The sequence below is a fragment of the Streptomyces sp. NPDC031365 genome (genome assembly GCF_055569765.1).
The window spans coordinates 1-57,340 of the sequence record NZ_JBVIIM010000038.1 but is presented as its reverse complement, the minus strand read 5'-3'; the positions used below and the strand labels follow the sequence as shown (position 1 = coordinate 57,340).

Annotated in this window: 54 protein-coding genes and 1 pseudogene; 42 read left to right on the top strand and 13 right to left on the bottom strand. The window is 70.0% G+C overall.

Annotated features, from left to right (window positions below; all coding sequences use genetic code 11):
* Positions 1 to 38: 38 nt before the first annotated feature.
* From ACZ5C2_RS35005 to ACZ5C2_RS34925, 17 genes are all read left to right on the top strand, one after another.
* Positions 39 to 296: a hypothetical protein gene (locus ACZ5C2_RS35005; RefSeq protein WP_468800359.1), complete on the top strand. Its 258-nt coding sequence runs from the start codon at positions 39 to 41 to the stop codon at positions 294 to 296.
* A 105-nt stretch (positions 297 to 401) separates the two neighbouring features.
* Complete coding sequence (locus tag ACZ5C2_RS35000) at positions 402 to 1,205, top strand: LPD29 domain-containing protein (RefSeq protein WP_468800357.1); 804 nt, start codon at positions 402 to 404, stop codon at positions 1,203 to 1,205.
* Between the two features lie 57 nt (positions 1,206 to 1,262).
* Complete coding sequence (locus tag ACZ5C2_RS34995) at positions 1,263 to 1,877, top strand: hypothetical protein (protein ID WP_468800355.1); 615 nt, start codon at positions 1,263 to 1,265, stop codon at positions 1,875 to 1,877.
* An 88-nt stretch (positions 1,878 to 1,965) separates the two neighbouring features.
* Positions 1,966 to 2,853 carry a class I SAM-dependent methyltransferase gene (locus ACZ5C2_RS34990; RefSeq protein WP_468800353.1) on the top strand — a complete coding sequence of 296 codons (888 nt, stop codon included), beginning with the start codon at positions 1,966 to 1,968 and terminating at the stop codon, positions 2,851 to 2,853.
* Between the two features lie 93 nt (positions 2,854 to 2,946).
* On the top strand, positions 2,947 to 4,092 hold the full coding sequence (locus tag ACZ5C2_RS34985; protein ID WP_468800351.1) for a DUF6573 family protein: 1,146 nt from the start codon (positions 2,947 to 2,949) through the stop codon (positions 4,090 to 4,092).
* Positions 4,093 to 4,153: 61 nt separating this feature from the next.
* Positions 4,154 to 4,441, top strand: a complete 288-nt coding sequence (locus tag ACZ5C2_RS34980) for a hypothetical protein (protein ID WP_468800349.1) — start codon at positions 4,154 to 4,156, stop codon at positions 4,439 to 4,441.
* 93 nt (positions 4,442 to 4,534) lie between these two features.
* Complete coding sequence (locus ACZ5C2_RS34975) at positions 4,535 to 6,091, top strand: ParB/RepB/Spo0J family partition protein (protein ID WP_468800347.1); 1,557 nt, start codon at positions 4,535 to 4,537, stop codon at positions 6,089 to 6,091.
* Positions 6,092 to 6,172: 81 nt separating this feature from the next.
* Entirely contained in the window at positions 6,173 to 6,796 is a 624-nt protein-coding gene (locus ACZ5C2_RS34970) for a hypothetical protein (RefSeq protein ID WP_468800345.1), read from the top strand.
* A gap of 46 nt (positions 6,797 to 6,842) precedes the next feature.
* The gene (locus ACZ5C2_RS34965) at positions 6,843 to 8,333 is read left to right on the top strand and encodes a hypothetical protein (protein ID WP_468800343.1); all 1,491 of its coding nucleotides are present in this window, start codon (positions 6,843 to 6,845) and stop codon (positions 8,331 to 8,333) included.
* A 123-nt stretch (positions 8,334 to 8,456) separates the two neighbouring features.
* A complete protein-coding gene (locus ACZ5C2_RS34960) occupies positions 8,457 to 9,191 on the top strand; it encodes a hypothetical protein (protein WP_468800341.1) in 735 nt (244 codons plus the stop codon).
* A 66-nt stretch (positions 9,192 to 9,257) separates the two neighbouring features.
* On the top strand, positions 9,258 to 10,247 hold the full coding sequence (locus tag ACZ5C2_RS34955) for a deazapurine DNA modification protein DpdA family protein (RefSeq protein WP_468800339.1): 990 nt from the start codon (positions 9,258 to 9,260) through the stop codon (positions 10,245 to 10,247).
* A gap of 362 nt (positions 10,248 to 10,609) precedes the next feature.
* Positions 10,610 to 11,233 (top strand): Mom family adenine methylcarbamoylation protein, encoded by a 624-nt coding sequence (locus ACZ5C2_RS34950; protein ID WP_468800337.1) that lies wholly within the window; start codon positions 10,610 to 10,612, stop codon positions 11,231 to 11,233.
* Complete coding sequence (locus ACZ5C2_RS34945) at positions 11,230 to 12,423, top strand: hypothetical protein (protein WP_468800335.1); 1,194 nt, start codon at positions 11,230 to 11,232, stop codon at positions 12,421 to 12,423. Before ACZ5C2_RS34950 ends, ACZ5C2_RS34945 begins: the two co-directional genes overlap by 4 nt.
* A gap of 227 nt (positions 12,424 to 12,650) precedes the next feature.
* Positions 12,651 to 13,577, top strand: coding sequence for a hypothetical protein (locus ACZ5C2_RS34940; RefSeq protein ID WP_468800333.1), 927 nt, complete (start codon positions 12,651 to 12,653; stop codon positions 13,575 to 13,577).
* A 30-nt stretch (positions 13,578 to 13,607) separates the two neighbouring features.
* Positions 13,608 to 13,868 (top strand): hypothetical protein, encoded by a 261-nt coding sequence (locus ACZ5C2_RS34935; protein ID WP_468800331.1) that lies wholly within the window; start codon positions 13,608 to 13,610, stop codon positions 13,866 to 13,868.
* A gap of 266 nt (positions 13,869 to 14,134) precedes the next feature.
* Entirely contained in the window at positions 14,135 to 15,463 is a 1,329-nt protein-coding gene (locus ACZ5C2_RS34930; RefSeq protein ID WP_468800329.1) for a DNA cytosine methyltransferase, read from the top strand.
* 124 nt (positions 15,464 to 15,587) lie between these two features.
* On the top strand, positions 15,588 to 16,346 hold the full coding sequence (locus tag ACZ5C2_RS34925; protein WP_468800327.1) for a hypothetical protein: 759 nt from the start codon (positions 15,588 to 15,590) through the stop codon (positions 16,344 to 16,346).
* 188 nt (positions 16,347 to 16,534) lie between these two features.
* On the opposite strand, the gene ACZ5C2_RS34920 is transcribed toward ACZ5C2_RS34925, so the two are convergent.
* From ACZ5C2_RS34920 to ACZ5C2_RS34910, 3 genes are all read right to left on the bottom strand, one after another.
* Positions 16,535 to 17,179 (bottom strand): hypothetical protein, encoded by a 645-nt coding sequence (locus ACZ5C2_RS34920; RefSeq protein ID WP_468800325.1) that lies wholly within the window; start codon positions 17,177 to 17,179, stop codon positions 16,535 to 16,537.
* Between the two features lie 180 nt (positions 17,180 to 17,359).
* Positions 17,360 to 18,811, bottom strand: a complete 1,452-nt coding sequence (locus ACZ5C2_RS34915; RefSeq protein WP_468800323.1) for a hypothetical protein — start codon at positions 18,809 to 18,811, stop codon at positions 17,360 to 17,362.
* Positions 18,808 to 20,226, bottom strand: coding sequence for a hypothetical protein (locus ACZ5C2_RS34910; RefSeq protein ID WP_468800321.1), 1,419 nt, complete (start codon positions 20,224 to 20,226; stop codon positions 18,808 to 18,810). The genes ACZ5C2_RS34915 and ACZ5C2_RS34910 overlap by 4 nt, the downstream gene beginning before the upstream one ends.
* Positions 20,227 to 20,934: 708 nt before the next feature.
* Between ACZ5C2_RS34910 and ACZ5C2_RS34905 the strand changes: the two genes are divergently transcribed.
* From ACZ5C2_RS34905 to ACZ5C2_RS34785, 25 genes are all read left to right on the top strand, one after another.
* A complete protein-coding gene (locus ACZ5C2_RS34905; protein WP_468800320.1) occupies positions 20,935 to 21,870 on the top strand; it encodes a conjugal transfer protein in 936 nt (311 codons plus the stop codon).
* The gene (locus ACZ5C2_RS34900; protein ID WP_468800318.1) at positions 21,867 to 22,208 is read left to right on the top strand and encodes a hypothetical protein; all 342 of its coding nucleotides are present in this window, start codon (positions 21,867 to 21,869) and stop codon (positions 22,206 to 22,208) included. Before ACZ5C2_RS34905 ends, ACZ5C2_RS34900 begins: the two co-directional genes overlap by 4 nt.
* Positions 22,205 to 22,786 (top strand): hypothetical protein, encoded by a 582-nt coding sequence (locus ACZ5C2_RS34895; protein WP_468800316.1) that lies wholly within the window; start codon positions 22,205 to 22,207, stop codon positions 22,784 to 22,786. The genes ACZ5C2_RS34900 and ACZ5C2_RS34895 overlap by 4 nt, the downstream gene beginning before the upstream one ends.
* Complete coding sequence (locus ACZ5C2_RS34890) at positions 22,783 to 25,473, top strand: ATP-binding protein (RefSeq protein WP_468800314.1); 2,691 nt, start codon at positions 22,783 to 22,785, stop codon at positions 25,471 to 25,473. The genes ACZ5C2_RS34895 and ACZ5C2_RS34890 overlap by 4 nt, the downstream gene beginning before the upstream one ends.
* Positions 25,473 to 25,829, top strand: a complete 357-nt coding sequence (locus tag ACZ5C2_RS34885; RefSeq protein ID WP_468800312.1) for a hypothetical protein — start codon at positions 25,473 to 25,475, stop codon at positions 25,827 to 25,829. Before ACZ5C2_RS34890 ends, ACZ5C2_RS34885 begins: the two co-directional genes overlap by 1 nt.
* 1 nt (position 25,830) lies before the next feature.
* On the top strand, positions 25,831 to 28,587 hold the full coding sequence (locus tag ACZ5C2_RS34880; protein WP_468800310.1) for a hypothetical protein: 2,757 nt from the start codon (positions 25,831 to 25,833) through the stop codon (positions 28,585 to 28,587).
* A gap of 47 nt (positions 28,588 to 28,634) precedes the next feature.
* The gene (locus ACZ5C2_RS34875) at positions 28,635 to 29,732 is read left to right on the top strand and encodes a C40 family peptidase (protein ID WP_468800308.1); all 1,098 of its coding nucleotides are present in this window, start codon (positions 28,635 to 28,637) and stop codon (positions 29,730 to 29,732) included.
* Positions 29,729 to 30,367 carry a hypothetical protein gene (locus ACZ5C2_RS34870; RefSeq protein WP_468800306.1) on the top strand — a complete coding sequence of 213 codons (639 nt, stop codon included), beginning with the start codon at positions 29,729 to 29,731 and terminating at the stop codon, positions 30,365 to 30,367. Before ACZ5C2_RS34875 ends, ACZ5C2_RS34870 begins: the two co-directional genes overlap by 4 nt.
* On the top strand, positions 30,343 to 32,961 hold the full coding sequence (locus ACZ5C2_RS34865; protein ID WP_468800304.1) for an ATP/GTP-binding protein: 2,619 nt from the start codon (positions 30,343 to 30,345) through the stop codon (positions 32,959 to 32,961). The genes ACZ5C2_RS34870 and ACZ5C2_RS34865 overlap by 25 nt, the downstream gene beginning before the upstream one ends.
* Positions 32,958 to 33,866: a replication-relaxation family protein gene (locus tag ACZ5C2_RS34860; protein ID WP_468800302.1), complete on the top strand. Its 909-nt coding sequence runs from the start codon at positions 32,958 to 32,960 to the stop codon at positions 33,864 to 33,866. Before ACZ5C2_RS34865 ends, ACZ5C2_RS34860 begins: the two co-directional genes overlap by 4 nt.
* A gap of 254 nt (positions 33,867 to 34,120) precedes the next feature.
* Entirely contained in the window at positions 34,121 to 34,249 is a 129-nt protein-coding gene (locus tag ACZ5C2_RS34855) for a hypothetical protein (protein WP_468800300.1), read from the top strand.
* A gap of 59 nt (positions 34,250 to 34,308) precedes the next feature.
* Positions 34,309 to 34,881 (top strand): hypothetical protein, encoded by a 573-nt coding sequence (locus tag ACZ5C2_RS34850; protein WP_468800298.1) that lies wholly within the window; start codon positions 34,309 to 34,311, stop codon positions 34,879 to 34,881.
* Positions 34,882 to 34,892: 11 nt separating this feature from the next.
* On the top strand, positions 34,893 to 35,501 hold the full coding sequence (locus ACZ5C2_RS34845; protein WP_468800296.1) for an OmpA family protein: 609 nt from the start codon (positions 34,893 to 34,895) through the stop codon (positions 35,499 to 35,501).
* Positions 35,502 to 35,771: 270 nt separating this feature from the next.
* The gene (locus ACZ5C2_RS34840) at positions 35,772 to 36,374 is read left to right on the top strand and encodes a hypothetical protein (RefSeq protein ID WP_468800294.1); all 603 of its coding nucleotides are present in this window, start codon (positions 35,772 to 35,774) and stop codon (positions 36,372 to 36,374) included.
* Positions 36,320 to 37,219 carry an ATP/GTP-binding protein gene (locus ACZ5C2_RS34835; protein ID WP_468800292.1) on the top strand — a complete coding sequence of 300 codons (900 nt, stop codon included), beginning with the start codon at positions 36,320 to 36,322 and terminating at the stop codon, positions 37,217 to 37,219. The genes ACZ5C2_RS34840 and ACZ5C2_RS34835 overlap by 55 nt, the downstream gene beginning before the upstream one ends.
* Before the next feature lie 21 nt (positions 37,220 to 37,240).
* Positions 37,241 to 37,948, top strand: a complete 708-nt coding sequence (locus tag ACZ5C2_RS34830) for an SAF domain-containing protein (RefSeq protein WP_468800258.1) — start codon at positions 37,241 to 37,243, stop codon at positions 37,946 to 37,948.
* Positions 37,948 to 38,775: a hypothetical protein gene (locus ACZ5C2_RS34825; RefSeq protein ID WP_468800256.1), complete on the top strand. Its 828-nt coding sequence runs from the start codon at positions 37,948 to 37,950 to the stop codon at positions 38,773 to 38,775. The genes ACZ5C2_RS34830 and ACZ5C2_RS34825 overlap by 1 nt, the downstream gene beginning before the upstream one ends.
* Entirely contained in the window at positions 38,765 to 40,264 is a 1,500-nt protein-coding gene (locus tag ACZ5C2_RS34820) for a CpaF family protein (protein ID WP_468800254.1), read from the top strand. Before ACZ5C2_RS34825 ends, ACZ5C2_RS34820 begins: the two co-directional genes overlap by 11 nt.
* Entirely contained in the window at positions 40,261 to 41,211 is a 951-nt protein-coding gene (locus ACZ5C2_RS34815; RefSeq protein WP_468800252.1) for a type II secretion system F family protein, read from the top strand. Before ACZ5C2_RS34820 ends, ACZ5C2_RS34815 begins: the two co-directional genes overlap by 4 nt.
* Complete coding sequence (locus ACZ5C2_RS34810; protein WP_468800250.1) at positions 41,208 to 42,092, top strand: type II secretion system F family protein; 885 nt, start codon at positions 41,208 to 41,210, stop codon at positions 42,090 to 42,092. The genes ACZ5C2_RS34815 and ACZ5C2_RS34810 overlap by 4 nt, the downstream gene beginning before the upstream one ends.
* Before the next feature lie 34 nt (positions 42,093 to 42,126).
* Positions 42,127 to 42,342: a hypothetical protein gene (locus ACZ5C2_RS34805; protein WP_468800248.1), complete on the top strand. Its 216-nt coding sequence runs from the start codon at positions 42,127 to 42,129 to the stop codon at positions 42,340 to 42,342.
* Positions 42,342 to 42,767 (top strand): TadE family protein, encoded by a 426-nt coding sequence (locus ACZ5C2_RS34800; protein ID WP_468800246.1) that lies wholly within the window; start codon positions 42,342 to 42,344, stop codon positions 42,765 to 42,767. Before ACZ5C2_RS34805 ends, ACZ5C2_RS34800 begins: the two co-directional genes overlap by 1 nt.
* Positions 42,746 to 43,225: a TadE/TadG family type IV pilus assembly protein gene (locus ACZ5C2_RS34795; RefSeq protein WP_468800244.1), complete on the top strand. Its 480-nt coding sequence runs from the start codon at positions 42,746 to 42,748 to the stop codon at positions 43,223 to 43,225. Before ACZ5C2_RS34800 ends, ACZ5C2_RS34795 begins: the two co-directional genes overlap by 22 nt.
* On the top strand, positions 43,225 to 43,677 hold the full coding sequence (locus ACZ5C2_RS34790) for a TadE/TadG family type IV pilus assembly protein (RefSeq protein ID WP_468800242.1): 453 nt from the start codon (positions 43,225 to 43,227) through the stop codon (positions 43,675 to 43,677). Before ACZ5C2_RS34795 ends, ACZ5C2_RS34790 begins: the two co-directional genes overlap by 1 nt.
* Positions 43,677 to 47,126: a LysM peptidoglycan-binding domain-containing protein gene (locus ACZ5C2_RS34785; RefSeq protein WP_468800240.1), complete on the top strand. Its 3,450-nt coding sequence runs from the start codon at positions 43,677 to 43,679 to the stop codon at positions 47,124 to 47,126. The genes ACZ5C2_RS34790 and ACZ5C2_RS34785 overlap by 1 nt, the downstream gene beginning before the upstream one ends.
* 27 nt (positions 47,127 to 47,153) lie before the next feature.
* Here the strand turns inward: ACZ5C2_RS34785 and ACZ5C2_RS34780 are convergent, their stop codons facing one another.
* From ACZ5C2_RS34780 to ACZ5C2_RS34735, 10 genes and pseudogenes are all read right to left on the bottom strand, one after another.
* Positions 47,154 to 47,594 carry a DUF3846 domain-containing protein gene (locus ACZ5C2_RS34780; protein WP_468800238.1) on the bottom strand — a complete coding sequence of 147 codons (441 nt, stop codon included), beginning with the start codon at positions 47,592 to 47,594 and terminating at the stop codon, positions 47,154 to 47,156.
* A gap of 1,364 nt (positions 47,595 to 48,958) precedes the next feature.
* Positions 48,959 to 49,642: pseudogene (locus ACZ5C2_RS34775) on the bottom strand (DUF2637 domain-containing protein); the annotation flags it as partial.
* Positions 49,643 to 49,885: 243 nt separating this feature from the next.
* The gene (locus ACZ5C2_RS34770) at positions 49,886 to 50,734 is read right to left on the bottom strand and encodes a ParA family protein (protein WP_468800236.1); all 849 of its coding nucleotides are present in this window, start codon (positions 50,732 to 50,734) and stop codon (positions 49,886 to 49,888) included.
* A gap of 15 nt (positions 50,735 to 50,749) precedes the next feature.
* A complete protein-coding gene (locus tag ACZ5C2_RS34765) occupies positions 50,750 to 51,913 on the bottom strand; it encodes a ParB/RepB/Spo0J family partition protein (protein WP_468800235.1) in 1,164 nt (387 codons plus the stop codon).
* Positions 51,914 to 51,986: 73 nt separating this feature from the next.
* Positions 51,987 to 53,354 carry a DUF1643 domain-containing protein gene (locus tag ACZ5C2_RS34760; protein ID WP_468800234.1) on the bottom strand — a complete coding sequence of 456 codons (1,368 nt, stop codon included), beginning with the start codon at positions 53,352 to 53,354 and terminating at the stop codon, positions 51,987 to 51,989.
* Between the two features lie 355 nt (positions 53,355 to 53,709).
* Positions 53,710 to 53,904 carry a hypothetical protein gene (locus ACZ5C2_RS34755; protein ID WP_468800232.1) on the bottom strand — a complete coding sequence of 65 codons (195 nt, stop codon included), beginning with the start codon at positions 53,902 to 53,904 and terminating at the stop codon, positions 53,710 to 53,712.
* Positions 53,905 to 54,182: 278 nt separating this feature from the next.
* Positions 54,183 to 54,635, bottom strand: a complete 453-nt coding sequence (locus ACZ5C2_RS34750; RefSeq protein ID WP_468800230.1) for a hypothetical protein — start codon at positions 54,633 to 54,635, stop codon at positions 54,183 to 54,185.
* A 160-nt stretch (positions 54,636 to 54,795) separates the two neighbouring features.
* Positions 54,796 to 55,683 carry a DUF5131 family protein gene (locus ACZ5C2_RS34745; RefSeq protein ID WP_468800228.1) on the bottom strand — a complete coding sequence of 296 codons (888 nt, stop codon included), beginning with the start codon at positions 55,681 to 55,683 and terminating at the stop codon, positions 54,796 to 54,798.
* Positions 55,676 to 56,293 (bottom strand): hypothetical protein, encoded by a 618-nt coding sequence (locus ACZ5C2_RS34740; protein ID WP_468800226.1) that lies wholly within the window; start codon positions 56,291 to 56,293, stop codon positions 55,676 to 55,678. Before ACZ5C2_RS34740 ends, ACZ5C2_RS34745 begins: the two co-directional genes overlap by 8 nt.
* A complete protein-coding gene (locus ACZ5C2_RS34735; RefSeq protein WP_468800224.1) occupies positions 56,293 to 57,204 on the bottom strand; it encodes a DUF4326 domain-containing protein in 912 nt (303 codons plus the stop codon). Before ACZ5C2_RS34735 ends, ACZ5C2_RS34740 begins: the two co-directional genes overlap by 1 nt.
* Positions 57,205 to 57,340 lie beyond the last annotated feature (136 nt).

Below are 57,340 nucleotides of genomic sequence, written 5' to 3'. Positions count from 1 at the left end.
CCGGCCGCCACCCAGGATTCCTCAGAGGAAGCACAGCTATGCGACTGAGCAAGCGCCGAGCGACCACCCTGAACCGACGCGCGCGGTTTCTGCACCAGCACCGGAAGCAGCGGGGCACGTTGCCGTGTCTGGAGACCGGCGGGACCCAGGTCTACGCCTACTGGAGCTGCGGTGAAGGCCTGGTGGTGTCCGTCCATCTGGACACCGGCGAGGTACCCGGCGACCTGATCAGCCCGGATGGAACGATCCCGATCCGGATCACGGTCAACGGTGAATGCATCTTCAGTGCTGACTGATTCGGCGGAAGCGTTGAACCTCCCCCCGCAAGCGCGTATTATTGATTTCAGAGATGAGCGGCAACTCATCCACCACCAACCCAACTCGCAGCAGAGGTACAGGGCATGGACTACATCGACACCAAGGACGTGGCCGCCGAACTCCGGAACCGCCTGAAGAGCGCGTTCCCCGGCGTGAAGTTCAGCGTGCGCAAGGGCACCGGTACCGCCGCCGCGTGGATCTCCGTCTACTGGACCGACGGCCCTTGCACGGCCGACGTCGAAGAGCACACCCGCCCCATGCAGGGCGCGCAGTTCAACGGCATGGAGGACCGTTACGAGTCCACCGACAACACGGTCACCGTCACCGTCAAGGGTCGGAAGGTCACCGGTAAGCCGCTGGTCGACATCAACACCCACCGGGACGTCTCCGATGACGCACTGAAGGCCGCCGCCGCCCTGTGGTCCGAGGCCCACGACGGCACCGAGCCGCCCACGAGCGGCATGCTCGACGCCTGCGTCATCGACGGCCACGTCATCAAGGAGAACTGGGCCCCGCAGCAGATGTGGCAGATCGCCAGTGACATCGTCCTCCCCCAGCGCTGGGCCGCCGCCAAGGAGCAGGCCGCCGCCCAGGCCGCCCGTCCGGCGAGCGCCCACGGGCAGGGCGAGGAGGCCGCGGAGGGGCTCACCCTCACGCACACGGACGAGGACGGAACGACGGTCACCGGTACGCGTCTGGGCGACGGCGCCGCCGACGTGCTGAAGCGTCACGACTTCAAGTGGCACCGCAAGAACCAGTACTGGTACGCCCCCGGCACCCGCCACAAGGAGGCCGACACCGGGTTTATCGCCGCCGTCGCCACTGACCTGCGCGCCGCCGACCTGACCGTCACCACGGCGCAGCCCGAGGCGACCCCCAGCGCCTGAACCGTCCACCCGACCGGCCGGGCGCCCCAGGCGCCCGGCCCACGGAGCGGAGCCCTCATGTCCATGCACTCCCCCTCTCAGTCCACCGGCGACCGCTCGCACCCGCGCGACACCGCCGCCAGCCCAGGCACGGTCGAGGCCTGGGAGACGGACGGTGGAGCCTGCGCCGGCCCGCAGGCAGCCCCGACCGCCCCCTGCCGCGCCCGGCGGATGTTCATCGCCCGTTGCGCAGTAGGCGCGTCCGGGTACCGCACGGCTGACGGCCTGGCCCTGACGGTGCACCGCGCCGAGGAGGACGGCGGCCCAGCTCTGTGCCGCGCCGCCCCGGCGTGGTGGGAGCCCGTAGACCTCGGACAGGCCCTGCGGCGGGTGTCCTGTCACGACTGCACCGAACTGTGGATCGAGCGCGCAGGAATCGGGCCCCGCTGGCAGGTCGCCGACTGCATGCGATGGAGGGTCTACCGGACCGAACGCAACCGCTACGGCACGCCCGTCAGCGTGTTCGACGGCTACGTCACACGCTGGGACCGCGTCATCGCCCACCGCCGGTGGTGCTTCTACCACTCGTCCACCACGGCCGGTGTCCGCATCTCCGCCTACCCCCGCGACGGCGACGAGCGCAAGGAGTGGTGGTTCCCCGCCGCACCGCAGCCCACGCCCACCGACACGTAGCACGAGGGCGCGCACCGCCCCTCTCCCCGCCGGTCCGGACGGCACCTGCGGACCGGCGCCCCACACCACCCCCGAAAGGCAGCACGTCATGGCCGGAAAGCTCAGCAAGGAGCAGACCAAGCGACACAACCGAGCGTGCGAACTGGTCGACAGCGACGGCGAGTTGACCGAGACGGAGCGCGAATTCGTCCTCGATCACTTCCACGAGTCCGCGAACACGGGCCGCACCCTGGACGGCGCGTTCTTCACCCCGGCCGAGCTCGCCGGCGAACTCCACCTCGTGATCCCGGGCAATCGCATCATCGACCTGTGCGCGGGCATCGGCCGCCTGGCCTGGCACGCCCGCGACCTGGTCACCCGACACTTTGAGCGCCTGCCCCCGCGCGAGATCGTGTGCGTGGAGAAGAACCCGGAGTACGTGAGGGTCGGGCGGCGCGTCCTGCCGGAGGCCACGTGGATCTGTGCTGACGTGCTGGACGTACCGGGAATGAACCTCGGTCCCTTCGACTGCGCGATCAGCAACCCGCCGTTCGGACGGATCAAGCGCAGCGGCAACGCCCCCGGCTACCGGGGTCCGTTGTTTGAGTTCCACGTCATCGCGGTTGCCGAGACCCTGGCACGGCGGGGCGCGTTCATCATCCCGAGGGAATCGGCCCCGTTCCGCATCGAGGGCGGTTTCGTGGATCAGGACTCACCCGCGTACGAGCGCTTCCACCGCGAGAGCGGGATCACGCTCCGCCCCAGCCCCGGGATCCCCACCGACCTTTTCCGCGACCAGTGGCGCGACGCCTCACCGGCCGTCGAAATCGTCCTGCACAACCGCGACGAAGACGAGCTGGAGGCCCAGGCCGAACAGGCCGCCCGCGCCCGGCAGTCGGCGAGCGTCCGGGCCCATCGGTCGAGGATCGCTGCTGCCCCCACCCCCAAGGCCGCACGGGACACCGGGGCCAGGGAAGACGCGGACACCTTGTTCTGAAACCGCTTGATCACTGACCGTAAGGGTGTATTATTAATTTTGAAAGTGAGCGGCAACTCGCTTCCGTCACCAACTCCCACAGGAGGACGCACGATGACCACGATCCGCCGCAACTGGACCAACCGCGTTGCACAGATTCGCGCAGCGGCCCGGTCCTGCCGTGCCTACGACTCCGCGACCGGCAACATGGTGCCCGTCGACCCGGCGCGCGCATTCGAGGCGTGGGAGACCAAGCCGCGCACCCGGCTCACCGAGGACACCCCCGGGCAGAAGTGGACCGTCCACGTCCACTCGAACGAGTTCTACACCCTCACCGCCGAGGCGCCCGCCACGTCCGAGGTGGGCCCCGTACCGACCGACGAGGCCCCCGCGCCCGCCGACCATGCCGGGGAGCCCAGCCCGGCCGGGGCGCAGGACCACCGCGCGGCCCGCGCCGTCACGCGCCGCAGGCGGACAGCCGAGGAGCGCGACAGCCTGCCCGGCCACCTGCCCGCCCTGGCAGTCGATCTCGTGGGCAAGACCGTGCGCGTCAAGCTCGCTCAGGGCTACAGCCACGAGCAGATCCGGGACGGGTTCGAGCAGGAGCACGCCGAGGCCCAGGCCGCCGGGGACACGGAGAGGGCAAACGGCCTGGCAACGATGCTCGCGGTGCACGCCGTGATGGCCGACGAGGCCGCCGCCAACGCGCCCACCGGCCCCAGCTCCCCGCCGCAGCGGCCCGCGTCCCGGCGCGCGGCACGCGAGGATGAGGTGCTGTCGCGCATCGACTCGGTTCTGCACGACGCCGCCGTGACCGACGACCCCGACGTCAGCGACGACGCCATGCGGTCCGTCCCCCTGGCCGACCCGGGCGAGATCATCCACGCCTACACCCGCGCCCAGGCCCTGGCGGACGGCGTCCTGGTAGCCGCCGACGCCGACTTGGCCCGGGAGGCCGGCTTCCGCGTTCCGGTCGCCCTCACCAGCGCCGTATGGGAAGGCTGCGTGGCCTGGAACGAGGGCGACAACGAGCGGCAGACGCCGCAGGACGAGCGCGGCCGCCTGTGGGACGTGCTGACCATGACCCGCCACGCGATCCGGCGCAGCGGCGGGGGCGGCGGTCAGGTCACCGTCGACCTGCGGCGCGTTCCGCGCGACGGACGCACCCAGCAGGCCCGCCCGGTCCAGCTCGTCTGCGCGATCGGTCCCGGAGACCAGGGCGAGCCCGTGATCACCATCATGGAGCCCCACGAGGACTGATCATCCGGCCAGCCCGGGGGCGCAACGCCCCCGGGCCCCCGACCCGAGAGGACCGCCGCCCATGACCACCCCCGCAAGCGTGGCCGCCCGCGTCGCCGAGATCCTCGGCGGCGACTGGAAGGCCGACTCCGGGCCCTGGGAGACCTACGGCCGCCTGGACGCCCCCGACGCCGACACGTACACGCTCCACGTCGACGACCACGGCGAACTGTGCCTGTGGGCGAACCTCGACCCCACCGGCGAGATCGCCTCGTTCCGCAAGGTGCACACGCCCGAGGGAATCGAGGCGATCGCCGAGGCCATTGCGGAAGCGATTCGCCAGCACCACACCGCCGCCGACCAGGACTAAAGGCCTTGCCCCCAACCCAAAAGAGCGTATAATTGATTCTTGAGGGCAAGCGGCAACTTGCTCGACACCAACCGATCGCACGAGGAGCAATCCGTGAGCGACACCGCAACAGCAACGGCACCGATGCAGCGGGTCACCCTGCGTCTGGGCCAGATCCGCGTCAACGAGAACAACGTCCGCCAGGACCTCAACCTGGACGAGAAGTTCCTCAAGTCCGTCGCGGCCAACGGCGTGAAGGTCCCCGTCGTGGTCCTCCCGCTCGGCGAGGACACCTACGAGCTGAAGATGGGGCACCGGCGCTACTTCGCCGCCCGGGCCACCAAGGAAACCGAAGGGGAGCAGGACGCGATCGAGGTCCCCGCGTACGTGCTCGACCCCTCCCTGCGCGAGGCGGGCGAGGACTTCATCGACCAGCTCATCGAGAACGACGACGACTACCGCCGGGGCCTGACCGAGCTGGAGCAGGCCGACGCCCTGTTCGGCGCAGTCGGCGCGGGCATGAAGCAGACCAGGGTCGCCCAGCTCACCGGCCGGTCCCGTACCGAGGTCTCCCGCGCGGTCAAGACCGCCAAGGCCGTCGGCGAGCGGACCCGTTCGGCGCTCGCCGAAGTTGGAACGTACGACCTCGACCTCGAAGTGCTCGGTGTGCTGGGCGAGTTCGACGGCGACCCCGCCGCCGTAGACCGACTGCTGGAGGCCTACCGCGCGGGTCGCTTCGAGTTCCAGGTGCAGTGGGAGCGCGACGACCGCGAAGAACAGCAGGCCCGCGCGAAGGTCCGCCCGCAGCTCCAGGAGGCCGGGGTGCGCCTGGCCGAGGACGCCGACACGCTTCCGCCGACCGCCGAGCTGCTCAGGGAGCTCCCCGGCCCGGACGGCGAGCCGCTGAGTGCCGAGGCGCACGCCGAGTGCCCCGGCCACGTGGCGACCTGGGCCGAGAACCCCGGCGAGCCCGGCGAGGTGGACTACTTCTGCACCGACCCCGACCGCTTCGGCCACCTGCCGCCCCAGGAGGACGACCAAGAGGCGGACGGCGACGGGAACGAGCAGCCGACCCAGGCAGCACAGCCCAAGCCGTCGGAGCCGTCGCGCGAGTACGTCAAGGCGGGCAACAAGGCCTACCGCGCCGCCGAGGCGACCCGTCAGGCGTGGCTGAAGGACCTGATCAGCCGCAAGAGCGCGCCGAAGCCGCTCGCCGCGTTCGTCACCACGCAGCTCCTGACCTGCCCCAAGCCGGTGGCTCAGTGGGTGGGTGACGTCGGCCGCCGAAAACTGGTCCAGGAGCTGACCGGCTACGACAACCCCGCCGAGCGTGCCGCGACGGCGACCCCGGCCAAGCTGACGCTGCTGAACTTCGCGGTGCTGGCCGCGACGTTTGAGAAGCGGATGAGCGAGACGCGGACGTGGCGCACCGACAGCACCGCTCGTTCCGCCGTCTTCGAACTGCAGGAGATCCGGGGCGACGCGCGCACGTGGCTGTCGTTCCTCGCCGAAATCGGCTACCCGCTCTCCAGCGTCGAACAGGCCATCGTCGACGACGAGCCCTACCAAGAAGGCGAGCCGGACACGGCCGACGCCGACGGCCAAGCCGACGAGGACACCCCGGACGACCCGGAAGCCGTGAGCGTCGAGGACTCCGAGGACGCGTCCTGACCTGCTGCCCGGGCCGGACCTGACCGGTCCGGCCCGGGCCCCCTCCCCTCTCTGCGCGCCGCCCGCCCGGAAGGCCTCGCCATGCTCCACTCCGAACTCCGCCTCAGCGCCTCTCTGTTCGTCGCCCAGGCCGCCGTCAGCAACCACACGGGCCTGATCGCCCGAGCCGGGCTCGCCATGCCGGCCGCGCCGTTCGGCTCCCCCGCCTGGCAGCTGCCGTCCCTGGTCGCCTACCTTCACCGCCTCCACCAGGACGAGGAGGACCCCTCCCCCGAGCTGTGGCGCGCGCACACCGAACGCCAAACCGGCCCCGTTCCCCGGCCCCACCGCCGCTACCAGGCTGACGGCTTGCACGACCCGGACGCGGTGTGCGTGCTCGACATCCAGCTCGGCCCGCGCGACGAAGAGACCGGCTGGCCCGCCGCCGACCTCGCCGTTATCCAGCAGGAGGGGGGCGCCTGCCCCTTCGGGCGCGTCACCCGCCGCCACGGGGTCGAAGCCATCTCCGCGTACGCCGCCGAGGAACTGACCGCCGAGCATGCGGCCCTGATGGACCGTGCCCGCCAGCACCAGGACGCCTACTTCGTGCGCCTCGCCGACCTGGCCCAGCGCGCCGCCGACTGGGCCGACAAGATCCGCGCCGCCGCGCACGCCGATGCCGTCCACGTCCAGGCCGACCGCGCCCGGGCCCGCATCACCCGCTGACCACCCCGACCGCCCCCGCCGTCTGCCGCTTGTGGAGGCCTGCGCCATGTACGCGTTCGAACCCGCCTCGCCGACCTATGCCATCTCCGACACCATCGTCGAACACCACCTGCGCGGCCGTGACCGGACCCGCGCCGACCTGCCCGGCGGCTACCGGCTGACCCTGCGCACCCGCGAGCTGCACGGCACTCTTGAGGCCGCCCTGGCCGCGCCGTCGCCCGCCGGCCCCGCCCGGATCTGCACCGCGCGCGTCAGCGCGCACACCCCGACGCCCGTCACGTCCCGCATCCTCGACGCGGTCACCCGCTACGCCCCGGCCCTGCCCAACGCCCGTGATGCCCGCCCGCCCCTACAGGCCGTTGCCCGCCTGCTCACCACCGGCGCCCCCTTCCAGCGGCCCGACCAGCCAGGGCTGTTCGTCCAGTTCGGCGATGCGGAAGCCTGGCTGGAGGGCAGGCGGCTCAGCGTCACCCTGGGCAGTCCGGACAGCGGACTCAGCCTCGTCCTGGGCGGACCCTGGGACGCGCCATCCACCGCCCGCCTCACCGCCGCCGTCCTGCGCGAACTGACCGATGCCGAGCGGCTCGCAGGCAAGGTCGCCTCGCTGCTGGAGCGCGGGCCGTGGCAGGTGCTGTCCGACCAGTGGCACCCCGACGCCGCCCTTGTCCTGCCCGCAATCCGCCGGCCCGACCCGGAAGACCCGCTCGGCCGCCGCATCTCCCGGGCCCTGCGCGAGGTCCAACACGCGCTGCACTCGGCACGGCCGGACTGGGACTTCCAGGGGATGGTTTCTGCCGAGGGATCGGCTGTCGCCCTGCGCGTCACACCGCGCGCCCTCGCCGTTCCCCGCATGGTCCGCAAGGTGGTGGGCGACGGCGCCTTCGACCCGGACGAGTTGGGGAACACCCGCACGACGTTCCTCCCCGCCGACCTGCCCGCGCCTCCCGACTTCGCCCCGGTCCTGCCTCCCGACGAAGTCCCGTCCCTGGACCTCCATGTCGCGGCGAAGGACGAGCGCTACCTGTACGGCGTGAAGCTGGAACTCGGCGACTGGTCGTACGTCCTGGACGGCAAGCGCGTGTTCTACGGGCCCGGCTGGTACCCCTTCCATGAGCACGTGACGCGCTGGGAGAAGGACCCCACCGCCCCGCTCAACGACCGTGAAGTGCCTACCGGACGCACCGTGCCTGCCCGGGTGCAGCTCTCCCCCGACGTCGAGAACTTCTCCTGGCGCAACGAGTACGTACAGCTCACCCCCGTCGACCACCGCGTCGAAGCCCGGCTGCACCTGTACGCCGGCCAGGAACAGGCCTACACCCTGGTGCGCACCGTCACGCTGGAGATCGATCTGCGGGCGAAGCGGGTGATGCTTCCCGCCCAGATCCCTGCGGCCCTGCGCCACCAGGCCGAGGTCAAAGGCGGCCGCATCCTCGATCTGCTGCTGGCCGCGCGCCGCGAACGCCGCCAGGGAGCAGCTGAGCCGCGGGCCGTCCTCGGTCCCTGGGACCGAAGAGACCGAGACACCGCGGACGCCTGACACCGTCGCCGACCGCGCGAGTCACACAGCTCGCATCGCGCTTCGCCCCACCACCGGCCCGGGGCACCGAATCCGGACCGGCCCCACCAACCCACCCGAGTGCAACCACCAAGGAGGTTCCCCGTGAACTCCACCGCCCCGACCACGCATCCGTCCACCGCCTACGACCACAGCGCCGGTCCCCCTGAACTCCAGGTCTCCGGCGAGGTGGGCGGCCGGACCGCTGTCTTCACGCTCCGCCCCAAGTTCGCAGACTCCGTCGACCCCGGTCCGCTGCTGGGCGTCGCGGTGCACGTCGCCACCCACTTCCGCATCCCCCTGACCTTCACCGCCACGTTCAAGCAGGCTCCCGGCGAACGGTGGGAGCTGGTCCGCGTCCTATGCGACCAGGACGACTACCTCTCATCGGTCCGGACGATGCGCCCGCAGGTCGCGCCGGCCGCCGCCAAGGTGCTGCTGGAGCAGCGCGCGCAGATGGAACCGCTCCTCGCCATCGCCCGTGAGCGCCAGGCCGCGTACGCCCTGGCCGAGGTGTACCGGGCACGAACCGCAGCGGCCGACGCTCACCGCCGAGCGGACGCCGCCGAGGACGAGTTCACCCTGTTCAACATCACTGAGGAGCGGGCCGCCGAGGTGCTCGGCCAGATCTCCGGGCGCCCCGGCCCTCTGCCCCACTCCGGTCCTCCGGTCGTACGCAGCACCTCCTACGGCCGGGTCCTGGTCCTGTGTCCCGTCGGACACCTGGTGCAGTCCGTCAAGGCCGAGGACTGGAGCGGCTCGCAGCTCGCGGCCCGGTGCGCCGATCCCACCTTCACCGTGACCTGCCACGGCCAGACCGGCGAGCCTCTCCCCCACTGACCGCCTTCCGGGCTCGGGGCGGCAACCCCGAAACCGGCTCCGTTCACCAACTCGAAGGACCCTCCCGTGAACGCTGTACTGACCGCCCCAGCCCCCCGGATGCTGACGCCACCGGTGGACGCCGAGACGTGCACGTGCACGCCCGCCGTCCGCTACGCCTGCGGCCACTGCTACCACGACCAGTGCGTGGACTGCGGGTTCTGCACCATGGGCAGTTGCGTGTGCCGCTGCGAGTACGGTCTCGGATTCCACCCGAGCGACTCTCCGGCCGAGGGGCCGATGTTCTGGATCGGCGGGCACCACGCGAAATGGCTCTCCACGTGGGGCGTGCCGATGTGCGTCTCACGCTCGACACTGGCTGGCCGTGCGACGCTGCCGCGCGCCGCGGATGCCTGGGTGTGCGATTCGGGTGCGTTCTCCGAACTCGGCGACCACGGCGGCTGGACGGTCAGTCCGTACGCCTACGTCCGGGAGCTGCGCCGGTATCGCGACGAGATCGGCCTCCTGGTCTGGGCCGGCCCGCAGGACTGGATGTGCGAGCCCGACATGGTCTCCCGGACGGGCCTGTCGGTGCGTGAGCACATCGACCGCACCGTGGGCAACTTCGTCGACCTGATGGCCGAGGAGCCCGGTGTCGACATCATCCCGACTGTCCAGGGCTGGCGCCCAGCTGACTACGAGGCCTGCTTGGACCTGTACGACAAGCGCGGCGTACGGCTGGCGGACTATCCGCTGGTCGGGGTCGGCTCCGTCTGCCGCCGCAAGTCGGTCAAGGACGTCGAGACGGTACTCGCCACCGTGGCGGCCGCCGGTCTGCGCCTGCACGGCTTCGGGCTGAAGACCCAGGCGCTCGAAACGTGCGCCGAGTATCTCACCTCCGCCGACTCCCTGGCCTGGTCACGCGACGCCCGCTGGTCCGACCCTCTACCCCAGTGCGAGGGCAAGCACAAGAGCTGCTCCAACTGCGTGCACTGGGCGATGCGCTGGCGTGAACGCGTCCTGGACGTGCTGCACGCCCCTCGTCAGCTGATGCTCCCCACCTCGACCACCACCTGACCCGTCGTCGGCAGCACCCTTTGCCGTCGACCTGCCCGCCGGTCCCGGGGCGGCAACCCCGGACCGGCCTCTCTCACCAACCCATCGCCCCTGAGGGGAACGCCCTGTGATGTCTGTGTATGAACAACAGCCGCTCGATCTCGGCGCCGTCTCCCAGCGGTGGAAGAACCGCCGGCACAGCTGGAGGCCGAGGAGTGAAGGCGGATTCGACCCCGCCCGCTACCACGTCCGCGAGATGCCGAACGAACTGGTCCACACGGCGAGGGCCTTCGTCCGCGCCCACCATTACAGCGGTTCATGGCCCGTCCGTCCGCTTCGCCTATGGCCTCATCGACACCGCCGCTCCCCCGGCAGGCCAGCTGGTGGGAGTGCTCACCCTGGGCATCCCGACCCAAGTCGCCGTGCTCACCTCGGTGTTCAACCGGCTGGTGCCGTGCGAGGAGTCGCTGGAGCTCAACCGGCTGGTGCTGCTCGACGCGGTACCGGCCAACGCGGAGACGTGGGCGCAGGCGCGCGTCTTCCGGCTGGCGGCCGCCCGAGGCGTCCTGGGGGTCGTCGCGCACAGCGACCCCGAGCCCAGGACACGCCTCACCGCCCATGGCCCCGAACTGATCTTTCCCGGTCACTACGGGACGATCTACCAGGCCAAGGGGATGGACTACCTGGGCAAGACGCGTCCGCGCCGCCTGACCATGCTTCCCGACGGCTCGGTCCTTCACGACCGTGCGATGTCCAAGGTCCGCAACGGTGAGCGCGGCCGCTGCGGGGTCGAGCGGCGCCTGGTCGCCCTTGGAGCCCGCCCACGACAGGAGGGCGAGCCCGGCCAGGCGTGGCTGGAGGAGGCCCTGCAGGCCGTAGGGGCGCGGGTCGTATCCCACGGCGGCAACCACCGGTACGCGGCGTACATCGGGCCGCGCACCGGCCGCCGGCTCACCGCCACCGCCTACCCGTACCCGAAGGCCGACCAAGGGGGTGCGACCGCATGAACGCCGCACACCGGCCGGGCACTGAGGATGTCGAGCTGGTCATCAACTGGGGCCTGGGGGTCGACTCGACCGCGTACCTGGTGAAGATGCTGGAGGACCCGGCCGCCCACGGCGTCGACCTGGCCCGCACCATGGTGATGCACGAACTCACCGGGGACGAGTGGCCGGCCACCCGCGCCCACGCCGAGCAGTACGTGCTCCCGCTCCTTCGCGAGCACGGTGTCCGGCTCGTTCAGGTCGCCCGGGCCAGCCGCTCGTTGGAGATCACGGTCATGGACGACTCCCGCCAGCCCAAGCAGATCATCGAACGCGGTCCCTGGGCGCTGTGGGACGAGTACGAGACCAACGGCACCGTTCCCCAGCAGGGCGGCATCCGGCTCTGCAGTCTGCACGCCAAAGGCGAGGTCGGCGACGCGCTGATCGCCCAGGAGATCGGCGACCGGCCATTCAGGCAGGTGATGGGGTTCAACGCCGACGAGACCGGCCGCAGCCGCCGGGACAAAGCCGCCAGCAAGAACCCGCTGCGCCAGGGCGTGTACCCCTTGATCGCCTGGGGATGGGGCCGCGCGCGGTGCGAAAAATTTCTGTACGAGCGGTTCGGGGTGCGGTGGGAAAAGAGTTACTGCAGCTTCTGCTGCTTCCCAGTCTCGATGGGTGCCATGGCCGACCACCTGGACCGGATGCGGGCCCACCCGGACATCGCCGGACGGGTGCTGCGCCTGGAGTACACCTCAGTCAGCCTCAACCCCAAGGCACAGTTGTTCGGCCGCCACAGCCTGCTGGAACAGTTCGACCCAGGCCGGGCCGCCGACCGGCCCGTCCTCGCCGCTTTCGAGGAGGAGCTCGCCTGCCCGTGGGCGCTATATCACGTACGGCGCATCCTGCCGGTCTCGAAGGCGGATCCCACCCGACGCGGGAGGCCGATGCGCTCGGTGGAGCGGGTGCATATGGGCCGCGCGTCTGCTCTGGGTCGCAGGCTGCGCACCATCTCGGAGCGGCACGGCTATCCCGTCGAGGTCGACGAGCGCTACGGGCGGGTGCGGACGTGGATGCGGCGCCGGGAGGCTGAGCTGCCGACGGTGGAGGAGCTGATGGTCACCGCGCCCTACCACGTACAGAACAAGCAGGTGGGGCACTTCGAGCGGGAATGGAGGGCGTACTCGTGGCGGGGTCTGCGCCGGCGAGATTGACAGCCACCCACCAAGCGCGCAATATTGATTACGCGAAACCAGCGGCAAAAAGCGGTGGCCAGCGGAAGGCACCCTCTCACGAGGGTGTCGACCCAGGGCGGCAACCCCGGCCGAACGTCCCGCCGACCACCTTCACCAACTCGACTCGCCCGCCGGCGCGTGAGCGCCGGAGGAACACAGAAGAGCAGGCCCCAAGTATAGGGCCGCGGCCCGAAGCGGAGAACGCAATGCCCAACCCCCTGAACCCGCAGCGTCGCGTCATCGGCGACCGTGCCGTGGTCAACCGCGACTGGATCCGCGAGTTCACCGGCGCCAGCGTCGGCACCGCGGCCCGCTGGTACAAGATCCGGCTCGAGCAGCCCAAGGAGCACCGCCACCCGGAGAAGGAGCGCATCGACGGCGCCGACTTCTACGACGAGCAGCAGTTCCGCGCCTTCTACACGTGGTTCCAGAACGAGAAGCAGAGCAAGGTCCTCAAGGCCGACCCTGAGCTGTACGAGCTCGCCCCGGAGACCGTCGTCTCCATCAACCAGGCCGCCCAGCTGCTGGGCTTCAAGGGACCCTCGACGATCCGCAAGTACGTGAAGGACAACCCCGGCTACTTCCCGGAGTCCGTCGGCGAGGTCGAGGGGCCGACCGGCCGGATGATCCCCGGCTTCCGCGTCGGCGACCTGCAGGACTTCGACCGCAAGCGCACCGGGGACAAGCTCGGCAAGGCCGGCCGCCGCACCGGGCCGCAGGAGGAGGCGCCCGTCGGCCGGCCTTCGGCCCTCGAGGAGGTTCTCGCGGCCGAGCTGAGTGCACGTGCTGGCGGTGAGCCGCTCACGGCCACGCAGCTCGCCGAGCAGTTCGCCGCCGAGGCGATCGATCGCGACGGCTACCGCCCGGGCCTGGCCGCGGAGCTCAGCGTGCAGTACGGCGGTCCGCAGAGGTCCTGGGAGTACGTGGTCCGCAACGCACTCGAGCACCGCTCCGGGGCCGCGCCACGCCGCTCGGAAGCCGACCAGCGGGCGGCCATCGCCCTGGCCGCCCTACGCGAGCGTGGCGACGTACGAGGGCTCGCCGCCTCGCTCGCCCGCGAGCATGGCGGCAGCCCCGACGTCTGGTCCCGCGCGGTGAACGCGGCCCGCGGGCTCGCCGACCCCACCACCTGATCACCCCGACCAGCCTGAGGACGCCCCCCGATGCCCAGCTACCAGCTCCGTGACACCGCCACCCGACAGCTCCTCACCCAGGGCCTGGCCGACTACTCCGCGGCCGAAGCCGCCCTCGACCGCATCGACGACCAACTGGAAGAAGACCTGCAGCGCAACGGCGAGGGCGCCGGGCGCATCCGGCTGCGCCTGGACGTCGAGAAGGTCACCGACGGCATCCCCGAGTCCGTCGGCCACCACGTCCTGCTCCTTGGCGTCGACGACGTACCCGGCCCGCTGCCCGCAGTCTGATCGTCGCGCGAGACCCGTACAGCCGACTACAGCTGTGAACAGGGGTTGTCAAGACCCATCATAGAGTGTATAATTGATTTTAAGCTTCAGGCGGCAACCTGGAGCGTCACCACTCGGCTCAGGAGCAGAAGTGATCACAACTCCTCTCACTCCCGAACAGCGCACCATCTACTGGACGGTGGCGGCCTAATCCATTCCCTCCGTCGGCCGGGCGCGGCAACGCCCGGCCGACGGCCTCACCAACTCAACTCACGAAGGAGGCAGCAGTGCTGCGGTACGCACCGGTTCTCCCGCCGGACGAGCTGACCCGTCTCAAGGCTGCTCTGGGACTCATCCCGTTCGTCGATCTCTTCAGCGGTTGCGGCGGCAGCAGCCGCGGTCTGGAGGAGGCGGGATTTCGACTGCTCCTGGGCATGAACCACGACCCGGTCGCCGTCTCGACTCACCGTGCCAACCACCCGCACGCCGAGCACAAGTGCGAGGACATCCACACCTACGACAAGCGCAACTTGCCGTCCGCCCGGGTGTACTGGGCGTCCATCCTGTGTACCGAGGCCAGCAAGGCCGGCGGCAGGAAGCGTTACCGCGGCCAGGAGCGGCTCAGCCTCACCGGCAAGGACGAGGGCGCCAAGGCAGCGACCTTTGTACAGACGAGGGCATCCGCGCTGGACGTCCTGGCGGTCACCGAGCTGCACCGACCCGACGCCGTCCTGGTCGAGAACGTAGCCGAATTCGCCACCGACTGGGAGCTGTTCGACTGGTGGCTGCGCGGCATGGAGCTGCTCGGTTACAACGTGCAGATCGTCAACGCGTCCTCGGCACACCTGGGCGGCGGGGACAACCTGCTGCCGCCGCAACTGCGCGACCGCATCTACATCGTGTTCACGCGCAAGGGCCTGCCGCTGCCCGATCTGCGGGTGCGGCCCGAGGCGGTCTGCCCGGAGTGCGGGCCGGTGCTGGCCAACCAGGTGTGGAAGAACCCCAAAGCGCGCCGCATCGGCAAGTGGGGCGAGCAGTACGACTTCCGCTGCCCCAACCGGGTGTGCGGACACCTGAAGGTGACCCCGGTGACTCGCCCGGTCGGGGCCGTCATCGACTGGGGTCTGCCTGGGCAGCGCGTAGGCGACGGCCGGCCGGACCGCAAGAAGTTCACCCCGTACGCGGCATCGACCCGTGCTCGCATCGCGATGGGGCTGGAGCGGTTCGGCACCGATCCGTACATCGTGATGCTGCGCAAGCACGGCACCGCCCTGCCGATCACCGGCCCGGTGCCCGCACTGGCCGCGCAGGGCCGCCACCACGCGCTGATCATCCCGATCGGCCGCAAGGGAGCGCCGCGCACCACTGCCGAGCCACTGACCACGCTGGCGACCAAGCCGCACCACTCGCTGGTCATCCCGGCGCTGACGGTGGACGACTGCACTCTGCGAATGCTGTCGGTGGCCGAGCTCAAGCAGGTCCAGCGCTTCCCCTCGGACTACATCATCCTCGGCAACCAGACCGAGGCGATCCTGCAGATCGGCAACGCAGTCAGCGTCAACGCCGCCCGCTGGCTGGGTGAACGGCTGCTGCCGAGCCTGGCCCTGGCCGCCTGACCCACCCCCAACTACGGCGGCCCGGACTCTCCTGGTCCCGGGCCGCCGCTCAACCCGTCGCTCAGGTGCGGCAACGCCTGACTGACGGCTCCACCAACTCACCTCACGAGAGGGAGCTCCGCCCATGTCCCAGAAGACCGCCCGCGGCCGCCGAGCCCTCACCGTCCGGCGGCATGTCGTCCAGTTCAGCGGCGGCATCGGATCCTTCGCAGTCGCCGTCCGTGTCGCACGGAAGTACGGCACCCGCAACCTCACCCTTCTGATCGCCGACACAGGCATCGAGGACGACGACCTGTGGAGGTTCGCCGACGACACCAGCCGGCTTCTCGGTGTGCCGCTGACGAAGGTCGCCGACGGGCGCACCCCCTGGGAGGTTTTCCGCGACGTCAGGTTCCTCGGCAACGACCGGCTTGCACCCTGCACGCGCCTGCTCAAGCAGGTGCCGTGCCGGCAGTGGATGGACGAGCACGCCGACCCTGCCGACACGCTGGTGTATGTGGGGATCGAGAGCACGCCGCGCGACCGTGCCCGGATCCCGGCGATCGCCCGCAACTGGAAGCCCTGGGTCACACGCTTCCCGCTGTGCGGAAAGTGGGAGCCGGTCCGGACCAAGGAACAACTCCTGGACGAGGCGCGGGCTCTGGGCGTCACACCGCCCCGCATGTACGAGCTCGGCTTCGCCCACAACAACTGCGGGGGCACGTGCGTGCGCGCCGGCCAGCGCCAGTGGAAGCACCTCCTGCAGGTCCTGCCCGAGCGGTACGCGTACGCCGAGGAGCAGGAGGAGGAACTGCGGAAGCTGCTCGGCGATGTCAGCATGCTCCGCCAACGCCGCGGCGGCGAGAGCCGGCCGCTCCCACTGAGCCTGCTGCGCCAACGGTAGCGAGAACTCAGTGAGACGCCCCAGGCAAGCCCGGGGCGTCAGCGTTTCACCCGTCAGGCGGGCCGTCCTCGCACCGGTGAACGAGGCGATGCAACAGGCGCCGCAGATCTTGCTACGCGGCAGTCACGAAAACGTGCAGCGCCCCAGGCGATTGCCGGGGGCGCTGCGCTGCGTCCGTCGCAGTTGCTTTAGGCCTTGAGCGGTGGGCCGTGGAACGGCCCGCCCGCCTGGTCGGCCTCATCCACGCGCTGCCGGATCGCGTCCAGCTGGGAGTGCGTCTTTGCACCGTGGACCGCTTCGAGGACGCCGGCAGTGTGCCCGCCTCGAGTGAGGGCGTGGCGAAGGTAGCGCACGGCGGTGCGGCCGCGTCCGTTGTCGAGTGCTACCTGAGCCTCATCAAGCCAGGCGCGAGCTTCCTGCGCATCGAGATCCTCAGACTCGCAGGGCGTGGCGCGCAGCAGGCGGATGTCCCCCATGATCTGGTCGGCCACCGGCCGGAGTCTCGCCTCCGCTTGCGCAGCCCGGGCCGTCTGCACTGCTGCCGCGACGATGAACAGGCCCGCCACAGTGGCGCCGATCCACAGGTACCAATGTGAGGAGCTGCTTCCCATCTCCAGTTCCACCCGCGCCTTCTGGGCCATGACCGGCAGCGTCAGAGCCCCGAGCAGCAGGATCGGCCAGGCAACGGCGAGGGAGCGCACGTGGCGCTTCACGACCTCGTTGTCGGGTCGTGTGCCGAAGCACCGCGGCAACAGGGTCTCGACGGCGGTGAACAGTGGCACGGCGACGAGCACGACCGTGAGGGATGCCTCGGGGCCGGTGGTGGGCAACATGGTTGCTGTCTCCTTGGGGGTGCTGGTGGCACGGAGCGGCAGCGGTCAGCGTACGAACCGCCTGTGACAACGGGCTCTCTGTGCGAGTTGGTGGAGCAGGCGCCGCAGATCTGCCCAGACGGCTCGCGATTCGTATCCGAACATCGTCTCTCCCATCGAGGGCGGCCGGGCTCAGCGCCCTCAGGTGAGCCGACCCAGCGGGGGCAGGAGGCTGTCCCCCGGCCAGAAGGGCCGCTCGGTCGCGATGCCGGTGAGGAACATGCCGACTTCGTCCAGTACCGCGGCGCGCTCGGCGGACCCGTAGGTGACGAAGTCGCCGGCCGCGGCGTTGTAAGTGCGGACATGGCTGTGGGGTCCTGCGCACAGGAGGGCTCGTGCGATCTCGGGCAGGCCGAGGCTGAGAGCGTCGCACTGCCCTGCGTGGACGAGCTGCACCAGGTCGGTGGTGACGCTCTGCCAGTCGCCCACCTTTGGCCAGTCGGCGCCACCGTTCAGTTCGTGCGTGAGGGTGGCCAGCGGGATGATCTCGCCCGGCTGCCGTCCCTGGGTGAGAAGGTCGTGGATCCGGACGCCGTCGGGCTGGCGGACCTGCGGGTGCAGCAGAGAGTCGGCGGCCACGACCGTTGTGTTGATCTCCTGGGCGCCGGGGCCGGGGTAGTACGGCTCGTGCGCGAAGAGCAGGTAGACATCCGGAGTGCGGACGGCCGGGCTGGACTCGGGCTGGGGCTGGGGCATGGGGACAGTTCCCTTCAGCGGTGGTGTGCTGGGTGTGGAGCGAGGTGTCGTCGGACGGACGCCCGGCGGGTACGGGCCCAGTGGCCGCCCGGGCTCCCACATCTGGTCCGCATCGGCGGCACCGTCCTCGGTGACGGAGCGCTCGATGATCTGTGCGACCTGGTCGGCGAGTTGGAGCATCAGCCGTTCACGACCGATGAGGCTTGCGGAGGCCGAGCGGGTGTCGTGGGTCTGGAGCATGTCGGCGGCGTCCCACAGCACGTTGTGACCGACCTCGGCCGAGCGGCGCAGTTCGTAGCGGTCGCTGCCCGCGGCGGCCTGGACGAGGGAGGTGTGCAGGGCGGCGAGGCGCTGCAGGTAGCGGACGGCGCCGTCGCCTTCGACGCTGCGGACGTGCTCGCGGGCCCGCACGTCCAGTCGGCCGGGCAGGTGCTCGGCGAGGAGCGGAGCGAGCAGCATCGCCGGCAGCGCCACATCGACGGGGACGCCGTGGCGCATGGCGAACAGTCCGACGACCAGACTGACGAGCGCGACGGCAGCTGCGGAGAACCGCAGGGATCCGGGAACGGTGTGCAGAGCGATGCGCTGGGCGGGGCGCCTGGTCAGCCAGCGCAGCGCCAGGCGCTGGGGAAGGGTCGCGCCCGGGGTAAGCACCCCGATCTGCTGGGGGAGCTCGGGCAGCGTGCCGTCGGCGGGGACGGTCCAGGCGAGCCAGCCCCACGAGGTGCGTTCGTGTACGAGGACCGGCTGGCACACGGCCGAGCAGGTGTCGTCATGGACGTGGCCGGTGCGCACGGCGTGGGAGCGTTCTTTCTCCCACCGGCCCGGGTCACGGATGAAGGGGTGTCGATGGTGCGCGGCCGCGGTCGGCTGCGGGGTGTGGAGCGTGTCCGTCACGGGGTGCTTCCTTCCAGGTGGTCGATGAACGTGGAGGCGCACGTGGTGCAGCGGCCGTCGCCGTCGGGGTGGGCGCGGCGGGGAGTCGGTCCCGGGCAGGTGCGGCACGGCGGCCACCCGAGGCAGGCCGGGCAGAGGTCTTCGCCGGGGGCGGTTCCGGGCACGCCGCAGCCGGCGCATTCGACGAGGGCCCGGTAGGTCAGGGCCTCGCTCACCGTGCGGGCGGCGACGGAGGTGGTTGAGCGCGGCGGCGGGTCCTCCCACGCGGGCGCGTCGTGGTGGGTGGCCACGGTGGCGGGCGGTGGGTAGGCCTGGGCGGCGCGGAGCCGGGCGGCGATGATCGCGCCGACGGTGGTCCGGACCGGGCTCGGCAGAGGGCGGTCGCTGATGACGTGCTGAAGCTGTTCGCGCGTCCAGCCGGCGTCCAGCATCGCGGTGACGGTGCGCCCCTGCTCGGCGAGGACCTGATCGGTGAGCAGCAGCTCGGGGCGCTGTGCGCCGATCGCCAGCAGCAGGCGGACTCCCGGTTCGAGGTCCGCGGGCGCCGGTGCCGTCCGTGGCGTGGGCGGCGCTTCGCCGCGCGGTCGCTCGGCGCGGGCGCCGGGAGGGAGGGGTCTGGTGTTCTGCTGAGTGGTCTTCTTTCTGTTGGTGTTCTTAGTGGGCCGATCAGCCAACGTAGGGTCATCCACTGGTGGAAAACCCGACTCTGGTTGTGACCTGCCGTTTTGCAGGGCGGGCAGATCGGTGATGAAGTACGCGGCCGCGCCGAGGGTGCCATCGCGCTCGCGCTCGCGTTCCCGGACGAGGAAGCCGTGCTTCTCCAGTTCCTTCAGCCCGCTCTTAACGGCTGACTCGCCATCGCGGCCGCGGCGGGCGATGTCGGCGACGGTCATCCGCCAGCCCTCCCGGTGCGTGGAGAGCAGCCCGAACAGTCCCTTGGCCTTGTAGGACAACTCGGCGGTGCGGAACAGTCCGTTGGCGATCTGGGTGAACTGATCGGAAGCCATCACGCCCCGGCGGACCCCCGCCCCGAACCCGCCGGCGTGCCCGACTTCTGCGGGCGCGATCACCAGGTCGGCCTCGATCAGCGCGATGTCCAGGGTGGCCGGGCGGTCGGTGATGCAGTAGACGATCTCGCCGAGAGTGCCGTCGGGGCGGCGCAGGCGCTCACGGATCAGGTAGCCGTGCGCCTCCAGTTCCTTCAGCCCGGTGCGTACTGCTTCCCGTCCGTCCGGACCCAGACGGACGAGGTCGGCGATCGTCACCTGCCAGCCGTTGGTGTGGGTACTGACGTACCCGAAGATTCCCTTCGCTTTGAACGACAACTGGGAGTCACGGAAGAGCGCGTTGGCAACCTGGGTGAACTGATCGGCCGCCATCACGCCCCGGCGGATCCCCGCCCCGAAGCGGCTCACCGCCGTGCCCCTGGCGCCGGCCGAGCACGGTGGCCACGGCGGCGCACCCGGCTCGCCGAGGTGGGGCGGCCGGTGGTCCTGGGCGTTGGGGCGTGCATGTGTTCCATGCCGTCAGCTCACTAGCCGCCCCCGACCAGGCTGACGGCCACCAGCCCCGACCATCGGTCACGATCCGGCAACGCAGCCGTCTAGCTGCCGTGGTCGGGCTCATGGTCGGGGCGACCACGCGCCTTCAGCAGTGGTCTGTGCGGGGTGCCCCGTCCGATTGCGCAGTGCCGGACGGGCGGTTGCGCAATGGAGCTGCGCAACCAGTCGAGGGTCGTGCGCAGTCGGGTGGCGCGGAGCGGTTGCGCAGTCCGCCCGAGGCTTCCTGATCTTCTCGTGCGCAGGTTTGAGTGCCGCACTGCGCAGGCTCAGCCACGGCCCTTGGCGGCGATCGTCTGCGCACTGGTGTGCGGGTCCGGTGGCAGTGCGGCAGGAAGGCAACCGCAGCGGTCGTCGGTCGCGGGCTTGTGGCGGACAGGATGCGCCGGTTCCCAACTCGCGGCTGCCCCGTGGTCGGGCCTGTGGTCGGGCCGACCATGGCCCCGACCATGGACTTCGTGTCCCCATCGTGACCGTGGTCGGGGGTTCGTGGTCGGTGGTCGGGTCGGGGCCCGCAGGTTTTCTCAAGGTCAGAAACATTCGTTCTGACCTGGGAGTTTGACCATGTCTCCTGGCAAGCAGGCCTCGGAACGCGAGGCCGCTGCTCCGATGGCGGCAGGCGCCCGGCTGGAGGCGATGCGGCGCCGAGTGCGTCTGTCGCGCCTGGCGGTCTGGACCGTCATCGCGGCCGGCCCGATCGCTCTGGGCGTTGCCATCACCTCCACCCCGACCACGGTCGAGGCGGCCACCCCGTCCAAGCCCACCGCCGCCGTGCGCACCACGGCGCAGGCCGCCGATCCGGCCGGCTATGCGCAGCTGTTCGTCCACGCGTGGCTGCGCAGCAGCGCGGACGACGCTTCGAGTGCGCAGGCGCGGCTTGCGCAGTCGATGGCGCCGGACGTCGAACTGCCCGACCCCGCTGCGGATGCGCAGTCGACGCCGGCGTCGGTGACGGCGGTGCGCAGTGCGCAGCGCACGGACGGCGCGTGGTCGGTGACGGTGGCTGCGCAGTACGCCGACGGAGCGGTGCGGTACTACGCCGTGCCGGTGGCCGCCGACCGCGCGGGCGCCTCGTTCGCCGTGACCGGTGCGCCCGGTGTGGTGGCCGGCCCGGGCCGGACCGAGGTACCGAAGTCGTCGTACGGCGTGAGTGTCCCGGAGGGTGATCTGTCGGCGGCCGTCGGAGAGTTCCTCGCCGCCTACCTGACCGGTGCCGGAGAGGTGGACCGCTACCTCGCCCCCGGTGTGAGCCTGTCGCCGGTCTCCCCCGCCCCGTACACGGCGGTCACGGTGCAGCAGGTGTCCGCCGTCGAGGAGGCCGCGGCCGCCGAGCAGGTGCCGGCCGACGGCACGAAGGTCCGAGTCCATGCACAGGTGGAAGCCCGGGACACCGGCGGGCGGTGGCCGCTGGGTTACGAGCTTGCGCTCACGGCGCGCTCGGGCCGTTGGGAAGTCTCGGCTCTTGAGTCCGGGACGGCCCTGGACGGGGGTGCCCGGTGAACACGGTGAACAGCGTGATCCTCGCCGGTCAGTTGGACGACCTCGGCGACAGCTGGATCAACATGTTCAAGGACTGGGCGACCAAGGGTCTGCAGGCCGGTCTGCTCGTGCTCGTCGTCGTCATCATGATCCAGAAGTTCAGCCTCAAGGCGGGGATCGGCGCCTTGTTGCTGATGATCATCGCGCTGGGGTTGTACAACTCCCGCGAGGACCTCTCGGACATGTTCGAGGACGAGGTCAAGAACCCTGCCAAGGGCGCGCCCGCTGTCCCCGGCATCGTGGACGGTTCTGACGCCGTCGTACGAGAGCACTCCACTGGCGTCGGAGGCTGGCTGTGAGCGCCGCAGCGGCCACGGGCCGGGTGGGGCGCTTCTACACCGCCGCCCGTCGCCATCCCTGGGTGCTGGGAAAGGTCGCGGACTGGAAGATCCCGCTCGGCCCGTACACACCTGCGCAGATCGCGGTCGCCGTCGGCGGTGGATTCCTGCTGATCAAGACGATCAGCTGGTGGTCGTGGATGGGGCCGATCCCGATCGCGGCCTGGCTGCTGTCGATCTGGGCGGTCCGCCGTCCGAAGATCCGAGGTCGTGCCCCGCTGCAGGCGGCACTGGGCTGGGTGCTTCTCCTCTGGCAGCCCCAGGGAGGGCGGATTGGCGGGCGCGCCGCCCGCGACCGCGCGCCCCACCTGCTGATCGGCGGCTTCACGATCGAGGACGCGCCCGTCCCCTCTCTGGCCGCCGTACCGTCCCCTGCGGTGCGGCCGCGTTCCGGCCGGGCGCCGCACCCGAGCCCGGCCGCCAGTCACTCGGCCACGCGGCACCGCTCGGAGCCGACTGCTACGGCGGTGCCGGTGGGGCCGGTGTCGGGAGTGCAGCAGCTGCTCGCGCTTGCCGAGCAGGGCGGGGGTGTGCGGTGAGAGTTCCGATCCGTCACATCGCCGGGCACCTTCTCTGGTCGACGCACGGCAGCGTGTGGGCCGTCTACCGCCTGCACCCGGGCCCGGACGCGCAGGGACAGCACGAGGAGACCGTTCAGGGCACCTACGTGCCCGCCGCGGTCCGTGACGAACAGCTCGCCAAGATCACACATTTGGTGCGGTCGCTGTCCGGGGCGCCGCGGCTGTTCGGGCTGTGTGCGCAGGTCGACCCCGGCGAGATCGCCCTCAAGATGATCGAGGGCATCGAGCCGGCCGACACGGCACCGGGCACGGGTCGGCACCCGTGGGTGGAGAACGTCGAGGCGACCCTGGATCTGCTGGACGACCAGGAGATGCACCACCGCACCCTGTGGCTGGCGGTGCCGCTGCAGAGCGAGACAACCGGCCTGCAGGTATCGGCCTCCCTCGGCGCGGCGTGGGCGGAGATGTCTCCGATGCTCGGCATGCGTCCGGCGCCGGTGGCGCAGCGGGAGGTGACCGCCTACCGCGAGCAGGCCTCCCGGGTGGAGGCCGCGCTCGCCGGCGGCATCGCCTTCCGCCCGGCCCGCCCGGCGGAAATCGTGTGGATGATCCAGCACGCCCTTCACCGGGGCCTGGCCGAGCCGCTGCTGGCGGAAGCCGAGGCCAGCGACCTGTACGGCGGGCAGCTGCGTGACGGTGTGCTGCGCTCCCCCAGTTATGCCGACCTCGGTCAAGTACGTCTGCAGGAAGGCGGCATCGACCCCGACCTGGACGACGTCGATGAGCTCAAGAGCACCGGCCGGATCACACGGTCCGGGCGGAAGGCCTGGTGGCGGCTGAACACCGGCTCGCCGCTCGGGCGGCGCTGGCTGCAGGTCGAAGCCGACGCCGGGGTGGGCTACCAGGCGCAGCTCGCTTTGGCCGAGTGCCCGCCCGCGGTCAGCCAGGACGCCGCCGACCTGTTTGCCCAGCTGGAAACTCTCGACTTCCCCGTCGACTACACCGTCGACCTCGTCCTGGTTCCAGCGGAGAAGGCCCGCGACCAGGTGCGGCGCAAGAAGAACGAACTCATCGACCAGGCCGACCAGTACGACGCCCGCCCCACCGGCATGCCCGCCTCGCTGACCGAGGCCGCCCGCGACCTCGGCGAGCTGGATGCCCGGCTCTCCCGCACGAGCGTGGAGGTCGAGGTGCAGTCCGTCACCGTGCTGACGGTGTGGGGGCCGACTGCCGCCGTGTGCGACGCCCGGGCGCGCGCACTGGCGGCGCTGCTGGGTGGCGCCGACTACCGCGCCGTACGCCCGGCTGGCCTGCAAGAGGCCCTGTTCACGCTCGGACTGCCCGGCACCGTACGCCCGGGTGTGGTGCGGGAGTTCACCCAGCACCAGATCTCCGAAGACTGGGCGCTGGGTGGGGCCTTCACCGCCTCCGAGGTCGGCGACCCGAACGGCATGTTCCTCGGCATCGACCTGGACAGCGGCACCACCCGCCCCGTCATGATCAATGTGGCCGATGCGCCCAAGGTGGACGCGTCCGCGTCCATGGGCATCGTCGGGGACCTCGGCGCGGGCAAGAGCGTCCTGCAGAAGCTGATCGCGGAAGCGGTGTGGGCGCGCGGCGGGTGCGCCATCTGCATCGACCGCACCCCCGTACGCGAGTGGGCGACCTTCGCCCGCACCGCCGCCAAGGGCCGTGTCCAGATCATCGACGCCGCCCAGGCCGAGGTGTCCATCGACCCGCTGAGGATGTTCGACGGGCCTGAGGGCCGCCACTACGCCCTGTCTTACCTCACTCTGCAGCTCGGGATCGGCCCGATGAGCACCAACGGCGAGGTCCTGCACCACGCTGTCGAGCAGGCCGCCGCCAGCAACCAGCCGTCCATGCATCGCGTGCTGGAAGTCCTCGAGGAGATGGCCACGAGCGAGGTGGGCAAGCGGCAGGACGCGGCCGCCACCCTCGCCGGTCTCGTCCGCGTGGTCGCCACCAACTCCCTGGCACGGATGGTGTTCGACCCCACGCTGCCGCCGGTGCACCTGGACGCGTCCAGCACCTCCGACATGATCGTGATCACGACGGCGGGTCTGAAGCTGCCGCCGAAGGCCGCGTTCGACAACCCGGAGGTCCTGCATCAGCAGCCGCTGGAGGCCTTGATCGGCCGCGCGGTGCTTTACCTGATCGCCGCGATCGCCAGGCAGACCGCGTTCGAGGACCCCGAACGGTTCACCGCCGTGGTCGCCGACGAACTGTACTGGCTCACCTCGTCGGCCGAGGGCACCGCGCTGGTCCACGAAATCCTCCACGACGGCCGCAAGCACGGGGCCGGCCTGCTCGCCGCTTCCCACGACGCCGAGGAACTCGGCCCCGACCGCGGCCTGATGGCCTACCGCGCGCTCGCCCGCACCGCCGACCGCGAGCGTGCCCGCCGCGGTCTGGAGTTCGTGGGTCTCGACCCGCACGACGGAGAGCTGCTGCGGCTGGTGACCACCGGCTTGTCCCCCGTCGGTCGCAAGGGCCGGGCGGGCGAGTTCCTGCTGACCTGCCCGCGGCAGAACACCGGCCGGGTCAAGGTCTCCATCCCCAGTATCCCGCGCATCACCACGTCCATCACGACCACACCGGGACGTCGCGCGAGCGCTGCTTCGCCGTCCGCGGGTGAGCCGCTCGCCGGTGAGGCCGCAGGGTCCCGTCCGAAGGAACTCGTCTGATGACCTCTTCAACCTGGGACCGCTCCAGGCGTCTTGCCGCGGCCGCGAGTGTCCTCACCGTGATCGCTGTCGCGGTCGGCGTGCTCGTTCTGGCCGTCGGGGTGAGTGTGCCAGAGGCGTGGTGGCCGCACACGGGGCAGGCCTTCGCTGCAGACGCCCATCGCACGGAGCAGGACCCGTGCGCAAGGATCGTGGGTCCGGCCAAGGACTACTGCGAGCGCGGCGCCACGACGACCGCCTCCGCCGGGCAGCCGGGCGTTACCGGGACTGCGTGGCGGCTGGTGCCGGCCGGTGCTGGTGTGGCCGCGCTCGTGATGTGGCGACTCCGGAGTGCTGCTGGGCAAAGGCGGCGCTGAAATGTACCGTCCAGACCGATCGACCCTCCGCTCGGCCGGCTTCGTCGTGCTGCTCACCGGGGTGTTTCTCATGGTGAACAGCCAGGTCGTGTACGCGGCCAGCAACAGCGACACGGAAGATCTTCTCGCCCCGCTGAACATCACTTCGTCCGAGGGCGTGCCCGTCGAGGGGTACGACCTGAACGCTTCGGGCGGTTCCATCATCGCCTTCAAGACGCAGGCCCTGGCCTTCGGCCTGTCGGGGCTGTTCACCCTGATCCGGCTGCTGGTCGGACTGGCCGGCTGGGCGATCGAGGTGGCCTTCCGGTTCCCGCTGCTGACGATCCTCACGCATCCTGCGCAGAAGGTCGCCGCCACCTACGACACTGTGGTCGTCGACACGCTGGGGTTGAAAGGGCTGCTGCTCGCGTGGGCCTTCGTCTTCGCCGGATTCATGATCGTGCGCGGGCGGATCGGCCGCGGCCTGGGTGAAATCTTCCTCACCCTGCTCATCGGTGCCATCGCCGCCTCTGCCCTCATCCGCCCGGACACCCTGCTGGGCACAAGTGGTCCTCTGGGTCAGTCCCAGCAGGTGGCCGCCGAGGTCGCCCGGCACAGCGTCAACTCTTACGACTGGGGCGGCAAGCTTTCCAGCTACGACCCCTGCTCCCACAGGACAGGCGACGCCGAGTTCGAGTGCGCGCAACGCGACGGCGAATCACCCGTCTCCTCATCGGAAGTGGCACGCCCCATTCAGGACTCGGTCACCAACGCCCTGATCGTCAAGCCCTTCATGCTGCTGCAGTACGGGCGGATCCTCGACCCCGCTAACAGCTCCGACCGCGAGGCTTACACCGTCCATCTCAAGTGGGTCAGCGGAGCCTACACCGCGGGAGAGGCCAGGGTCTCGGCACGCGGAAAGGACATCTGCAGCAAGATCAAAGGGCCCGCCCGGGCCTACTGCGAGCGCGGCTACCAGGAAGGCGTGGTCAGCGAAGACAGTTCCGACTTTCCGGAGGCGACCCCGGCACTTCCCCCGGGTCCTGCCAGAGAGCTGGAGGACGCCGCTGTCAGTGACGACGACCGCGAGTTCGCCGCGTTCCTCGCTGACATGAAGGAGGCCGGCGACGTCGGCAAGGCGTGCGCCGCCTACGCCGAGAAGCCCACCTGGTGGCGGCTCGGCGGAGCCCTGCTGCTGCTGATCGCCGCACTGTTCGTCTGCGGCATGCTGCTGTCCAGTGTCATTGTCCTTCTCGGGACCCAGGGCATCTGTGCCGCTGCGGCAGCCGTCGGCGGCGTCACCTTCATCGCCGCCACACTGCCCGGGCCTCCGCGGCAGTCTGTATGGAAGTGGTTGTCTGTGTGGGGCATCGCGTGCCTCGCCGTAGTCGGGATCTGCGCGTTCATCCCCTTCTTCGGGATCGCCGTCGACGCCACCATCACCGACGGGCCCGACCTTGTCGTGGAGCGGATCCTGCTCCTCGACGTCCTCGCCATCGCCGGCGCGGCCGGACACCGTCGGCTCCTGACCGGCATCGCCTCCTTCGGCCGTCGCATGGCGATGCGGATGCGCTACGCCAAGGTCGGCGGCACCCACATGCCCGGTGACACCTCCGAACTTGGCGCGGCACTCGCTATGAATTCCCCCGCTGCGACGGGAGGTTTCGGAGGCGGGCTGCGTGCCTTCTCGGGTGGCGGAGGCCGGTATGGAATGCTCGGCACCCGACAGCGGTTGATGGGCGCACTCACGTCGCTGGCCGACGGTGCGGGCATGCCGGTCGACACCGGCCGCGTCCTCGCCGATGCCACGGCCGAAGCCGGACGGGGCCTTGCACCGCTCACCGCGGCCGCAGCCCTGGGAGGGCTGGGCGCGCGGCTCGGTGGGAAGGGTGCGCACTGGCTGCTCATCGGGCGCAGGCCGGACAGGGAGCAGCTGGCCAAGTGGCGCAAGCCCGCCGCCGACGGCGACCCTGACCCGGGCGGCCGGGACGGTGGCTCGGGAGGCGGAGGGGGTCCGCGCCGTCCTGGCGGTCCGCCCGACCGCTACCGCGACGAGGACGGTCAGGTCGTGGACCGCCGCTCGGGTCAGGTGCTGCACGACCAGAACAGTGACCGCACGTTGCTGTCGACGCGGGCCCACAACCGGCTGGTCCGCTTCCGCGGCTACCGCATCCTCCACCGGGGGGGCCGCGCCGCGTACGGGGCGACGGTCGGTCTGCCGGCAGGCGTCCGCAGGGCCCGGGCTGGAGGCTCGCGTTACTCCCAGGACGCACGCCAGCAGGTGCGGGTGTGGGGCAATACGGTCCGCGAGGACGGACGGGCCTGGGCGGACACGGGCCGTCATGTGTCCCGTGTCCTGCGTGAGCACGCGGACGACAGCGGCGGTTCCGGCCCCTTTTCCAGTCGTCGTCTGCCAGCCCGTCCGGCACCGACTCCGACTCCGCGCTCTTCCGGTTCCTCCGGTTCCCCGGGCCGCCCGCGGCCGGCCTCCCCGCGGGTCAGTGCGCCCGCATCCTCGACCGCCTCTGGAGTCAGCACCCGGCCGAGCGGCCCGCCGACGTCCCCGACGCGGCTTGGAGGCGGTGGACCCCGGCGTCCGGCCGATCCTGCACCGGACAGGTCCAGGCCGGTCTTTCCCGGAGGGGGCGGGGCTCGCAGCGACACCCGTGACGAGGCCCGCGCGCGGTTCCAGGAGCTGATGCGCAGGACCGAGCCCGAGGCTCAGCGCCTGCGTCGGGAGCGGGCCCAGCGGCAGCCGGAGGACGGTGAGGACGAGTGAGGACGATCCGGCGACGGATGGCGCGGTGGGGCTGTGTGATGGCTCTAATGCTGTCCGCTGCGGTGTGCTGTGCCGCGCCGGTAGGCAGCGTTATCGGCGCGTACGTCGCGCTGAAGTCGGGTGCGGAGGACGGCGGGATCGCCGAGGGCGGCAGCGCTGCGGACATCCCGCCGCGGATGCTGACCGCGTACAAAAGGGCTGTCCAGCAAGTCGGTAAGCACGTGCCGGAGTGTCGGGGCATGCGCTGGCCGATCCTGGCCGGAATCGCCAAGGTCGAGTCCAATCACGCTGTCGGCCACACCGTCAGCGCGGGCGGGGACATCCGTCCGAGGATCTACGGGGTCCTCCTCAATGGATCCGGCGTCGGCGGCAACACCACTGTTTTTCCCGACACCGACAACGGCCGCTGGGACGGCACCGCGGCCGCGGAGCGTGCTGTCGGTCCCTTCCAGTTCCTTCCTTCCACCTGGGAAGGAGTCGGCCAGGACGCCAACGGCGACAAGACCGCCGACCCACACAACGCCGACGACGCCGCGCTCGGCGCCGCGATCTACCTGTGCGGCAGCGGCCGAGACCTGACGAAACGGTCACAGCTGAAGGCCGCGCTCTTCCAGTACAACCGGTCGCAGGAGTACGTCGCCAACGTGCTGGGCTGGATCGACCAGTACACGGCAGCCGCCAAGAACCCGGACCTGAAGAACGTCACAGGAAAGGTCCGCACCGTCATCGAGGCCGCACTCTCCCAGCGCGGTGTCCCCTACTCGTGGGGCGGCGGCAACGCGAACGGCAAGTCGACCGGCATCTGCTGCTCCCCCAGCGGGAAGAGCGGCGCGGGCATCAAGGGCTTCGACTGCTCCGGACTGACTCAGTACGCGTATGCGAAGGTCGACATCCGCCTTCCGCGCGTCGCGGCCTCCCAGGCCGGTATCGGCAGGCGGATCCCGGCCAGCCTCGGCACTAGCGCGCTCAGGCCCGGTGACCTTGTGTTCTACGCCACCGCTCCCGGACGCGATTCCACGATCTATCACGTCGGGATCTACGTGGGCGGCGGGAAGATGGTCAACGCTCCCCGGCCGGGGACCGTGGTGCGCCTGGACTCCGTCAACGTGATGTCGGGCTTCGCGGGGGGAGCGCGAGTGCTGTGACCACCGCCCCGCGCTCGCCGCGCCTGCTGCTGCTCAGCACCGTCATGTTCGCCATTGCCGGCGTCGCTCTGCTGGGCGTGCCGCACGGTCAGGAGCAACCAGACCCGCCGTTGACGGCGTACGCGACCACAGATCCGTCATCGGCGGCCACAGCGTCTCCCGCCGGCAAACCGACCGCGCGTACAGCTCCCTCCGTGACACCCGCCGCGTCGACAACGTCGGCCGTCGAGTCCGCTCTGCCGCCGCACGGCGAGGGCGTGGCCGGCGACCCGGCGGTCCAGCGGAACCTGGAGGCCGCCTGGCCCGCCGACCTTCCCTCCCACGACGAGCGGGAGTTGCTCACCGCAGGTCGCGCTCTGCTTCGCGCTGACGCCACCGGAGCCGGCCGTGAGAAGTGGCCGGAGGTCTTCCCCGACTCGGGCCAGGCGGTGGCCCCGGCGTTCGCCACGACTCGCTTCCGTATTCAAGCCGCGATCGCCCGCCGTGACGGCAGCCCGGACAGGGCGGTGGTTCATCTGGTGTGGGCCGGCGTGGACCGCGGTGGCACCTTCACCGACCTCCGCATCACCGACTGGTTCTTCGCCCGATCTATCAGGAAGGGAGCAGCGACGTGGACTCCGCAGCCCCGTATCTGACGGACCGGGCCGATGGCACGGCCGTGAGTCAGGTATTCGGCCTGGTCGACGCCGTCGAGTGGCTCTACGACCACTGGTATCTGCTCGCCGTGGCGATCGCCGCGTCCTGGGCCGTGGGTGAGCTGGTGGTGCGTCGCCTCGCGGCCAAGGCTTCGGCCGAGCGGATGGCCCTGGAGCTCGTCTCCAACCGGCATTTCGACCCGAGCCTGGAGGAAATCTTCCGGCGGGGTGTTCAGCTCGCCCGCGCATCGACGGCCATGCCCTGGTGGGCGCCTCGCAGAGCCAAGGCCGTACAGATCCGGCTGCGCGCGGACGGCAGTGCGCCGTTGCGCTACCGCATCGAGGGCCCGGCGGGCGGTGAACGCCTGTTGTCCATCACCCCGTTCGGGCCGGACGTCACCGTCAATCAGGCGAGGCCGATCGTCGACGAGCAGCGGACGCACACGGTGCGAGCCGAGTTCATCCTGCGTGGCAAGCTCACCTCTCCGCTGCGCGAGGTGCCGCTCACTCCCGACCCGCTTCAGCCGCTCGTCGACGCCGTGGCCGACCTGCGCGCCGAGCTCGGCGACCTCGCCGAGATCCGGCTCGACATCCAGCGTGCCCCCAAGTGGGCGCTCCGGGCTCGCCGACTGCAGCTGATGAGCGCCGCGCGCCGGTCCGAACGCCGGGAGGCCCAGCGGTCCGCGCGCTGGCTGCGGCAGGACGCCAGCGGCATCGAGGACTCCCTGGGCTGGCAGATGCAGCAGCTCCTCAGCGACAAACCCGGCTCGGGATCCGGACGGCGGCTGGTGATGCCGCCGGTTCCTCGTCGTGTGGAGCCGGCCGAGGCGCTGGGCAAGCTCGCCGAGGACGACCACCTGGTGCGGGTCCAGCTGCTCGTGATGTGCGCCTCGAACACCGAAGGCCGCGCCCAGGCCCGACTCGCCCAGCTCCAGGCCGCCTTCGACGTGTTCGGCGGCCGCTCCCGGTGGGCCATGCGCGGCTGGCGGCTGGGACCATGGCGGGTGGGCGCCGACCACTGGCCCACCCGGCACGGCTTCGAACGCCGCTGGAACCTGGGGCACTGCCAGCCGCCCCGCGCGAACTGGGTCCGCCTGGAGGAGCTGTGCGGCCTGCTCAAGCCCCCGACCACGCACTGCCGGCTCCCGGTTCTCGCCGGTGATCTGCCGACCTTCGAATTCGGCGATCCCGAGTTGCTCCTGCAGGGCATCTACCGGGGCCCCGACGGCAGGGAGCGGATGGTCGCCACCTACGCCGAGGAGACCCTGTTCGAGGTCGGAGTCGGCAAGGCGGGCGGCGGGAAGACGGAGCGTGCCCTGGCGCAGGCGATCGGCTGGGCGCACGCGGGCGGAGGGCTGATCTTCGTCGACCCGCACCGCGACTCCTGGCCGCGGGCCACCACGTTCCTGGCGCACGAGCCCCTGATGCCGCGGATCGCGCTGATCGACCTCAACGGCCTGGGCCCCAACCCGCGGGTGAGTTCGTGGAATCCGCTCGGCATGCACCAGGGTCAGGCAGCGCACGAGGTCGTCGAAGCGATCGCCGACGCCTACGCCTCCGCACTGGCCTGGGACGACGTGACCGCCCCGCGTGCGCTGACCATCCTGACCGCCGCGCTGACCGTCCTGGTCACGGTCAACGAGGCGGCCTGCCAGGCCGGCCGGCCCGAGGACCAAGCCACGATCTTCCACGTACGGGCCCTGCTCGCCGACGCCAAGTTCCGCAAGGCAGCGCTCGCCGCGGTGGCGGGCCGCCTGGATGAGGAGACGCGTTCGTGGTGGCAGGCGGTGTTCCCGACCCTGCCGCCGGACGCGTTCGCCGTAGTCCTCAACCCGATCGCCCGGCTGGCCGCCAACCCGATCACCCGCGCCTTCCTCGGTCAGCCGGTCGGCGTTTACAACGTCCGTGCCGCGATGGACTCCAGGATGATCGTGTGGGTCTGCCCAGGCGGCAATGGGCCCACTGACCGTCTCTTGACCGCGCTCCTCGCCCGCGACCTGCTGCGCGCCGCACGCTCCCGGCGTGACACGCCTGAGGAGAAGCGGGTGCCGTTCCGCCCGTACTTCGACGAGCTGATCACGCTGACCGGCGCGGCCCCGGAGACCATCGCGAGCATGTTCGAGGATCTGCGGAAGTACCGGTGCCACATCCACGGCATGACCCAGTTGCTGGCCCGCCTCCCGTCCGCGGTGCGGCTGTCCCTGGTGCAGAACGCGTCCACGCTGGCCACGACCGCCGGTTCGAAGTCTGCGATCGCGCCTATCACCGCAGAGTGGGGCGACACCCCCAGCCCCGACCGGGTCGCCACCATGGAGCGGTTCGAGCACTTCGTCTCCATGAACGTGCACGGCCGCCGTATCGGGCCCATCCAGCTGCGCGGGCCCCATCTCAATGACGTCTTCGCCGCCCAGGCTCGCCCGAAGGACGTCCCCGCGCTGGAGCGGGCCGCCCAGGCGAACGCCCAAGCGCTCCCCCTGGACCAGCTCACGGACCGCGCCGCCGGACAGCTCGGCCGTGTCGCTGCCTTCCTCGGCGAGCACTCCCCTGCCGGCGCCGCCGCTGTCGACCTGTCGAAGGAGAAGGAGTTCGGATGACCACCGCCCAGCCAAAGGACCGTACGACGGCGGGCTTCACGCCCAGTCCTGTGGAGCCGCTCGCGCATCAGATCCTGGCAACCCTCGCCCAGCACCGCATGGCCTCCACCAATCAGTTGCATGTCCTGCTGCGGCCCGACCGCTCCCGCCAGTCGGTCTCGGAGCGCCTGAACGAGCTGCTCGGCAAGCGCCTGGTCGACTTCGTGGTGCTGCCTCAGTCGAACCGCACCCGGGTCTGGTACCTCACGCCAAAGGGCGCGCGCCTGACGAGAGACTGGCCCGCCCTGCGCGGCCGCCCTCCCTACCCGATCACCTCGGCGACGGCCGCCTCGCTGAAAACTCCCCACACCCTCACCGTCCTGCGCACCCACCTGGAGTTCGTCGCCGATGCCCGCCGCCGCGGCGACGAGCACGGCCACCTCGACTGGACGCCTGAGGTGTTCCACTCGATCGGCGACGGCGAAAAGGTCGTGGCCGACGCGGTCATGCACTACACCCTCATCGACGGCCAACAGCGGCGGAAGCTGCGGGCGTTCGTCGAGGTCGACCGGGCCACCATGAGCAGCGAGCGACTGGCGGCCAAGCTGATCGAGTACGCGAGATTGTGGACCTACGATCCACAGCCAGCCGGTCGGCGCCGGCATCCGATCGGACAGGGATGGCTGCGCTGGTACCCGGTGTTTCCCCGGGTCCTCTTCGTGCTGACCGGCGCTGGGCGCCAGGCGATGGACAACCGAATCAGCGACCTCAAGGCCATGGTCGCCCACCATCCGCTCGTGGCTGACCTCGCCCGCGAAGTGCCGCTGGGAGCGGTCGTCCTGGAAGACCTGGAAGAGCACGGCCCCACCTCTGATGTGTGGGTTCCTCTGGCTGGCGGCAAGGCCCGCCCGTGGACCGAGCTGTGACACCACGACGACACGTCCACTGGCCGAATGTCGCAGCCTTGCAACTACTACCGAAACCTCTTGAGGTTTGCGCTAGCGAACTACTAGTTTACTTCTGCACAACGAGGCCCCTGTTCGAAACGGCCTTGGCGTGCAACGACGTTAGGGGATGCCAGATGCCACAAGCCACTGGTGACGTTCGCATCTACGAAACGGCCACTGCTGACGGGTGGCCAGTCCGAACGCAGGCCGTCTCGTACGTCGGGAACGCCTGCGTGATCCAGGGGAGCGGCGACTTCGACTTCGCCGATCTGCGTACGGTGCGCCGCCGGTTCCCGGGCCGGCACGTCACCCTCGACGGCGACGTGATCACCGTGTGGCCGCCGCCCCGCCAGGGGGAGTGAGACGAATCCGTCCTCCTCTGCCCCAGCTCACCGGATCTCTCGTCGAAAGGAAGCAGCCCATGACCGGTTGGTGCACCTCAGCGTTCGGCCGACGCCTCAGCGCGCTGGTGATCGCTTTAGGTCTGGCCTGGAGCGTCGCCGCCTGCTCGGACGGCGACGCGGGTCAGGACCGTACGTCAGCGGCCGAGCAGGCAGGCAGCAGCTCCGAACCGCGTGAGCAGTCGCAGACGGGTGCGGCTCTGGCGGAACTCAAGGGCCAGAACGGCCTGTCCCTCACGATCACCTCCGCCGAGCGGGACCCGGCCGGCTACCTCACCGTCCGCGGCGACCTGAAGAACGACGGAGCCGAAGTTGTCGTCGTCCCTGCGGAACTGCGCGGCAACGAGCTCGACGTCCTCAGGACGGGCCCATCGCTGGCCGGGGCGACCGTCGTGGACTTCGCGCGGAGCAAGCGCTACTACGTTCTGCGCGACACGGACGGCCGCCCGCTCACCACCACCGGCCTCTCCACGCTCAGGGCCAGGGAGAGTGTGCCCGTCTTTATGCAGTTCCCGGCCCCTCCGGCAAGCACGACCACGGTCGGCTTCCAACTGCCGCTGTTCGACACCGCGAGCGTCAAGGTCTCCGGGTGAGGTGCGCGGCGATGCGCCCGATGCGATCCTGGTTCACGGTCTTCTTCCTCGCCCTCACTACCGTGGCGGCTGCCCCGTGCGCGGCCACCGGCGGCCTGCAGCAGGCCTCCGCCAGTTCCCACGGGAGCGGCTTTGGCCTCGCCCTGCGCAGCGGCGCAACCCTCGCCCCCGCGAAGATTCTCGATTTCGCCTCGGACCCTGCCGACATCACACGGATGGTCGGGGACCAAGACGGCGCCGAGCGCCGCATGGACACGAACGCCGACGTGACGTACGAACTCCAGGCCGAGGTGCTGTTCGCCAAGGACAGTGCGCGGCTGAGTGATTCGGCGAGATCCCGCATCGCCGTGATCGCCCGGGAGATTGAGCAGCGGTCTGCGACGCGAGTCCGTGTCTCAGGCTTCACCGACGACCTGGGGTCTTCCGTTCACGGCGACGTCCTCTCCAAGCAGCGCGCCGTCGCCGTTCGGACCGTCCTGGCCGGTGAACTTCACTCGGAAACGGTCACCTTCGAGACACGCGGGTTCGGGGAGCGGCGCCCGGTCGCCTCCAACTCCACGGAGGACGGCCGCAAGAAGAACCGGCGCGTGGAGATCTCGTTCGCGCAAACAGGTGGCTAACGCCGGCCGTGCGAAGCCGCCCCGTTCGCGGTGGCCGACACGAGCAAGGGCACACAGCTACAAATCGACATCTGGTTCCGAAAGTGACTGGATACGTCCCGAGATGTACGAGTGAACTCAGATATCAAGGCGGGAAGTTGACTGGCATATGCGTAATCTAGCGGTCACGCAAACGCATTACCGCAGCTGGACCAGACCGCAGTTCTTGGCCGCCGAATGCCGGGGGTCGGGGCAGTGGTCGAACCGCACCGCGTCGTACGGGGAGACAACGTGACTGCAACACAACCACGCCCTTCACGGATCGTGCGCGCCGCTGTTCGCACCCGGAAGCACGCAACCGCCCTGCTGCTCGCGGGCAGTCTGCTGGGGCTGGCCGGCTGTAGCGACAGCGACACGGACGCCTCACCGTCCGCTCCCAGCCCTACTCAGACAGCTGGCTCGTCGTCCCCCAGTTCCACCGCCGACGCCGAGGACGCCGCCGTCATCGCGGCATACACCAGCTCCTGGGACGCTCAGACCGAGGCCTACAGCAAGGCCTCCTCCGCGGGCACCGACCTGAAGAAGAACACAACCTTCAAGGCTCTGGCCGACATCGAGAACGACCTGTCGGCCATGCGGAAGGCCGGACAGGTGACCACCGGAAAGCCAGTGATCGATCCGAAGGTCGTCAAGGTGACCGACGCCAAGATCCCCACGGCCACGGTCGCGGACTGCGTCGACACGACGAACTGGACGCTGATCGACAAGGCCTCGAAGAAGAAGGTCCCGCTGCCAACGACGCGGCTCACCAAATACGTCAGCACCGCAACGCTTGAAAAGTGGGGGACGAAGTGGATGGTCACGAAGTTGACCGCTCAAGAGCAAGCCTGCTAACCCGACGTCTCGCCGTCCTCACCAGCGCCCTCGTCTTGGCGCCGGCCGGCATCGCGCACGCCGGCGATGATCCCGACGTCGATGCGGGCAAGTGCCAGGTCGTCAAGTTCTGCGTCGGCGTCGGCGTCGACGACGAGAACAGCGGCAGCGGCGGGCAGGCGGGCGGCTCACAGGGCGGCAGTGACAGCAGCGACAGCAAGCTGAAGTGCAAGTACACAAAGATTGACCCGAAGCCACCGGCCGAACACCCGGCTTGGAAGGGCCAAGACCCTGCCAAGTACGACATGTACTTCAGGGGGTGCTCGGACGGAGCCTTCAACAACCCTGACGGCTTCATCATCGTGCCAGAGGGCCAGCCCCCTGTTCCGCAGGTGGACCCCCAGGAGTTGGCTCAGCGCGCGGTCGACTCGATGACGCTGCTCGGCCCGGACATCGCCAGCCCGCGTGCGGCCGGGAAGTACACGGTCGGTGTTCCGATGTGGATGTGGGTCAACCAGAGCGCCACGACCTACGGGCCCAACACCGCTTCGGCGTCGGCGGGCGGGATCACCGTGACCGCGACCGCGAAGGTGTCGAAGATCGTATGGAAGATGGGTGACGGCGCCAGCGTGACGTGCAACGGCCCCGGCACGCCCTACCAGGCCTCCGAGGGTATGGCGCAGTCGCCGACCTGCGGACACGTGTATTCCAAGACCTCAGCCGGTGCCAAGAGCAGCAAGTTCCCGGTCACCGCGACCTCGACGTGGACGATCGACTGGCAGGGCGGCGGAGCGGCTGGCCAGCTCGCCGAGATCCGGGAAACCAACGTGCAGGTGGCGATCGGCGAGCTGCAGGTCGTCAGGTAACGCCGCCGGAAGGACAGAACGTTGAGCAAGACCCAAGAACGTACAAGCACGCCCAGCTCGAATGGCGTCCCCCAGCGCGGGCATCCGACCGGACCTATCGCTCCCCCGCGGGTGTCGGCCCGCCGGCGGCGACCAGGTGTCATCGCCCTGTCGCTGGCGCTGATCGCCGCCGGAGGGGCCGGAGTTGCCGTCCTGCTGCTGCAGGTCGGCAACCGCACCGAGGTGGTGACCGTCGTCCGCGACGTCCAGGTCGGCCAGGTCGTGACCGAAGACGACCTGGGCAAGGCCTCCATGGCCCTGGACCCGTCCGTCAAGGCGGTGCACGGCAATGACATGGACTCGGTCGTGGGCAAGCGGGCCGCGGTCGAGCTCAAGCCTGGCTCCCTGCTCGCCCCTTCTCAGGTGACGAAGGACTCGCTGGTGAAGGCGGGCGAGCAACTGGTGCCGATCGGACTCAAGCCCGAGCAGGTACCTGCAACGGCGCTTGTGCCGGGCCAGAAGGTGCAGCTGGTCCACGTACCGGCCCAGGGGCAGGCGGACACCGACAAGACCTCGAACACCCCGCCGGAGACCATCGACGGGCGGGTTGTGAAGGCCTCCAGCGCCGCTCCCGGTACCGGGACCGTGGTCGTCGACGTCGCCACCACCGCGCAGGACGGCCCGACCGCCGCCACGTGGGTGTCGGCCGGCACCCTGCGCCTGGTCCTCGCTGCTCCGGACGGCAACTGATGGCAGTGATCGCGCTAGCCGGGTGCAGCGGCGCGCCCGGCGTAACCACGAGCGCTCTCGCCCTGCTGCTGTCATGGCCCCTGGACCCGGGCCGACGGATGATCCTCGCCGAATGCGACCCGGACGGCGGAGCCGTGCTGCACGGCCTGCTGCAGGGCACGCTCGGCGACCGGTACGGACTGCGCAACCTCTCCGTCGCCGCCCGCAAAGGCGAGTTCAGCGACGCGTTCTGGCGTCAGCTGATCGACCTGAGCAGCGAGGACGGCAAGCAAGAGTCACCACGCGACCGGCTGCTGCTCCCGGGCATCACCGACCACGCCCAGGCAGCCAGCCTGGGCTCGGTGTGGAAGGTGTTGGCACAGATGTTCCGCGGCATCGAGGCCGCGAGCGGGCACGACGTCCTGATCGACCTCGGCCGCCGGGGAGCCTTCGGTCCCTCCGGTGTCCTCGCCGAGCAGGCCGACGCCGTGTTCGTGGTGGTGCGCAACACCCTGCGCTGTCTGCAGGCCGCGGAAGGCCGGGTACGCGCACTGGAGGAACGGGTCGGCGACGTCGGCCTCTTGGTGATCGACGAAGGTCCGTACCCCGCAGGCGAGGTGCAGCGGGTGCTGCAGGTGCCGGTGGTGGCGACCCTGCCCTGCGCGCCGAAGGACGCCCGTGTGCTGTCCGACGGCACCGACCAGCCTCGCCACTTCACCAAGTCGCCGCTGATGAAGGCCGCCAGGACGACGAGCACGCTACTGGTCCAGCGGGCCGCCATGCGCCGGGCCCGCCTCGACCCGCGCGGCGCGCTGGATGCGGGCGGGGAGGTGACCCGTGCGCGCTAGGCCTCTGCACCCCGATCCCACGGTCGCTCCGCAGCCGGGCCGCCCCCAGCAGGCGTGGCCGCATCAGGCGAACGGCGCACCCGCGCCGGCCGGTACTACCTCGAGTACGCACGCGCTCGGCGCCGCCACGCCTCAGGTCACCGTCGACTACAAAGTCGCCCGGCACATCGCGGCCCAGGTCGCCAAGCAGCGCGAGGAACTGCTCAAGACGACGCCCGACATGGACCGGGCCAGCGAAGAGCAGCGGTGCCTGGACTGGATCAACGAGGCTGTCGCGGTGTGGTCGGACGCCCAGGCGATGGCGCCGCAGGAAGACGAAGCACTCCGGCGTGCCGTGTACGACCTGCTCTTTCGGGCCGGCAGGTTGCAGCCGTATCTGGACGATGAGCGGGTCGAGGACATCATCATCCAGGGCCCGCACGAAGTGTGGCTGGACTACGGCGACGGCGAACGCCGCATGGTCGGGCCGATCGCCGATTCCGAAGAGGAACTGCTGGAGCTGCTGCGGGAGCTGGCCCGTGGTTCTGGGCACAACGAGCGCACCATCTCCACCGCGAACCCGACGCTGGCTCTGTCGTTGCAGGACGGCTCCCGCCTGCAGGCGATCTCCGGGCTGGGGCCGATGACCTATGCGGTCATCCGTCGGCACCGGGTCTCCCACGCCGATCTCGACGACCTGGTACGGCTCGGCACGATCGACCCGGTCCTGCGTGACTTCCTCGGCGCGTGCGTGCGCGCGGAGAAGAACATCATGATCGCGGGGAAGCAGAAGGCGGGGAAGACCACGCTGCTGCGGGCGATGCTCAAGGAGTTCGACCCGGACACGCGGTTTGCCACCATCCAGACCGAGGACGAGCTGTTCGCCCACGCCAACGGCTACCACCGCCAGGTCGTCTCCCTGGTGGGCCGTGAGTCCAACGGGGAGAAGGACGTCACCGGCCGGGGTGCCGGCGAGGTCACGCTGCTGGATCTGATGCATCCCGCGTTGCGGATGTCGCTGGAGCGGATCGTGGTCGGCGAGGTCCGCGGACCTGAAGTCGTTGCCATGATGCAGGCGTTGACGAACGGGTCGGGCGGCAACCTGTGCACCATCCACGCCCGAAGGCCTGACATCATCTTCGACCGGATCGCCGAGCTGTACGCGCTCGCCCAGGAGAACCTGTCCGAGCAGCTCGCCTACCGGCAGACCGCCAACGGCCTGGACTTCATCGTGTACGTCGACATGACGGACGAGACGCAGATCGGCGGCCGCCGCCACCGCTACGTCTCCCATGTCCTGGAGCTGACCGGGATCGGCGAGTCCGGACGTCCCGCGACCAACGAGATTTTCTCCCCCGGCTCCGAGTTCGGGGAGCTGCGGGCGGTGCCCCGGATGGATCCGGGCTGTATCGATGACCTGCGCCGCGTCGGTTTCGACTCCGCTCTGCTGCAGCAGCCCTACGGGGCCTGGCAGGCGCCGCTGCCGCTGAAGGTGGGGGTAAGCCGATGATCCTGTTGTGGGGGCTGCTGAGCGGCATGGCCGTCATCGGCGGGCTGATCGGCACCGTGGCTGGACTCCTCGGCACGACCGCACCGCGCCGGGCTCCGCTGCGGCAGCGGTGGCAGGCCCTGCGCTCCGGCCCTGAACAGGCCGAGGACGTCCGGCTGCGCCGGCGGACCTTCACCGTCGTGGCGGTTGTGGTGTTCGTCGCCGTGTGGCTGGTGTCGGGGAACTTCGTGGGCGGCGCGCTGCTCGGCTCGGCCGTCATCGGTGTGCCCTGGCTGATCGCCCCGGCTGAGCTGGCGCAGGAACGTATCGGGCAGTTGGAGGCGCTCAGCGAGTGGACCCAACGCCTGGCCGGGCTGTTGAGGTTGGGGATGGGCCTCGAACAGGCGATGATCACCAGCCGTCAGGGGGCACCGGACGAGCTCGCCCCACAGATCGTCAACCTGTCCGACCGGCTGCGTCTGGGCTGGCGGCCGCAGGAGGCGCTGCGTGCGTTCGCCGAGGAACTCGACGACGTCACCGCGGACAAGGTGGTCGCCGCGCTCATCCTGTCGGTCAACGACCGCGGTCCGGGTCTGGCGCAGGCGCTGGAGGACCTGGCGGGCACAGTCCGCGACGAGGTCGCCCGTAAGCGGTCGATTGAGGCGGACCGGGCCAAGCCCCGCACCACGGTGCGGTGGATGACCATCCTCACCGTGGGCGTCGTAGTGGCCGGGTTCTTCGTGCCTGCCTACACCAAGCCATATTCCACGCTGCTAGGCCAGCTGGTGCTCGCCTTCCTGATGGCCGCCTTCATCGGCGTGCTCGCTTTGATGCGGCAGCTGGGATCCTTCCGCCGCATCCCCCGCTTTTTGATCGCCGACCCGTCCAGCACCGTCCGCCTGCCCGTACCCGTGGCTGATCCGGACATGCCGGTCGCCGGCCGTGAGCCGGAAGGAGTCACCCCGTGAACCTGCTTCCCGTCGTCTTGACCGGTGGCACCGTGGGCGCCGGCCTCGCGTTGCTGGTGCGGGAACTGCTGCGCGCCCAGCCCGCGCTGGGCCCGGCCCTCGCACGCAGCGCCCCGACGGCCTTGGCCCTGCCCGAGCCTGAACTGGACCGCGAAGAGCGGTGGGGCCGGTGGCTGCTGGCCCGCCTCGAGCGCCTGCCCGGCGTCCGGATCCCCACCACCAACCTGGCCCTGCTCGGTCAGGGGCCGGGCCAGTTCATGCTCAAGAAGACCGCCCTCGCCGCTCTCGGCCTGCTCTGCCCGGTGCTCGTCACCATCCCATGGATCATCGCGGGCATCTCCCTGCCGTTCTACGTTCCCGCCGCCGTCGGCCTCCTCATCGCCGGGCTGCTGTTCATCACCCCGGATCTCGCGGTGCGGGACCAGGCCAAGCGGGCGCGGGAGGAGTTCGCCCACGCCCTGTCCGCCTATCTGGACCTGGTCGCACTCAAGCGGGCCGCCGACGCCGGCCCCGCCGAAGCACTGGAGAAGGCCGCCGAGGTCGGCCGCGGCTGGCCCTTTCTCTATCTGCAGGCAGCGCTGCGCCGGGCCCGGCTGGAGAAGATCCCGCCCTATCAGGCACTGACCGAACTCGCCGACACCTACGACTTGCCCGTCCTGGACGATGTCGCCGACATCATGCGGGGTTCAGCCACCGACGGCGCCGCCGTCTACAAGGCGCTGCGGGCCCGCACCGCCGCCCTCAACAGCGAACTCCTGGCCGCGCAGGCTGCCGAGGCGAACGCAGCCAGCGAGAAGATGACCGCCCCCGGAGCTCTCCTCGCCGTACTGGTCATGCTGCTGATGGCGTTCCCCGCGGTGATCCGCATGCTCACCGTCTGACCGACCGTTCTCAACATGTTCTGGAGCACTCCCGATGAAGTACACCGCAGCCCGTTCCTACCGCGCCATCCGCTGGCTGGCCATGCGCCTTCAGGAGGCCACGGCCGAGGCCGCGCGTCGCCCTGACAGGGGTGACATCAGCATCACCACCGTCATCATCTGGGTCGCCGCTGTCACGGGCGCCCTGGTGATCGCCGGAACCATCGCCGTGGTGATCGCCAAGTACAACGGAAACCTGGCCGGCATCTGATGAAAAGCGGCGATCGGCTGAGAGCCTGGTGGCGCGACCGACGATGGCGCGATGACCGGGGAGACACGGCCATCCAGATGGCGATCGTCTACCCGTTCGTGCTGCTGGCCACCATCGCCGTCATCCAGGCTTCCATGTGGTACTACGCCCGCCAGATTGCGCTGACCGCTGCCCGCGAGGGCCTCACTGCAGCTCGCGCCTACCAGGCGAGTCCGGCCGACGGTTCGGCCAGGGCCCGCGAGGTGCTGGGGCGCGCCGCGGGTGACAGCCTGCGGGGTTACAGCGTCACGGCCAGCAGCAGCGGGGAGCGTGTGCAGGTTCAGGTCTCCGGCACGGCCATGTCGATGATCCCGGGCGTTTCGGGCCTGCAGGTCACGCAGTCGGCGTCCGGTCCGGTGGAGCGATGGACCGTCCCGGGAGAGTGAACCACGTGCAAGACACGTTCCGATGGGCTCGAAGACTCCGCAGCGATGAGGGCAGCGCCGCGATCGAGGCTGCCATCATCCTCCCTGCCTTGATCATGTTCATCTGTATGGCTATCGCCGGGGGACGCCTCGTCACCTCCGGGGCGAAGATCGACGCGGCAGCCGAGGACGCGGCGCGGGAGGCCTCGATTCACCGCACTGCGGGGGCCGCACAGGGCGCCGCACAGGCGGCGGCCGCTGAGTCCCTGGGCGACCAGGGCATCAAGTGCGCTTCGACCAGCGTCAGCATCAACACGGGCGGTCTGAACGTGCCGGTGGGACAGGTAGCGACGGTCACCGCGACCGTGACCTGCACGGTCAATCTCTCCGGTCTGCTACTTCCCGGGGTTCCCGGAGCGAAGACGCTCACGTCGACCGCCACCTCGGTAGTGGACCAGTACCGGCAGCGGGGTGACTGATGATCTTCCGTCATGCAGGCCTACGGCGAACGCGGCTGGACGACGCCGGAGGCATCACCGTGTTCGTCGCCGTGTGCGTCATCGCGCTGCTCGGGATCATCGGTGTCGCCGTCGACGGCGGGAGCAAGATGCGTGCCACGGAACGCGCCGACTACGTCGCCGGCGAAGCGGCCCGGGCGGGCGGGCAGGCCATCGATCCCGCCGAGGCCATCAGCGGCAACGCGATCGTCGTGGATCCACAGGACGCGGCTGCCGCCGCGCAGGCCTACTTGCGCTCTGCCGGCGCCACCGGCACGGTCAGCGTGTCCGGCGACGGCAAGACCCTCACCGTCAACGTCACCGGCTCGTACGACACGAAGTTTCTGTCGGTGGTTGGGATCGGCTCTCTGTCGGTGACCGGCCATGGCAAGGCCACCCTCCTGCATGGCGTCACTGCTCCTGAAGGAAATTGATGCGCACCACCCCCTCCCCCACCGCGACGGCCGGCCGCACCCTGGCCCGGGTCCTCAAGGCCGTGCTGAGCTTGATCGTCCTGGCCGCCGCGGTCGCCGGGCTGCCGCTGCTGCTGGTCTGGGTCACCCCGGCCATCTGGGATGCCACCCACGACGACCTCATGCACTTGCTGGACCGGCAGGACACCGGGGCGGTGTTTCTGCTGCTACTCGTCGCGGTGGGCTGGATCGGGTGGGCGCAGTTCGCGTTCTGCGCCGTCCGTGAGCTGATCGCGCAGCTGCGTGGCCGGACCTGGCGCGCCCCGCGCGGTCTGGGCTCCTCACAGCGGGCCGCCGCTCTTCTGATCGGCAGCATCTTGGTCCTGCTGCCCACGAGTTCGGCTCTGGCCTCCGACGCGCAGGCCGCGCCAGCCACGACCGGAGCCCTCACCCCCGGCCAGGCGACGCATGCCCCGCAGGCCACCGAAGCCGATCAGCCCCCCGCGTCCGCTGCGAGCACCTCGGCATCCCCCACGTCGTACACGGTGCGCGAGATGCGGCCCGCCGAGAGTCTGTGGGGCATCGCCGAGCGGGAGTTGGGGGACGGCGAGCGGTGGCGGGAGATCGCCGACCTGAACGAGGGCCGGACCATGGTCGGTGGCCAAGTCTTCCGCGCGAACAGCTTTCTGCAGCCCGGCTGGCAGTTGGAGATGCCTAATACGGCAGGAGGTGTCCGTACGCAGCTGCAGGACGGCGCCCCGGCTGCAGACGAGAAGGGCGAGCACGTCGTCACGGTCCACTCCGGCGACTACCTGTCGAAGATCGCGGAAAAGGAGCTTGGCGACGGTGACGAGTGGCTTCGCCTGTTCGAGGCCAGCCGGGACAAGCCGCAGCCGAACGGGCTGCCCGCCATCTCCGACCCGGACGTCATCTACGCGGGACAGCAGGTCACTGTGCCCGGCGCCCAGGCCGACCAGCCGCCCCAAGACCATGACCGCGGTGATGAGTCGGAGAGCCGAGAGACCACTCCCCCGGCCACGCAGAAGCCCGACGGTGAGCAGACGCCGGGCGGGAGCACAGGGGATGAACAGGTGCCCGCGCCCAGCCACACCGCTGCTCCCGCACCAGAAGCGTCGGCCCCCAGCACTCAGGCGAGCCGCCCCGCCGAGGACGGGAGGCAGGATCAGGTCTCCCCGTCCGCATCGGCCTCCCCGACGCCCGGGCCGAGCACCAGCGTCTCGCCCTCTGCCGCCTCGCCATCGGCTGAGTCGTCCGGCTCCGCTACCTCGTCACCCGCCGCCACGGCGTCTGATGCCCCGGTGACGGCCCCGGCCAGCGGCCCGCTGAACCTGCGCACCGTTCTCGGCGCCAGCGCGCTCTTGGCCGCCGCCATCACTGGAGCTCTCGCGCTGCGCAGGACGCTGCAGCGCCGCCGCCGCAAGCCTGGCGAGAAGATCGCTATCGCGTCGGAGACGTCCACCGCAGAGGCCCAGTTGGCGGCGGCCGCCGAGCCGGGCGGCGCTGCCCGCCTTGACGTGGCGCTGCGAACCCTGGCTCACCGGGCGGCCCAGGAGGAGGACGCTGCGCTCGTGCCGCCGCTGCGGGCCGCACGGATCGGCGCCCGCGCGGTGGAGGTGCTGCCCGAGGATCTCTCCCAGGAGGCGCAGGCGCCCTTCGTCTCCGGACAGGCCGGTTGGTGGGTCGTGCCCTCTGATGCGGTCCTCCTGGACGAGGAGGCCGCCCGTGAGGTGCCGGCACCGTATCCAGGGCTGGTTACGGTCGGCAGCACCGAGGCGGGTGAGCTTCTGCTGCTCAATCTCGCGCAGTTGCCTGCGCTGCTGCTGGACGGCAATCCGGTCCACATCTCCGAGGTGTGCACCTCTCTCGCCCTGGAGCTCGGGATGAGTCCGTGGGCGAGTGAAGTCGAGGTCGTGACGATCGGGTTCGGTGAGGACCTGCCGCAACTGCTGCCCACCGCGCGGATTGCCCACATGCGGCAGGCCGCCCACGCACTGCGCGATCTGTCCGAGCGGCTGCTGGAAGCGCACCAGATGCCCGAGACCCAGCATCAGCCGTATCTGCTGCTGTGCGCGTCGTCTCTGGACGCAGACACGGCCTGGCAGTTCGCCGATGTCATCGACAAGTCCGGCACGGTGCCCGTCACCCTGGTCGCTCCGGCCAGTTCGGCGGCAGCACACTTCCCTGAGGCGGAGATCCTCAACGCCTCACTCAGCGAGCCGCAGAACCTCGACTACGCCGGCATCGACATCACGGTGCAGCGTCTGGAGCACGCCGCCTACGTACAGATCACCACCGCGCTGAAGGTGTCCGGGCAACCGTCCCACCCGGCCGAGGGTCCCTGGCAGGACGTCCCGGACGAGCCCGACACGGTGCAGCAGCCGGATCCTCCCGTATCGGAGGAACCCATCGCGCCCACGTCCGCTCCCCCGAGCCCGTCGTTGGCAGTGGCGGCGGCAGCAGACGTGGGCGGCGAAGTCTTCCCTGCTCTGCTCGCCGCCAGCTCCGATCCCGCTGGACTTCGTCTCCTGCCCACGACGTCGGCTCAGGCTGACGCCCGGCCAGGCCCAGACATCAAATCAGCGCCCCCGGACCCCGAGCCCGTGGCGGCCGCGGACACCACGGGAGAAGAGGCCGCGGAGGGTGACGGCCGCGAGGACTCCGCCGAGGAACGAAAGGAGGAGTGCGAGGCGCAGGACCTGCACGCGCCGGAGATCCGGGTCCTGGGCCCGGTCGAGGTGACCGGCGTGGACAGCACTGGCCACGGCCCGCGGATGGCGCAACTCGCAGCCTTGTTGTTCTTCCGGCCCGGGCGGAGCGCCGACGCCCTGTGTTCAGACATGGATCCGGTCAGCCTTTGGTCGCTAAGCACCCTCAACGCCCGGATGCAGGGCTTGCGTCGCTCTTTGGGGAACGACCCGGCCGGCGACCCCTACGTGCCGCGCCGCAAGACCGGCGAGAGTCCCTACCGGCTCTCCCCCGGCGTGCGCTGCGACTGGACACGCTTCCTTCAACTCGTCGAGCGTGCCCTGCCGCTGGGGCCGGCTGGCCTGACCGATCTGGAGAGGGCGCTCACTTTGGTTCGGGGCCGGCCCTTCGGCGGCAAGCCCCTGCCCTGGGCCGAGCCGTACCAGCAGGAAATGATCACGCGCATCATCGACGTCGCGCACACCGTGGCCACTTACCGCACGCCGACGGGTCCGCACCACGACCTCAGCGCGGCCCGCCAGGCCGTCGCGACCGGCCTCGACGTCGACGATACTGCGGAACTGCTGTATCGCGACTGGTGCAGAATTGAGGCTGCGGCAGGCAACCGTCAGGGACTGCACACCGCCATCACCCGCGTCCAACAGGTCAATCGGGCGCTCGACTGCTCGCTGGAGACGGAGACCGAGCAGCTCATCAGCGAGCTCCTCAACGGCCCGGGTCCGGCGGCACGCAAGGCCCTCTAGCTGATGTGAGCGCAGATGCTCGGCGCGTCACTTCTGGCGGGGGGCGACGTCGCGGGCTGCGTACGCGAGGAGTTCCTTGGCGGCGGCCTCATTGGAGGCGGGAGGGCGTGCACGCCACTCGGACAGGGTGTCGCGGACGGTGTGCGCAACAGCCTTCGCGTGCTGCACCAGGTCGTCGTCGAGGGTCGTCACGTCGCCGCTCTCTGTGCGGCCCGTGACGACGATGTGGCCGGCCAGTGGGTACAGGGTCATGCCGCGCCACGCACTCGCCAGGGCCCATGCGGCCAGGTTCTGGGGAAGACCGAGATACCTGCCGTTGCCGTGGATGTGCAGAACGGCCCGCCGGTGGTAGACCCCGTGGTCGACGGCATCGGATCCGAGGTGCTCCTGGATCGCGGACTGCGCATCGGCGGCGGGCAAGTTGAGGTCTGTGACGGTGGCGTCCGGGTCGATGCGCAGGGCGTGCATCTGGTCCTCCTTGTCGGTTCAGGGGCGGGGCTGCGCAATACGCAGGGATGCGAAACGCCAGGCTGCGCAATGATCACAATGCCTGCGCAATGCGCCGCTGATCAGGGATTTCTTCTCATTGCGCAGGCTGGCGAGTGTGACCTGAGCTAATGCGCAACCGGTGCGTGGTGGCGGACTTACTGCTGCGCGTCGGCGTGGTGGCGGCCGAGGGCCTGCCAGCGCCGCTCGAAGTCGACGGCCTGCTCGGCGAGGTAGTCGGCCTTGAGGGGCTTGTTGTACTGCGCAGTGATTCCTTGGGCTGCGCACTCCTGCGCAACGGCGTCGAGTGACGGCACATCGCTGCGCACCCGCTGTTCGGCCCAGATGTTGTACACGCGAAACGGCAGGAGGTAGCGGCGCAGGGTGGCTGGGCTGACCGGCTTGTCACCACGGCCGCGCATTCCCTTGCTGGCCAAGTAGGCGGACAGTTCCTCGGCCTCCCGCGTTGAGGACTGCGGTTCGCCTCCGTTCTGTGCCTGGTACTCCATCCACGCTAGGTAGTAGCGGTCGACGGTGGTCAAGCCGACAGGCCCGTCCGGCGTGCCGCCCTCTTCCGGTAGCGCGTCATCGATGGCGGCGTTCACCCGCGGGGTGCGCTGCTCCTTGGCGGCTTGTGCGCCCGCGCCGGCGGGCGCCGTCTCGGGCTCCCCCTCCGGGAGAACCTCTGCAGCGACATGCTCACCAGGGTCCGCGGCAGTCTCAGCCGGGGGTGGCTCGCTGCTTCCGAGTTCGTGCTCCTGGAAGCTCGCGACGAAGGCTGCCAAGTCGACGCCCGTGATGGGACGGCCACCGTCTCCGGTGATGGAGTCGCGCTCGTACACGTACGCGGCGAGGGCGGCGGCATCCGGGTACGCGCCGTGCTCCTGCGCGTAGGTACGCCAGGCGCTGTGGAAGTAGTCGTACCACTGGTCGACTGGCTCGGCTTCGTCGGTAGCGGCGGACTCTTGAGTATCGAGCGCGTAGCGCGCCTGGAGGACCTGGAGCAGCGGCTGCACCTGGTCCTCGGAGAGCGGGTCACCGGATCCCGTGGAGATGCCATAGGTGTCGCGGAGCCAGTAGGCCCACTGCGTGGGGGTCGGCTCAGCCTGGAACTGGGTGAGGAACGCCTGGTATGCCCCGGCGAACCGCTCAGCGGCTTCCGCGGTCGATTCCTGCGGATCCTCCGGCAGCTCAGTCCCCGGAGTTGAGACCGGAGCCTGGCCTGGTTCCGCCGCTGCGCTCTCCAGCTCGGCCGCTGGCTGCTCGTGCCCCGCCGCGGTGTCGAGTACGGAGTCTTCCGGCCGCGTGGGGGCGGAGACCCGCTCGAGGGTGAACTGGATCGGCGGCTCCTCGATTCCGGCTGCGGCGAGACCGGCAGGCGCGGTCTCGGCGAGCGGGACGCCGTAGCGGGCCAGTCGCAGCGGCATCAGCGCCTCGACGGGGGCCTTGCGTCGCCATCCGCGGCCGAAGCGGGAGCGGAGGGCTGCCTGGTAGACGAGGCGTTCCTGCTCCAGCTTGATGACCTGGTCGTAGGAGCGGAGCTCCCAGAGCTTCATACGTCGCCAGAGCAGGAACGTGGGCACGGGCGAGAGGATCCAGCGGGTGAGGCGCACACCCTCCATGTGTTTGTCGGCGGTGATGTCCGCGATGCGGCCGATCGCGTGCCGGGCCGCCTCGACGGAGACCACGAATAGGATCGGGATGACGCCGTGCATGCCCACGCCCAGCGGGTCCGGCCAGGCCGCCGCGCCGTTGAAGGCGATGGTCGCTGACGTCAGCAGCCAGGCTGTTTGGCGAAGAAGGGGGAAGGGGATGCGGATCCAGGTCAGCAGGAGATCCAAGGCCAGCAGGACACAGATGCCTGCGTCGATGCCGATCGGGAAGACGTAGGAGAAGTTCCCGAAGCCCTTCTGGACGGCCAGCTCACGGACGGCCGCGTACGAGCCCGCGAAGCCGATGCCGGCGATGATGACGGCGCCGAACACGACGACGCCGATGAGGACCCGATGCGTTCGGGTCAGCTGGGGTATCTCACCATTCCCCGCAGCCACGTACCACTCCCCTGTTCGTACCTCACTAATGAGCAGCTCTCACACTCCCACGAGGCGTGGCGGGTTGGAGGGTCACGGAGGACGTCTGTTGCGGATCGTCAGCGAAAAGTGACCGCGTGACCGCTCCTGCTGCAGCCCCTGCGGCTTCTTTACGCCGTAAAGAGGCGACCCCCGGCGCGGGGGCTCCGGGGGTCGCGTGGCGATCTTTACGGCGTAAAGAGCTCATCGGTACAGGTTCATCTGGCGACCGATCTTCGTGTAGGCCTTGGCGGCCCGGCAGTTCGGGTTGAAGAGCGTCACGGGCTGGCCTGCCGTGTAGGCCTCGGGGACCTTCACGTCGTCGCTGACCGTCTCCAGGACGATGTCTCCGTAGGCCTCCCGGAGCTGGTTCTCCATGTCCTTGTAGACCTTGCCCTGCGAGTTGTGCTCGACGCCTTCGGTGATGACCACCCAGTCGATGCCGGTGGGCATGCCCGTGTGACCGTACGCTCTCGCCACCTCGGCGATCTTGTCCTCAAGTTCGGTGAGGCCGCGTGCTTCCTTCTCCTGGGACTTGGTGCAGCCGACGACTTCGTCTCCGGCGATGATCGCTCCTATAGTCGCAAGCTTCACGTCGCCGGGGCAGTCGAAGACGATGAGGTCGAAGCGCCCTCGCAGTTCACCGATGAGGTGGAACATCCACATTTCCCTCGCGGTCTCGCCCGCGAGCTTGAAGTCCAGGCGTTCGAGCTTCTTCGACTCGAGCACGACCCACAGATTCGGGATGACCTCTTTGGTCTTGCTGTCCAGGGCTGGCACGACTGCTTCGGCGAGCGAGCAGATCTTGTCCACCACGTCGTACAGGGTGGGCAGGTCTTCGTCTCCGTCCGGGTCGTCGTACCCGAGCAGGCGGGAGATGTCCCGCTGCTTGTCGAAGCCGATGACGCAGACCTTCTTCTTCTTTTTGGCTGCGGCGTAGGCGAGAGCGGCGGCTGTGGTTGATTTCCCGGACCCGGCGGAGCCGTTGGTGCACACGAGGACGCGGGTTTTGCGTCCGGTGTCCTCCGGGAGGGGTTGAGCGTCTGTGGTCACGAAGGGTCTCCGTAGTTACGCGGTGAGGACGGACTCGGCGTTGTCGGCCTGCTGGTAGTCGGTGTGCGTGCCGAGCCAGTCCAGGTAGGCGCTGGCGTGTGCGGCGTCGTTGCCGCCGTTGCGCGCCATGTGGATCTCGCAGTGCGCGAGCGAGAGCGCGAGTGCGGCCCTCGCCTGCCGGCCCTTGCCCTCGTCGCCGGGGAGCGACGGGAGGCTCAGAGCTGAGGCACCGACGCCAGCTTCGCCCAGCCACTGAGATGCGAGCGCAACAGCTTCATCCGGGGCGGTTGAGGTCTGCAAGGCGATGATGTGGAGCCGGGATGCATCCTCAGTGAAATCCAAGACGGTCGCCAGGCACGCTGCTCGCCGTGCCTTGGTGGCCTCGTCCAGTTCGTCACCACTGGCGCCGCCCTGCTTGGGGACCGACTTCTTCGCGGCCTTCTTGCTGGCACTGCCCTGCTTTCGGCCCTTGTCGGGCTTGGGCTCAGCATCACGGGCGGCCGCCAGGGCCCTCTCTTGCTCCCAGGCAGCGAGCTGCTCGTCGCGGTCCTTGATCGTGCCGAGCTGTCGGGCCAGCTCGATCGTCATGCCGGGGATGCGTTCCTCGAGGGCCTGGCGGACCTCAGGCTGCAGGTTGTGCAGGCGCCGGCGCTGGGAGACCCATCCGCCTGACTTCCCGAGGACCTTGGCGACCGCATCGTAGGTCCCGAATTCCTTCTTGAGCTCTTCAATGGTCGCGAGCTCCTCGAATGGCTTGAGCTCCTCGCGGGAGAGGTTCTCAGTGGCGGCTGCGACCAGAATGTCCTTGCGTGTCGTGGCCTTCCTGTTCACCAGGACGGGCAGCTTGTCCATGCCCGCGAGGCGGGCCGCCGCAAGGCGTCGGTTGCCGCCGATGACCACGAAGCGGGCGTCGCCGATCTCGTCCGCGTTCTCCGGGAAGGCCGCCTTGAACACCTCGGCCGGGATCGCGGCGACCGATTGGAGCAGGCCGACGGACTCGTAGGTGCCGGCGAGCCCTTCGAGTCCCTCAAGCTGCTCGCGGGCGTTGCGGGGGTTGTTGGCGAGTTCTTCGATCGCCACGTCGAAGCCGCTGCCTGCAGCTCTCTGCTCGGCTTCAGCGCGCTGGCGGTCTTCCTCAGCGCGTCGCTCCGCTTCCCGCTGGGCCCGTCGTTCCGCCACGGACAGAGTGTTGTGCGCCCCGGCCATTCACGCTCCTGAGGGTGGTACTCGATGGGGGTTCTCGGGCTGGAGCTTAACGAGCAGAGCACGCCACGGCTCGCACTCCCCCGGTCTTTACGCCGTAAAGACCGGCGTCGCGAGGTGCCGCCGGGCCTGGCGGCGGACCTGGTGGCCGCCATCGGCACCCTGCCCAGTGCGTCAACTGGGCAATCCGAATCGGCCCCTTCAGCGCTGGCTGCTGCTGCAGGGCTTCACTCCCACGGGTCTCCAGTACCTGAACGTTCTGCGTCAGCGAGGAGGGCTCCCCGCCTCGGTCGGGCGCGGCAGGCTCTTTACGGCGTAAAGACCGGCCGTGAAACACGAAGAGCCCCGCACCCTGGAAGCGTGTCCAGGGTGCGGGGCTCTTCGTGGCGCGGATCGGCCGAGGGACTGCGGGGTGGATGGTCGATGCGAAGCGCCTCTTGGGCGCCGTGCCTACTCGGGGACGGCCTCGCTGTGCATCGCGTCGTACATGGTGCCGGCCGCGCGCCAGATGGAACTCGCACGGTCGTGGCCCTCCTGCGCGTGAAGTCGTGCCCACAGGTCGGGGAAGTCGTGCCCACAGGTCGGGGAAGTCGTGCCCCATCACCGCGCTGGGTTCCTCCTCATCCATCATGCTGGCGAGCTGGAAGGGATCCGTCGGGACGTGGGGATCCTGGTAGGTGAGGTGCCGCCGGTACGGCTGAACGGTCACGGTGGTGCCGTCCACGTGCTGGGTGCTGTGCATCTGGAGGCGCAGGCTGCTCGCGACCGAGGTCGCCTGGTGCGGATATGCATAAGGACCCAGCCGGATGTCGGGGAGGCCGGGGCGCATGATGACCACGGCCAGCGCAGTACTGGGCTCGCCCTGCCACGGTGGCGAGGGAGCGGCCTGATTGCTCGGCGGTGTCCACTTAGCAGGCGTCCGGGCCTGGCTCAGCCTGAGCGGGTGGTGGGGCTGTCCTAGCCGGGTGACTGCGAGGGCGCTGAGTCGGTGCATGTGAGGCAGAGCGAGGGCGGCGGAGATGCGGTCCGGTTGGGCATGGGTGCCCCACCCCCCGACGAGTGGCCCGCCGGAGTCCTCGGCGGTGGCGGCCGCGGCGTACAGGAAGGCGTCGTTCTCGGGGCCTACCGGATCTTCGACCGTCCGCAGCTCGATCGGCTTGGTCGCGCGCCAGGCGTAGAGGTTGACGATGAGCAGGGCGCCGCAGCCCCAGCTCCGGGCGTAGCGGATGCAGTGCCGGCTGGTGTGGTCGTCGCTGGTCCCATCAGCGGTGCTGGGATTCAGCAGTACGAACACTGCTGTGGGGCCGGTGTTCTCCCATTGCCGCACTAAGAGATAGCGGTACCGGCCGCAGTCCGAGATGACCGCGGCGCGCCGTATCTCAGGGGCCGCGGTGGGGGTCTGTTCAAGGGATTCCATGGCTGTCCGTTCGTACGACGGGAGTTGTCGAAGAGAGTCGCGGCTTGGGTGGGGCCGTTGTTCCGAAGCCCGTGGACGGGAATCGAGGGCGGCCGGGCACGAGAGGCGGGCGGCGGGGTGGAGGCGGCCTGGCTCCCTTGGTGCGCCGGCCTGGGTCACGGGGCCGGTTCTTCAGTGACCGGCCCGTGTTCGGCGATCAGGACCCGCCACCGGATCCAGTGCGTGCTCGTGCACGTCCAGCGGGTTGAGCCGCGGGTCCAGAGGCGTCCATCACGGTCCCGCACGGCGCGCACGCCGGCACGCGCCTGGAAGGAGCCAGGTCCGTCCGGGCGCCAGGTGCGGGCGGCCGCTGTGCTCACTGGATGGGTGCGGTGGCCTCGGGCTGCGCCGTTCCCCCATCGGCCAGCAGCTGGTCGACGGTGGGTTCGTCGACGCACAGCGCATAGGCGATCTCGTGTCGGGGCCAGTTCCGCACGGCGTACTCGCGGGCCAGCGCCATCCAGGCGGCGGGGCGGTCGCCGGGTTCGATGTAGTCGGTACTTTCGAGCATTGCTGCCTCCCTGAAGGCAGGTTGTCGATGTGTACGGCCGTGGCCCTCTTCGGCCCTGGACCGTGTGTGTGGGTGTGCTGTCCGTCCCCTGCTCCCCGGGTGGGACCACTCGGGAGGTCTTTACGCCGTAAAGAGGGTGCAGAGATCGTTCTGGTCCGCAAGCAACCGCGCAGGAGACGGGCCGGGGCGGGTGTCGCAGTGGAGGAGGGGCGATGACAAGGCCCCGCAGCCGCTCCAGAACTACGCGGGCGACGGCGGGGCCTTGTTGCTCGTGTTGCTCAGACGGCTGGGTTGGATACGCCGAGCAGGTCGTGCCCGTACGCCTGCATCCAGGCCGTGCAGAGGTCGTGATCGGGGTTGGCTGGGGCGGTTGGCCAGATGCGGCGCCAGGCCGGGCGCCGGTCTTCCATCGCGACCTGGTCGAGGCGGTCATGGTCGTCACAGTTGCCAGCGGGCCAGTGCTCGAAGAGGACCAGCGGGCCGGGGTAGCAGGCGGTGAGTTCCGTCCAGATCTCGCCCGCACTGTTGGTCGTGGAGGCTCCGAGGCCGGTCTCCGTGACGATGGCGACGTGGCCTTCGCCTTCGGCCTTCCAGACCCGGAGGTGGGCGATGCCTCCGCCGGCTGCGCACGCCGATCGGAAGGGCCAGGCGGGATCGTCACGGACGAGAGCTGCCCGCGCGTCGGGGACCGGGGGCAGTGGGAGGAAGAGGGGCGGTGGGGTGGGGTCCATTCGTGTCTCCCGAGGTCGGGGCTGGCGCCCCTGCTGTCAGCCGGTTGCCGGTCGTCTGGCAGATCTCCGGCAGTGGGTATCAGCGGTGTCCTCCGCAGGCGGCGCCATGAGGACAGGCGGAGGGCGGCGGTCTTTACGGCGTAAAGACCGCCGAGGGGAGTCAGGCTTCGGAAGCTGTTGCCCTGGCAGGGCTGAGAGGCGGCACGGCGTCGTGCAGTCGGCCGTCCAGGAGGCGCCCGGCCTTCTTCTTGCCGAGGCGGACCATCTCAACGCGGTGCCCGAGTCCGTCGACCGGGTCGCCCACCAGGGCGTGGCCACGCTGGTTTCCGCCGATGGCGATGCGGCCGGACGGCGCCCACGCGCCCCATTGCTTGAAGAAGTAGGGCGTGCCCGCTGCGTCACACTGGTCCCGGAGGTTGCGGGCCCACGCCGGGTTCATCGGGCGGGCCTTGGCACCGGATTCGCCACCGGCGATGACCCAGTTGATGCCTGCGCCGGTAGTGCCGTCGGCCAGGTACGGCTCCAGATCGATCTGCTGCACAAGCGGTTCACACGAGAGGAACCGGACGGCGGCGTTGACCTTCAGGAGGAGGGGGATGCGCTCCTCGGCGTAGTGCTGATCTTCGACGCTGGTGCCGATCCAGACGTGGTCCGGCCAGGCGTCGCCCCACGGGGCCATGGCCGCAATGTTCTCCGGCCGCTTGGTCAGCAGTTGCCACCGGAGCCAGGGGGTCTGCTCGATGAGCTGCCAGAGACGCCCGCGGGCTTCGGTGACCTGGGGGTGGTCCTCGAAGACGTCGGCCATGGAGGCCGTGAAGACGCGGAGGGGTACGCCGCTCTCCTCCGCCTGGCGGTCCCAGGCGAGGGGCTTGCGCCAGTACTGGTCGGACAGCATCCGTCGCTCGCCGCCGCGGTGGAAGAGGTCGAGGCCCCAGCGGCGGGCGAATTGGTCCGCGTAGCAGTTCTTGCATCCGGGCGAGACCCGCGAGCATCCCCACCAGGGGTTGAAGGTGCAGTCCGTCCATTCGATGCCGGTGTTGTCACCCACGGGTCTGTTCTCCTGCGTTGTTGAGGGTCTTGGCCGTCTGGGGGTCTGGGGTGCGCGAGAGATAGGAGGCGTACGCGGCCTCCGCGAAGCGCCAGGCGGCGGGTGTGTGCCGCTTCGGTCGCCACAGATCGGGCTCGACGAGTGTCTCGAGCTCACCGCTCCCGTGGTCGAGGAAGACGCCGATTCCCCAGTAGTTCGCCTCGGACAGCAGGTAGTTGCGGCGGGGCGGTGTGGGGGTGACGACGGCGCGGGTGCAGAACGGGGCGTAGTAGCTTGCTCGGCCGATGCTGTCGCGGGTGCAGGTGGCGTGGATGGTGGCGAGGTCGACGCGGCAGGGCCGGATGGCGTGCCGGGTGACGATCCCGAGGGTCAGGTCCAGGATCCCGGCGGGGGCGCGGCGTACGGCGTTCTGCTGGCGCTCGGTGAGGCCGTCGACCGGGAAGGGGGCGCCGGTCGGGAGGACCATCAGCGTGTCCAGCAGGGCGCAGTGTGAGTCGCTGATGTGCCCGAGGCCGGTCTGCTGGCGGCGGGCGTGCTCGGCAGGGTCAAGGGTCAGGTGCAGGGTCGCGGCACGGTAGCCGCGCGGGGACGGCACCGGTATGGGTCCCATCACGTGGTGATCCTCTCGGGGTGTGCGGCCAGCTCCAGGAGCACGTTCGCGTGGCAGTGATCGGGCTCGCCTGGGCGGGGCAACGAGCAGGTACAGGCCAGGTCACGGCGCTGCAGGCGGCTCAGGCCGGCGAGGACACGGCGCCGGTCGAACGTCTTACGGCCGACCGTGTAGAAGTCAGGGCCCTCGCCGTCCAGCCAGGAGCGGTATCGGGCGCTGGCCTCCTTGCGGGCGGCAGCCGGTGTGCCCATGTCCCGGGTGGTGCCGTTCGGTGCGATGACGAGGCTGTTCTCGAAGCGCCAGGGGTTGCCGTAGCGGCTGCTGCGGTCGACGACCCTCGCGCTCCCGGCGCGCCATCCCTTGGTGCGTTTTCGCTGGATACGTGCTGGCACTGGCGTGGCAGCAGAGTGCTTGGTTCGCATCAGAAGCCCAGGTCCTCGTAGCGGAGTCGGTGGACGGCGTCGAAATCGCCCTTGAGCCCCGGCGGGCGAGGCTGGGCGGTACGGGGCGCCTTCAGGCAGCGGCGCGTTCGACCACGGGCCGGTGCATGTCGCGGTGGTGGAGGAGGACCTGGTGGCCGCGGCGGCGAAGGCGTCGGGCCAGCAGGTGGGCCGTGGCCCGACTCGGTGCCGGCCTCCCGCGCACCCGATGGCGATGCGGCGGGGGCCGGCGGGGAGGTCGGCGTAGTCGACGAGGTTGGCGAGCAGCTCGCGGGCGCCGGGGGTGTTGAGGATGACGTCCTGGACGCGGGAGTTGAGGCCGTCGAGGTCGAGGATGTCGCGGGCGGCGGCCGGGTCGCGGAGCCGGTCGCGGACGTCCCCGATCCGGTCGGCGGCGGGCGGGACGGGGGTTCCGTCGGGGCCGGTGGGCAGGTGCAGGTAGCCGAAGGAGATCAGGCGGATCGGGTGCAAGGGTGCCTCCTACTCGGGGATGAAGGGCGGGGACGTGCGGAGGGGGGGGGGGGGGGGGGGGGGGGGGGGGGGGGGGGGGGGGGGGGGGGGGGGGGGGGGGGGGGGGGGGGGGGGGGGGGGGGAGGGGGGGGGGGGG

Bases quoted from the DNA above. Each gene is read 5' to 3' on its own strand.
- ACZ5C2_RS34860 (WP_468800302.1), top strand. From the start codon at position 32,958: ATGACCACCGCCCAGCCAAAGGACCGTACGACGGCGGGCTTCACGCCC.
- ACZ5C2_RS34920 (WP_468800325.1), bottom strand. From the start codon at position 17,179: ATGTTGCCCACCACCGGCCCCGAGGCATCCCTCACGGTCGTGCTCGTC.
- ACZ5C2_RS34965 (WP_468800343.1), top strand. From the start codon at position 6,843: ATGTACGCGTTCGAACCCGCCTCGCCGACCTATGCCATCTCCGACACC.
- ACZ5C2_RS34785 (WP_468800240.1), top strand. From the start codon at position 43,677: ATGCGCACCACCCCCTCCCCCACCGCGACGGCCGGCCGCACCCTGGCC.
- ACZ5C2_RS34740 (WP_468800226.1), bottom strand. From the start codon at position 56,293: ATGGGACCCATACCGGTGCCGTCCCCGCGCGGCTACCGTGCCGCGACC.
- ACZ5C2_RS34945 (WP_468800335.1), top strand. From the start codon at position 11,230: ATGAACGCCGCACACCGGCCGGGCACTGAGGATGTCGAGCTGGTCATC.
- ACZ5C2_RS34980 (WP_468800349.1), top strand. From the start codon at position 4,154: ATGACCACCCCCGCAAGCGTGGCCGCCCGCGTCGCCGAGATCCTCGGC.
- ACZ5C2_RS35000 (WP_468800357.1), top strand. From the start codon at position 402: ATGGACTACATCGACACCAAGGACGTGGCCGCCGAACTCCGGAACCGC.
- ACZ5C2_RS34805 (WP_468800248.1), top strand. From the start codon at position 42,127: ATGAAGTACACCGCAGCCCGTTCCTACCGCGCCATCCGCTGGCTGGCC.
- ACZ5C2_RS34760 (WP_468800234.1), bottom strand. From the start codon at position 53,354: ATGGAATCCCTTGAACAGACCCCCACCGCGGCCCCTGAGATACGGCGC.
- ACZ5C2_RS34990 (WP_468800353.1), top strand. From the start codon at position 1,966: ATGGCCGGAAAGCTCAGCAAGGAGCAGACCAAGCGACACAACCGAGCG.
- ACZ5C2_RS34940 (WP_468800333.1), top strand. From the start codon at position 12,651: ATGCCCAACCCCCTGAACCCGCAGCGTCGCGTCATCGGCGACCGTGCC.
- ACZ5C2_RS35005 (WP_468800359.1), top strand. From the start codon at position 39: ATGCGACTGAGCAAGCGCCGAGCGACCACCCTGAACCGACGCGCGCGG.
- ACZ5C2_RS34815 (WP_468800252.1), top strand. From the start codon at position 40,261: ATGATCCTGTTGTGGGGGCTGCTGAGCGGCATGGCCGTCATCGGCGGG.
- ACZ5C2_RS34985 (WP_468800351.1), top strand. From the start codon at position 2,947: ATGACCACGATCCGCCGCAACTGGACCAACCGCGTTGCACAGATTCGC.
- ACZ5C2_RS34755 (WP_468800232.1), bottom strand. From the start codon at position 53,904: ATGCTCGAAAGTACCGACTACATCGAACCCGGCGACCGCCCCGCCGCC.
- ACZ5C2_RS34935 (WP_468800331.1), top strand. From the start codon at position 13,608: ATGCCCAGCTACCAGCTCCGTGACACCGCCACCCGACAGCTCCTCACC.
- ACZ5C2_RS34880 (WP_468800310.1), top strand. From the start codon at position 25,831: ATGTACCGTCCAGACCGATCGACCCTCCGCTCGGCCGGCTTCGTCGTG.
- ACZ5C2_RS34800 (WP_468800246.1), top strand. From the start codon at position 42,342: ATGAAAAGCGGCGATCGGCTGAGAGCCTGGTGGCGCGACCGACGATGG.
- ACZ5C2_RS34790 (WP_468800242.1), top strand. From the start codon at position 43,225: ATGATCTTCCGTCATGCAGGCCTACGGCGAACGCGGCTGGACGACGCC.
- ACZ5C2_RS34925 (WP_468800327.1), top strand. From the start codon at position 15,588: ATGTCCCAGAAGACCGCCCGCGGCCGCCGAGCCCTCACCGTCCGGCGG.
- ACZ5C2_RS34750 (WP_468800230.1), bottom strand. From the start codon at position 54,635: ATGGACCCCACCCCACCGCCCCTCTTCCTCCCACTGCCCCCGGTCCCC.
- ACZ5C2_RS34885 (WP_468800312.1), top strand. From the start codon at position 25,473: ATGACCTCTTCAACCTGGGACCGCTCCAGGCGTCTTGCCGCGGCCGCG.
- ACZ5C2_RS34875 (WP_468800308.1), top strand. From the start codon at position 28,635: ATGCTGTCCGCTGCGGTGTGCTGTGCCGCGCCGGTAGGCAGCGTTATC.
- ACZ5C2_RS34850 (WP_468800298.1), top strand. From the start codon at position 34,309: ATGACCGGTTGGTGCACCTCAGCGTTCGGCCGACGCCTCAGCGCGCTG.
- ACZ5C2_RS34995 (WP_468800355.1), top strand. From the start codon at position 1,263: ATGTCCATGCACTCCCCCTCTCAGTCCACCGGCGACCGCTCGCACCCG.
- ACZ5C2_RS34825 (WP_468800256.1), top strand. From the start codon at position 37,948: ATGGCAGTGATCGCGCTAGCCGGGTGCAGCGGCGCGCCCGGCGTAACC.
- ACZ5C2_RS34845 (WP_468800296.1), top strand. From the start codon at position 34,893: ATGCGCCCGATGCGATCCTGGTTCACGGTCTTCTTCCTCGCCCTCACT.
- ACZ5C2_RS34795 (WP_468800244.1), top strand. From the start codon at position 42,746: ATGGACCGTCCCGGGAGAGTGAACCACGTGCAAGACACGTTCCGATGG.
- ACZ5C2_RS34970 (WP_468800345.1), top strand. From the start codon at position 6,173: ATGCTCCACTCCGAACTCCGCCTCAGCGCCTCTCTGTTCGTCGCCCAG.
- ACZ5C2_RS34905 (WP_468800320.1), top strand. From the start codon at position 20,935: ATGTCTCCTGGCAAGCAGGCCTCGGAACGCGAGGCCGCTGCTCCGATG.
- ACZ5C2_RS34780 (WP_468800238.1), bottom strand. From the start codon at position 47,594: ATGCACGCCCTGCGCATCGACCCGGACGCCACCGTCACAGACCTCAAC.